Origin of the sequence: Mariniflexile fucanivorans, assembly GCF_004341235.1 — a bacterium.
GTDB classification, from domain to species: domain Bacteria; phylum Bacteroidota; class Bacteroidia; order Flavobacteriales; family Flavobacteriaceae; genus Mariniflexile; species Mariniflexile fucanivorans.
Genome location: NZ_SLUP01000011.1, coordinates 57672 through 115342 on the forward strand (window position 1 = coordinate 57672; position 57671 = coordinate 115342).

Sequence of the window (57671 nt, forward strand, 5' to 3'; positions counted from 1 at the left end):
CATGCAGTGAAATAGACGGAATGGCACTGCGTATATTTTGGCTCATCATTTTTTTTGCTGATAAAGTCAAATCTGATGCATCGGCTTCAGAAAATTTTAATTGATCAGATTGAGTTAAAGGAGACGCTTTTAACATTGGATAAAACCTTGGCAAAACTGGTATAAGAGCTTTTGGCTCACAGCTATTAGAAAGCGATACATTGGCATATTGATATTTACTTTTTGGTACCAATGTTGGCGTTAAACTACCTTGTACATCTTCAAAAGGAAACTCAGAATTTACACTTTCTAAATCAGAAAAAGAATATCCATGGTCTGCCAACAATACATTCCCTTTGGCTACACTTACCTCAAACACTTGGTCCTTTTCCTCTACATCCAAAACAGTTGAAGTACATAAGGAAAAAGGTAAGGCATCTTCTTCGTTCCAGGTAATTAATGTAATATCTATAACTTCTGCTGGTGTTACCGTAAAATCAAAATCCGTATCAAAAACAATATTGGTGATTTTTACAGCATGCCTATGTTGTGGGTTAGCATCGGCCGTTGCCCCTGTTTTAGGACCTATTATTTCCTCAAGAAGTAAAACATCGTTAATTTTTAAATCTTCAAACCTCCCTAATAAAGTTGCTTGGGTAGCACCTTTTGGCAAACAACAATTTTGTTCACCATAATTATGGAAAGGTATTTTGTTGTGAGCCGAAAACAATTGAACATCATGTACGGGTTCAAAAATTATTTGATTTACATCGAAAACCTTATCAAATTGGTTTTTAGAAATAAGAATGTTTTCAATTTTATCTGCCACACCTTTTGTTAATAGCTTTGTGACAAAACCAGATTCATCCTTTCTTTTAAGAATAGCACCGTTTGAGGATTCATCCACTTGAATTTGAACCCAAGTACGCGCATTAAGCCCATCGTGCATATAGTAATCAATCAATCGGGCATGTCTTCTAACTGAAATTCTTTTTCGCGCCGTTCTTAAATACGCTTCAGTACTTATGGCATCTTGCCTATAGCTTAAGTAATCGCCAACATAAGCTAAAATTTCTACGAGTGTTATTCCTAAATCTGCCGCATTTCTTTCTGTCCAATTGGGCATTAAAAATGACATCCTATCCAACAAAAGCTGTTTGAATGAGGCATAATCTTTAGCCAAATAATTTATCTCAGGACTATATGTAATCTCTTCATTTTGGCAATTAAAATCTGAAGGCTTGCAATCTACATCAGTAAAACATTCTACTTTAAATGAAAAGTCGATGGTTGATAATTTTTTATCGAAACCGGGCAAGTACGTTTGTTCTTCCCAACTTTCCATTAAACAAAGGGTGTAAATAGAAAAATCTCCTCTATCGGAAAGATTTAAGGTGATGTTATTATTTGAAGAATCTTCGATAATTTCTTCAACCATTATACCACTTCGCTTACCTTCAACAATTAAAAAAACCTGATCAATTTCAATAGGATTCTGTAAAGGTTTTAAAAAGGTTATTTGGAGTGTTTTTTGCTTATCCTGAACTAAATTGGTGGACACAACTTCTACATAATCAATTCCGTTAAGATCGGTTTTGGTCTCAATTAATCGTCTTCTATCATCTGTACAGCAATAAATTCTCACGTTTCTTGTGCTTATTTTTGAAATACTACGGTTTGATTTTCTTTATTTCTTAAAAGGGTATAATTTACTTTAACCTCTAAAGTAGATTCTATTGTATTGATGGAAACCTCATTCACCTGAATCAAATGACTCAGCCATTGATTTAAACCACCTTGCACCAAATATTGAGTGGTAGCAGCCATTTCGTTACTGTTTGGTTCAAATACAGCTTGGAGCAATCCGCAGCCAAAGTTTGGACGGTTAACGCGCTCTCCCGGGCTGGTAAACAACAGTTGGTAAATCATGTCTTGTATGTGCAAATCGTCTTCTGAAGTAGCTGTTTTGCCCAATGAATTAAATTGATATGGGTATTTTACATTCATTTTTTTATGTTCCCAATACTTTGGTTTGTGTAGAAACTATGGTAACGGGCGTTCCGTTAGGAATACAAGTCGCCTGACTATCTAAAAGTAAAACAGGCATACCGTTAGAAGTAACCCGTGTTGCTCCAGTAATCCAAGTTGCTGTAACGCATGGTAAAGGGTTTCCTCCTGGCGTTGTAAATGGGCAAGCCGACACCATATGCGGGTTCGGTTGAAGTACTATTGGTTGTCCACTTACTGTAACTCGTGGACTTACAGTTGTTGCTTGTGCTTGTCCCCCATGTGCACAAAGAATAGTTGCTCCTTGATGTAAAATAAATCCTGGCATATTAAATTATTTTAAGTGCTCCGTTGTTCATGTCTATCATAGGTCCTAGCATTTCTATTTTAGCGCCTTTTCCATTATCAATGGTTATTCCTATGTCATTCACTTTTATTGTAGCTCCTGTAGTACTTGAAAGTGTTATACCACCACTAGGTCCGGGCAAATCACTTATTACTATATTATGTTGTAAAAAAGATTGTATCACAATATTTGGTGAAGTTGGCAATCCTTGATTTGCTGCAGGCGGTACATCTGAAGATGCTCCCCATCTACAACCTACCCAGATAGGAAAATTAGGATCTCCCTGTTCAAACTCTACCCAAACACCAGTTCCTATTGGAGGTACCATATAGACTCCCATTGGCGGACCAGTAGGACCAGCAAGTGGTACACAAGGTTCTGCCCAAGAGCTTGGTAAGAGTCCCAGAACATCAGGAATATTGAGCATTAATCGTCCCTTTTGGTTAGGGTCTATATTATTTAGCACGGTAGCTCTGTATTTTCCATAAAATTTTTTATCCATATTAAACTGCTATTAATGGGGTATTAGAAATGACGCCATCACGCGATAAAGTGAAATTTTGTTTATATGAACCTTCTTTTATCGTATGTGTTACGGTATCCACGTAATAAAGACCATCATAAGTTAAACCTGCTCCTCGAACACCCACAATCATGCGGGATTTTAGAGGTTTTCCATACCTCAACACGTCTAATGAGCCACTTGCCGTTACACTAGGGCTGGAACCCGTCATTAAAAAACTAAGGATATCTCTTGCAGCTTCGTCAACCGCCAATTTAGATGACTCATTGGCTGTCTCAATTTTTGCAACAGGAACAGGTCTGGCTCCCAAAGGTGGTTTAACTATGTTTATGTTTGGCAACGGTACGGGTATGGGCACTTTTTTGGTGGCAGGATCGTAAATAGTATATACCTTAATTTTTTTTGCCATACCGTCTAATGAAAATGTTAACGAATCAACATTTGATAAGGAATCAAAATTTGTTGATAATGCACTTTGCGGAAGTGGTATGCTAATATCTGGACCAAAATATGCAAAACTCTGTCCTGGCAAAGGTCCGGGGTCTATATAAAACACATAGCCATTTCGACTAGCCAATCCTTGGATGAAGGCTTTATCAGTAGTATACTGATTTTCAATTTTTTCAGTAGGCGGGTGAATCACAGGAATGTTTGTTGGCATAGCTAAAGGAATGACTCCAAGTGTAGCATATTTTGCTAAAGCCGTTATCACTTTTATGTTATCAGGTATAGATGGGTAGCTCATGGAATACTCTACTAAATCCATGATAACGCTTAAATCGTCGCCCGTTATAGTTAATGTGGATGCTCCTGCTTGGTTTGATGGAGACAATTCATGGTTTGTAACAATGCCATCCATCAAAACATCAGGCTTTCCATTGATAGTAACTACAATGATAACTCGGGTAACAATAGGATCAAAAAAACCATTTGGCAACAAGGAATGTTGTAAAGGCGAGTTTTTTCCTATGGTGAAACTCAATTGAAAACCACTTTGCGTTTTACCAACAGTAACACTTACGCTGGTAAGCGCATCGATAACCATTTTTGGAACAGGAACTGCAATGCCTGTTCCCATCATTAAGGTAAGATTGATTCCTTTCAACATTTATTTTGAACCTGACATGCCTTCTGGCATGGTTATTTTGATAATATTGCCGATGGCTTCCGTTAAACGGTTTGGATGCATGACAGCATTGGCATCGCAAATGCGCCAAAATTGCTCGGCGTCACCCAGATATTGGTGGGCGATATTATCCAATCGATCATCTTGATTTACCGTATGTTCCTGCAATAATTCAAAAGCTTCAGGCTGGGCAATAAAGCGGCGTTTTACAAAAACATGTTTTTTATGGTCTTTGGATTCTAAAATTTCCGTTTCCAGTCCATAATATCTGCTGGTAGACTCAAAATAACTATTGTTGAGCCCAGTTTGTTGTAATATGGTTTCTAATGGATTGTTCATGTTATAGAGTTAATTCCGAAATCCTGCAACGTACCACCCGAATACATTTTTGCAAGACGTTCTTTGTTTTGTTGATAATTCATATAAATATTGCCACCTTGATGGTTAAAGCCTAAATCGCTGACACTTAACACACGCATACCTAAACTGATTTTAGCTCTAATTGGATTCAGTTTCGTATCAAAGGCTTCTTCAGTAATGCTGAACTCCGTAATCCGAACAGGGACAACACGGTTCTTGTTCCAAATAAACAGAGTCAATGGTGCTTCGGCTGAAGCAATTTCTATCGTTCCTATTTGTGACATTAGGTTCGCGTTAAACAAGGCACTACTCGATGGATAGATGATGGTTTCCAAGGCTGCCAGTCTATGTTGAATGCCGACTTCAGCTATAACATCATCTGCGGACTCCATGCCGTCGGTAGCGTCAATTTCGGCTTCCAAGGTATACGTTTCCACAGGTGGACCTGATAGACGTAAAGCCTCGGAACGATCGCCATCTTCTCCTGCTCCTTGCACTTGCAAATTTCGCGTAAGTGTATCTGGGTTGTATTGCAGGGTTACGATTCGCTCTATGGATGCGTTTTCAGCGTTGAGAAGTACTATTCCTCCTTTTAGGATGTATGGGGAGCGTGGGTGGGACATTTAGCTAATTTTGGAATATATTATTTGATAACATTTTGAACCGGAATCTATAATATCATAAGAGTATTCATTTTTTAAAAACATTTTGAAAATATTCGCTATATGAATTGCTACACTCACATCGATTAGTTTATTATTTGAATTTGATATTGTAAGATGTTTTACCTTATGGTTATTCATATCTCCAGATAATCTAACCCCCAATTTTGTTTTGTAAATTTTAATGTTATTGTTGTTTGTGATAACATTTGAGGTACTTAGCTTTTCAAAGCAACTCGCCATTTCTCGAATATGAACTGGATTTTTTATTAATGAACTACTTAGAGTATTTCTTTTTTTATAAACTAAACTGAGTGAAAAAATCAGAATTAATATACCTACAAGTGAGAGATGCCAATAATAGTATGGAAAAAGATTAAATTTTACAAAAAAAGCAATAACTAAAAGCAATGCCACAGTTGTCCACTGAGCCTCAGAATAGTCATGCCAGTACGGTCGATCTGGATCTCCACGATAAAATTCTATAAGAAAACGAAAAATTCCGTAAAACAAGGAATAAATGATAAGAAAAGTACCTGCATCTAAATCACTCACAATAATTATCACACCTACTATACATATTAAAAAAGTAAAGAGTGATTCTAGCAATTGAATTGGAAATAACTTAATATCCTGATAATAGGATGTAAAACCTTTTAACACATGAGGTTTTCCATATTTTACCCCCCAATTTGATGGTTTGCCATGACAACATCCCACTGAAAAACAACCAATTCTGCCAAATGCTAAAAAAATTGCAATTCCTAAAAGAGCGATATCTAAAAACTCTAAAATAGGCTGTTTTAGTAACATTAAAGTAACTGAATTCATTATCAAAATGAGTATTTCATGATGGTAGTAAACTAACGATTCTTTCCCTGTTGCCCATTTTATTAATATAATAAGAAGAATAAAACAACATATACTTACAAAGCTCATAAGTAGAATTATCATTGCCGATAGTCCTATAATTTTTCCGACAAAAAGTCCACAAATTATTCCAACTATTAAACCAATTATTCCAAAAAGATGGAAAGAAGGGATTCTAAACTTAAATAATAAGATATCTAATTTGGGCGTAAGAATAGACATTTAAATAGGTGAATACGAAGTCATAATATTTGAGCGTATCCAAGTTATTAATTCATTTAGCTCTGTGCTTCTACTATCTGTGTTTGTATTTATTAATTCGGTAGATAAAATTCTAGCCGCATCAACACTCAGTGTGGTCAAGGGACCGGTAGATTGGGGTGAAGAACCTGTATCAATTATTTCGTAAAGCGCTTTTAAAGTCGAATAAGTACTCCTGAAATCATCCAAGAGTCCTGCATGTAAGCTTGCTATAGTGAGTGTTCCTCTTGTAGTAACTAGTGAAATAATTGCACTAATTCTCTCAGTATCAGAATTTTTCTCTGCAAAAAATAGCTCAACAGCATAGGCCCCACCTTCCTGATAATCCCCCATACCCATAACATTTGTATTGTGGCGAGTATGAACATATTCATGTAAAAGTAATCCTCCTAAACGTGCATTCGAAAAACTAGGTTCTACAATATCTGGATTAATTCGGGTGTCACTATTGGGCAAAGTAGTGGCGTAATGTGAACCTGTAATTGCATCATCCTTAATGATGTCATGGTTGGAGTAATAATCATAAAAAGCTATTTCTAAATTCAAGTTACCTGTCGTTACCACATTCATTGAATCCACTATTTTATCAAGTTCTAAGGTTGATAATTGACTATTATTACTTCTAAAATTTGAGGTAGCCTCTCTTACTCTTGCTTCACCAATCGCTCCAGAAGAACTATTATCGCATCTTTGAATAGACAATCCAGTTTTCAATTTTGGTAAAAAACCACCTACAGCTTTTTTATTCCCCAAAAGAAAATTTGATGCATTCTGCCACAGAGATTGATTTGCATCTTTTTCAAGACTATGTGAATTGTTTGATGTAGAAACTGCTCCACGTTGTTGGAAAACATGAGCCATTTCATGAGCTAAAAGTGCATCACCTATTAAAGTCCCAGGCCTATATTTCCCAGCACCAAAAGCAATATGATTCCCTACAGTAAATGCTTTCGCATTTAATTGCGTTGAGAGTTCGGCAGCTTTCTGATTGTTATGAATAACCACTTCACCAAAATCTGCGGAGAAAAAACTTTCCATCTTATTTTTTTCTGTAAACGCTAGAGCTTGTCCCTCACCCAATTGCTCTATCATACTGTTTGGTGAATCATGTGAAATATTTTTCTGCTCATCTTTTAAAGGAATCTCATTAAAACTAAAAGGAATTTCATTAGTTATGATTTTTTTACTATGACCTTTTGCTGAGGGCATACTCCAAATAGGATTTGAATGATTATCCTGACTGTGATTATGCTTTATGGCTGTTTTTACTTCATTCATTCTATCATTATTATTCATTACTAAATCCATATTTTTCTGGATCTATTGGCAATACACTAACTGATTGCAAGAAAAACTTTTTCATATCTTCTTATTAATATTTTTGAGTTGTATTCTTTACTTAGAACTCATAAATTCGTATTCCCGTTTTGTATAAGGCTACTAAAAATAGATTGTGCAATTTGCCGACCTACACCTTCGGGTCTGGTATTTGCCAGTGTGGAAATCGGATTGAGAGTCATTTTTTGTTGATGATACTCTTGGGTCAATGTGTTTTCCAAACGACCATTCTCAATAAGTTGGTGCAACTCGGCCTGTAAGGATTGGGTAATGGCATACGCTTCGTTTCTAGAAAATCCTTCCAACACCAATTGGTCTATATTCAATTCGATATTTGGTTTCATTCCCAATCTTTTATTTCTGAATTACTTAAATGTTTATCGACTTTTTTATATTCACTTTTTGTGGCTTGCAATAGATGCTGCATGCCTATTTTTACATCTTCCGAAGCTGCTAAAAAAGCCGCATTCATAGCAATGTTTTTTATATTGCCTCCAGGCATATTTGCCATAGCCAATTTGCTATAATCTACACCGTTCACCCAATTTTTATTAGGAAATGCGTTTTCCCAAATGCGTTTTCTTTGTGTAACATCCGGACGCTCAAAATGGACAGAAAACCGAATCCGTCTCTCAAAAGCTTTATCGATGGCATTTTTCATATTGGTAGTTAAAATGGCTAAACCATTAAAATTTTCCATGCGCTGCAACAAATAGCCAATTTGCAAATTACTGTGTCTGTCGTGACTATCTCGCACTTCGCCTCGTTTTCCGAATAATGAATCGGCTTCATCAAAAAGTAAAATGGCACCTCCTTCTTCGGCAGCATCAAATATTTTCTTCAAATTCTTTTCTGTTTCACCTATATATTTATTGACCACTTGGCTGAGGTCTACACGATAAAGATCCAACATCAAATCATTGGCAATCACTTCCGCTGCCATAGTTTTCCCAGTGCCGCTTTCACCCGAAAATAATGCACTAATTCCCAAACCTCTTGAATGTTTTTTTGCAAAACCACCTTCATTATATACCTTGGAACGGAATCTTACATGCATGGTGATTTCTTTAAGCACCCTAAGCTCTTCGGGAGGTAGCACTATATCATCCCAAGTAGCCAAGGTTTTTATACGTTGTGCCAAATTTTCTAACACAGGACGAGTAAATTTGCAACAGGTTTTCCATAACAGATTTTCGTAATTTGTTTTAATTTCTGTACGATTGATTTCATTTGCTGCAACTTTAATTGTGTTAGTAGATAGATTGAAATGTTCCACCAATGTTGTTATGGTTTCAGAATATTTTTTACCAACATTCAACAAATCGATCCATAATCGTTTTTGTTCCTGTTGGGTAGGTTTTTCAACTTCGTATCTATTTGTCTTATTGGAGATTGTTTTCTGTGACGAATCCATATTTATAAATGTGAGTGCTTCACAATTATTAATAAAATGATTCAACATATTTTCATTATTTTGTTGATCTTGCTTTCTTTCTGAAAAGTCGATATATAGCGCATAATGATTTAAAATAGCCTGCCGATTCCATAGTTTTTCCAGCATTATAACATCTTCCTGCTTTTGGGGAATGGCATGTTTATCCAGATTGTACAAAGTATAGCCTAATTTTTCGCATGCAGTTTTAGCTACCGCCATTTTATCATTAGTGTCACTGCCAATTAACTCAATGATTTTTTGTGGCTGCAAATTTTTGGAATACTGATTTACAATATTATCAACCAGTTTTTGTTGTGATTTGCTAATAAGGTATTTTCCGTCATCTTTTTTTATAATTGAAGCCAATGATTCTTCCAAAAAAGGAAATCCTGTTAAATAATGTAATATACCTTCATCTATTTTGATGGGTTGGTTAGCCAACAAGGTTCCTGAACTAAGGTGGATTAAATCCCATTTTCTAAGCGGGGAAGTTGGTGAAATAGCGTTCCAATGGGTTGAACAAAATCCTGCAAGCAGTACATTGAAAGTTGGATAAACGGCATCTGGATGACCTTGTAATTTACATATAAGTTGGCTGTACTCTGAACTTAATTCTATTCCTGCACATACAAGCAAGATATTTTTTTCAAATTCTGAAAGATGATATTGTTCAACCAAAATATCCAAATTCGGTTTTTGCTGGATGATATCCTTAATTTCACCCATCAGTTTAACAAACACATTTGAATCTTTATATGGCTTCTTATTAGCATTTTCTGAAAAATGATACTGAAATTCATCCATAGTCCTTTGAATGGAAGTCATTAAATAACTTCTATTCAATTCCAACCAATATATTTTTTTTATGTCCATTAAGGAATTATAATTGAAGGATCTGAAAAATCATCAAAAAGTGGGCTGGTGGCATTGTTCACCCTTATACGTACCAAATAAGTTCCCGTTTCAACGCCATTCATATTAATCACAATGTCGTTTATATTGGTTTCTGCTATTTCTTCAAAACTATATTCTTTTGCTTGACGCGTAGTTGTATCGAAATCAATTTCATTTAAAAATACCGAATAACGCTTTCCTTCTTCAATTTCCGGATGCACATCGGCTGTTAAATCTAAACCCACCAGATCTATATTTTCCAATACGGGACTTAGAACAAATGCCGTGAGATTGGAGCTCACACCTTTATGTAGAACTTCGGGTTCGCCAAGCAACATCTCGTGTACTATTTGTATGCTATGTACTCCCGCATATAAAGTGTTTGGGATAGGAATGACAATTTTACTGTCTAATTCCACTTCCACCTCTATGTTAAGATTACCATCAAATTGCACTTTGGTAATTTCTGCAAACAAACTATTACCTGTAATATTTAAAGTATCTCCTTCAATAAATACTCTATTGCTAGAATAATTGCTTGCCATACGATTTTGTGCAACTATATCTTGAATAAATGGAAGCTTAATGGGTTTTACATATAACTTGCTTTGCAAAACAGGAAGGGCTTGTCTAACAGATTTTTCCTTGCGCAACAATGCTACACTTACCTTGTAATAAGCGCTTATCCTATATTTTGCACCAAACATGGTCCAGAGTTTTGAAATCTCTTCTGTATTAAGGTATTCTGGCGTTATTTTGATTTGTTCAATTTGATCGGATAAATTTGAATCTGCTAAAATGGCTTCACTAGCTAATTTATTTGCTATAAAATCCCTTCCAATAATCACATTATCATGAAATGCCACCATGCCATAACCTAACATTAAATCTGCATTCACTTTCTCGTGACCATGCGCACTCATTACATAAAACAAATCGAGAGCCAAATAAGGGTTTGTAACACGCTGTCCTGATGTATTTCTTGATGTTAAATCTTGATTACGCCATCCACCATTTTCCTTAACCATGTAAAGGTATAAGTTTAGCACATTATCGGTTTCACCTATATTTTTCTCCAACCTATCCAACGGCTCGGTAAACACATCAACACCTAACGTATCAATACTTTCATCACTAATACTTTCATCAAGGATTGATTTTAACGTATGGGTAATGGCTCCTATGGCTTTTAAAGAATTCACAATACATTATTTTCTTTTATTAATATAATCATCAAGAGAAAGTTTCAAATTAGGTTGTGCCTTAGGCTTTAAAGGCGTTTTAGGAGAGGCCTTAACAGCTTTCACTTCTATTTTACCAATGGATATTTTAATAGATGGTTGCACAGAAGTAGGTGCCGCTTTTTGTTGCGCCATAGTATCGTTGTTTTCCTTGAAACCTATTTCTGTTTTATTTGTAACCATTACGGGCTTATTTAGTATCCCATAACTTTTATTTTCCTTAGTTTCGTTTGGTTTATAATATGGCTTTTCAGTGGGTTCCTCCCCTACATTCTTTAATTGTGAGGCTGTTGACACCGTACTTTTCTCTTTAATTTCTTCACCATTATAGTCCGAAGAATGAAAATGTTTTTCAATAGTATTCAGAAATTGATTTTGACTTTTACTGATGTTTTCAATGTTTTTCTCTTCAGAATGAATAGTCTGATATACTTTCCGAGAACCATTTATCATTTCTTCTGAAGCTCTTTCATCTATAGGATTGTACTCTTGAAAAGAAGTGTTTTCAGTTTCTGAAGTATTGTTAATAGGCTCATTATAGGTTGCCTCAGCAGCATCTTCAAACCTACTTTTTAAACGAGGTTCTACCACATTTTGCCTTTGTGAATTTTTATTTAGAAGATTATTTATATAGTTACTAATCATGAATTTAGAAGATTTAGGTAGTGGTTTCTTCTATTTTCGGACATGTTGATAATATCCAATTCAGACCAACCAAAGGCTTTTGCCAACAAACATATCTGACGCAGAAAACTTTTTGCCCATTGGTCTATTTCCTTCCATAAATAGGTAGAAATATCAAAAACAACATCCCATTCATGTTTACATTCTGTACAGTTTAGGTGGTAGCTAATATTTGAAGCTTTGCATGTTTTATTGAATTTATTATTGATTTGCATCAACAAATCATCAGGGATTTTTTGATTAAATGTGCCTTCTGGAAAATCTTTAAGGTTTAAAATACATTTTCTAATTATTTGGATTTCCTCTTTACAGATAAGGTCATCTGAATTTGGTAATCGAACCATTATATGATAGTTCGGTATATCTATCGGTATTTCAATATTGTCTGGGGTATCAATTAAAATTGGAATTTCCATTTGATGAAAATAAAAATCCCACTCTACGGCTTGTTTACATTTTGGGCAATGCGCTATATTATTAAATCGATTTCCAAAAAGCATTTTCCGAACATGAAACAAAGCAACATCCCTTTTTTCAATACTCCAATTAAATATATTCGAATGGTTGGCTTCATTTAAAACCAAAGATGCAAGTGCTGCACCTTTTATGGTTTGATTTTTACCCACACAATAATCCCAAACCTCAAGAATTGAGCTGGTATTCATTACTCAGGTTCGGTAAATGAAACTTCTTGAGGTTCTGAAATGGCATAATCTCGCTCCCAACCTTCGTTTTCAAGTTTTAAGGACTGAATGGCAACAGCATTGGCATTGGCATCCAATTCGGGAAGTGCATTGAATTCAGACACCCAACATCTATATATATTATACGAAATGGCTAGTTGCCCCGCTTCGTTGTAGACTTCTACCGTAATATTTTTTCTGAAATCCTGAAGGGAAACTTCACCACCCAAGCCAGCACCAAAATTCCATACTTTGTTGGCCCATTTTTCAAATTCGGTATCATGGGTTACACCGCGCTCAACGGTAATAGCCTCAAATTCAGTACGCCCTGGCGATTTTCTACTACTACTTGGATCGCCTCCTTCTCGGTGGGTAATCACTTCGGTTGTTTTTTTAAGGCCGCTTACTTTACTAACGCCCGCAACGTATCTCCCATCCCATTTAATGCGGAACTTGAAATTTTTATAGGGATCGAATCTATTGGTATTAACTGTAAATTGTGGCATGATTAAAAGTTTTTAAATGAAAATGGATTGTTTTTATAATCTTAGAAATTTATACATCTATTTGACCTGCAATTTGCTGAATTTTAAGGACAACAAACTCTGCAGGTTTAAGGGGAGCAAAACCTACCACTATATTTACTACGCCTAAATTGATATCGTTTTGAGTAGTGGTTTCAGAATCGCACTTTACAAAATAAGCCTCTTTCTTTTGACCTTGAAAAGCACCTTGCCTGAACATATTGTGCATAAATGCACCGACATTCATTCGGATCTGACCCCAAAGTGGTTCATCGTTTGGTTCAAACACCACCCATTTCAACCCTCTGAATAAGCTTTCTTCAATGTATAATGCGGTTCGTCGAACTGGTAAATACTTCCATTCTGAAGCTAAAACATCAGCACCATCCAAGGTACGTGCGCCCCAAACTACTTTTCCATAAACAGGAAAGGAGCGTAAGCAATTTACACCAAGCTGGTTTAATTTTCCGTTCTCTTGATCTGTTAAAGGAACACTAAATCCACTAACACCAGATAATTTAGCTTCTGTACCCGCAGGGGCTTTCCAAATACCGCGTTCAGTATCCGTTCTCGCCAATACGCCTGCAACGGCGCCACAAGGCACGAATTCCTCAATTTGATTGTTTTTTAATGGGTTTGGTTTTAACAATCTTGGAAAATACAGGGCAGAATAATTATCCGGATTCATAGCTTTTACCCCATCAATAGCTTGTTGCATATTCCCCCAACTGCTTGGTGCGTCTCTTAATAATACTGCTCTTCGTTTTTTGCAATACCCCATGGCGGTTTCATACGTTCCTGCCTGGATATCGTTATTATTGTTATAAGGAGGGATACATAGCAAATTAAATATATCGGCTTTTTCCAAAGCATATAAGCCGGTTTTGTTTGTATCAGACCCAAGTACTTCTGTATCTGTAATAGGAACAGTACCATTACCGCCACCTGCCAGAGATACTTTTGCGGTATCTGCAATTTCACTAGGTCTAGCATCAAGACTGTCAATCACTATTAAACTCGATTTTTGCTTAACTACATTAATGGCATAGTTTGGTGACTCTTCTACAATTGATAAATTTAAAAAATGCTCCACTTGGCCGTCGGCGTGTTCCACGTGAAGATTGAACAATGTATTATCGGTAGTATCTTTTGTGTCATGGTCTACCCAAAAAGAAATGCCATCTCCCCATTCGCCGCCAGAAGATGCGTTGATAGTAATTTCACCTGCAATTGCAAGGGTTGCGGCAATAGCACCATTTGAAACGCGAACGATTATAGCTTCGCCGCCACCATTCTGAAAAAAATCTCGAACCGCAAAACTCATGGTACTGTCATCCGATAATCCGCCAAAAGCACGTTCATAATCACCATAATTAAAAATAGTAGTCGGTTCGTTTTCATGTCCCTTTTTTGCGCTTCCAATAAACGCGGCAATAGAAGTAGAAACACCAGAAATGGTTTTTACGCCACTGGGTATTTCTTCAACATATACCCCTGGGTAAGTTGTTTGTACAGGCATAATATTAAGTTTTAAATAAAGTTGTTAAAAGAAAAATATGCGTAAGTAAGCTATTGTGAATATGGCTTCGCCGCTTTTGAATCCCATTTTTTATTGGAATCAAAATAATGAGTAAAATAATGAGTAGAAGTTCTCAACTAGATTTTAAAACTACATTTTTTTTTTCAAATTAACAAATATTATTACCTGATAATTAAATGTTTAACTAAAATGTTATTGTAAAAAAAATTGTTTATATTTATAATCTCTCCTCACACAAAACAAAATTAGGTATTCATCCTGATTAGGTTTTATATATAACGATTAATAGCGACATACTAATTTTAATGGGCTTGAGTATGCCCATAATTTCAATTATAAACCTATAAACGCTATATTATGAAATCTTCTACTCCACAACACTGGCATGTACTATATACTAAACATCGACACGAAAAAAAAGTGGAACAGTTATTACAGGAAAAAAACATTGAGGTTTTTTTGCCTATGATTAAAACCATAAGAATATGGAGTGATCGAAAAAAGAAAATCCTTACCCCTCTTTTTGCCCGCTATATTTTTGTAAAAGTCCATTCAAAAAAGGATTTTTATGATGCACTGTCCACAGATGGTGTTATTAAGTCTGTTAAATTTGGTAGTGACTACGCCATGGTGAGGGCTAATGAGATTTTTCAAATAAAACAATTGTTAAATTTGGAGGAAGCTTCGGATATTAAGGTTGAAAACCATTTACCAAGAAGCGGTCAAAAAATGAAAATCTGCTATGGCCCCTTAATTGGACTAGATTGCGAAGTAGTCAATGCCAATAATAAGTGTAAAGTTGTTGTTAGAATTGAATCTATACAAAATTACATAACGGCTCATTTACCAAGCTTATATTTAGAACCAAAAACATTTATAGGTAACAGTTAAATTATTTTATATTTTTCTAATAAATAATTTCATTTACCAAAGTAAATGAAACCGCTTACCAAAACAAACAATATAAGGCTGCTGTTACAATGCATACAACAAAAGATCCTATATTGAATAATGGTGAGGTTTTAAATATGTCTTTGGATAAATCGATTCCTTTTTCATCATCTTTTCCTTTATTCTGAAGGTAGCTTAATACAACAATTATTAACATTGTAAGCACAGCAGTTAAGCCCATTTGATGCATCCACGGCTCTAAGGCCGCTATGGGAAGATATTTTAATAATAAAGCAATTGGTATGGAGAGTAAAGCTCCCCAAATAGCGGCATTATTAGTAGTCTTTTTCCAGAAAAGCCCTAAAATGAATACTGCTAAAATACCAGGGCTAACAACCCCTGTCCATTCCTGAATAAATTGGAAAGCTTGATCAATACCACCTAAAAGTGGCGCCATAATAACCGCTATTATTAAAGCCACAGCTGCCGAAATACGCCCAACATTTACAGTTGTTTTATCATTTGCATTCTTGTTAATGTACTGCTTATAAATATCCATAGTGAAAATGGTGGATGTTGAATTTAACATCGACGCTAACGATGATACAATGGCCGCAGCCAATGCAGCAAATGCCACTCCTTTTAATCCCGTTGGTAAAAATTGTAATAACCAAGGATATGCTTTATCTGCTTGCCCTGTAGTTGGCATGCTTAATTGTCCGGCTTCTCCCAAGCCTGCCATAATGGAAGGATCGTTAACCATAACATACGCTGCAATACCTGGAATAACAACTATTAAAGGGATAATTATTTTTAAGCCTGCCGCCAATAAAATACCTTTTTGAGATTCTTTTAAAGATTTTGCAGCCAAAGTTCGTTGAATGATATATTGATTGAAGCCCCAATAGTAAATATTGGCAACCCATAAACCCCCTATTAGCACCCAAATACCTGGTAAATTTAAATAATTGACGTTTGTACTGCCATCGTTATTAAATTCATCCAATATCATATGGAATTTCTCTGGTGCCGCATCCAATACTTTAGAAAATCCTGCTAGCATACCTTCGCCACCAGACACGGTATTTAAAGCCAAATATGTTGTTGCCAAACCTCCTAAAATTAAAAAAACCACTTGGATCACATCCGTCCAAGCTACAGACGATAAACCGCCATATAACGAATAGGCTGCAGCAAACAGTGCTAAACCTATAACCGCATACATCATATCTACCCCCATAATGGTTTCAATAGCTAAACCCCCTAAATACAATACAGAAGCTAGGTTAACAAATACGTAAAGTGCGATCCAAAATACGGCTAGTATCGTTTTTAAATTGGTGGAGAATCTTTTTTCAACAAACTCAGGAATGGTGTAAAGTCCTTTTTCTATAAAAATTGGTAAAAAATATTTGCCCACAATGATTAATGTGATGGCAGCCATCCATTCATAAGAAGCAATGGCTAAACCTAATGCAAAGCCAGAACCAGACATACCAATAAACTGTTCTGCCGAAATATTTGCAGCAATTAAAGAAGTACCTATGGCCCACCAAGGCAAGGATTTACTCGCCAAGAAATAGTCTTCGGCATTTTTCTCATGACCAGCTTTATCTCGAGAAACCCAAAGTCCTACCCCTAAAATTAATATAGCATAGGCTACAAATACGGCATAATCCCAAAATTCAAATCCATTTGTCATAGTTAGTTATTTAGTTTGTTTAGTAAATTTCAAAGTCTTAAAAGGCAAAAAACAATAATCACCTTCAAAACCGAACCTGTTATTTATAATAATTTTCAAATATATAAAAAAGCAACAAAACATACCAGTACCTACTAGTTTTTAGTTAAATATTTTTTTATACCTTTGCCACATGAGCATGATTCGTGTTAAAAAACAAATAGGAACCCCTAAATACAAACAAATTATAGCATCCATTGAAGACGCTATAGTTTCTGGCACTTTAAAAAAAGGCGATCAATTACCTTCTTTAAACAGTATTAGAGACACTCATAAACTTTCAAGAGACACCGTTTTAATGGCATTTAACGAATTGAAAACCAGAGGCATTATACAATCTGTTGTCGGAAAAGGTTATTATCTTATAAATGATAACATTGAAGTATCCCAAAAAGTGTTCTTGTTATTCGATGAACTCAATTCGTTCAAGGAAGATCTTTATAATTCCTTTATTAATAATCTTGGAGAAAACATTCGTGTAGATACCTATTTCCATCATTTTAATGAAGACATGTTCAGTAAATTGATTCATGAAAATACAGGCATTTACAACTATTATGTTATTATGCCTGCCAATTTACAGAACACCAATTTGGTTTTAGATGTGCTTCCTAAAGATAAAGTTTACATACTAGATCAAACACATCCTGAATTATCCGAATATTCAGGTATTTATCAAAATTTTGAAAAGGATATCTTAAATAGTCTCAACAAAGCTTTACCATCCATTCAGAATTACAAAAAAATGATATTGTTTTTTGACCACAATCGGCAACCTCAGGGGATGCTAAAGGGATTCAAGAAATTTTGCAAAATAAATGCTATTACAAATGAAGTTATTAGTTCTTTTCAAAATAGAGAATTAAATAAAGGTGATGTTTTTGTAATACCCGATGATAAAAACCTTTTACGTGTCATCAAAAAAATTAAGGAAGAAAAATTTGTTCTTTCTAAAGATATTGGAATAATATCATACAACGACACCTTACTAAAAGAAATTGTTGAAGGTGGCATAACCACTATCTCTACCGATTTTAATGCTATGGGAGAGCGTTTAGCAAAAATGATCCTTAATAAAGAACAACTACAACTACAAATAGAAAACACCAATAATTTAATTCTAAGAAATTCCTTGTAACAAAATATAAAACTAAACATGAGTACAGCACTAATTAACACCATAAAAAATAGCTTCTTTTCCAAGTTTCAAAAAGAGCCTATCCTGATATTTTCTCCTGGACGTATCAATATTATTGGAGAACATACCGATTACAACGATGGCTTTGTATTTCCTGCTGCAGTAGATAAAGGCATTGTTGCTGGTATCCAAAAAAGCGATACCAATACATCCATTGCTTATGCTGCTGATAAAGATGAAAGTATCGAATTTTCACTTGATAAACTTAAACCTCTAGCACAGGGTAGCTGGCAAAATTATATCCTCGGAGTGGTTGCCGAAATTCAAAATAGAAGTAAAACTTTGGGGAATTTTAATATTGCTTTTGGTGGCGATATTCCTGGGGGTGCGGGCATGTCATCATCGGCTGCTTTAGAAAACAGTGTGGTTTTTGGTTTAAATGAATTGTTTGATTTAGGATTGACCAAACACGAAATGATTTTAATTTCGCAAAAAGCCGAACATAATTACGTTGGTGTAAAATGTGGCATCATGGACCAATACGCCAGCATGTTTGGTATTGAGAACCATGCATTGTTACTGGATTGTAGAACGGTAAAATCGAAACCTTTTGAAATTGACTTTAAAGACCATGAACTCATTTTAATAAATACCAATGTGAAGCACAGCTTATCTGATAGTGCCTATAACGATAGACGCTCGGTATGCGAATCGGTTGCAGAAATGCTGAACGTAAAAGCTTTAAGAGACGCTACGGAATTTGATCTGGAATCCATAAAAGATAGAATTACACCGGAAAACTATCAAAAAGTATTGTACGTCATTCAAGAAAACGAGCGTGCTGTTCGTGCTTCAAAAGCAATGCAAGAAGATGATTTGGAAACACTAGGAGAACTTATTTATGCCTCGCACAACGGGTTGCAAAACCAATATAAGGTGAGTTGCGATGAATTGGATTTTTTAGTGGAACAAGCCAAATTGAACGGTCATGTTTTAGGTGCTAGAATGATGGGGGGTGGTTTTGGTGGCTGTACCATTAATTTGATAGAAAAAGCAGAAACTGAATCTTTTAAAATGTTTGTTTCTGAAGCTTATAAAAATGAATTCAACAAAGAGTGTTCCATTTACGATGTTAAACTTTCTGATGGTACACATCTAATTAAATAATTAAGATTTTTTAAAACAACATGAATACGGATTTACAAGATTACTCGCATAAAAGATATAATATTTTAACAGGCGAATGGGTTTTGGTATCGCCACATCGTGCCAAACGCCCTTGGCAAGGGCAAAACGAAGCAGTTTCAAATGAAGTAAGACCCAAACACGATCCAAGTTGCTATTTATGTGCTGGAAACACCCGAATTAATGGTGAAATAAATCCTAATTATGAAGATGTATTTGTATTCACCAACGATTTTGCTGCTTTACAAACCGATTCTAAAAATTTTCAAGTTGAAGATGGTTTACTATTGGCGCAAAGCGAACAAGGCATCTGTAAAGTGATTTGTTTTAGTCCAGACCACTCCAAAAGTTTGGCGGACATGCAACCTTCTGAAATTGAAAAAGTAGTTTTTGCATGTCAACGGGAATACAAAGAACTTGCGGAAAACGAATTGATCAATTACGTTCAGATATTTGAAAATAAAGGTGCCGTTATGGGCTGTAGCAATCCGCATCCACACGGTCAAATTTGGAGCCAAACGAGTCTTCCTAATGAAGTTGACAAGAAAGACAAACACCAATTGGCATATTATAATAAAAACAAAAGCAGTCTTTTAGGCGATTATATTAAACAGGAATTATCAAAAAACGAACGTATTATTTTTGAAAATGAGGCATTTGTAGTGCTCGTGCCTTTTTGGGCTGTGTGGCCTTTTGAAGCTATGATTGTTCCCAAAAGACATCAATCCAACATTCTTGAATTGAAAGATAACGAATCGCTGCTTTTTGCTGAAGCTATTTCGGTATTGACCAAAGTTTATGATAGGTTATTCAACACCTCATTCCCCTACTCTAGTGGAATACACCAAGCACCAACCAATGGAAAAGATAACAGCCATTGGCATTGGCACATGAGTTTTTATCCGCCTTTGTTAAGAAGCGCCAGTGTTAAGAAGTTTATGGTAGGTTATGAAATGTTTGGTTCACCACAACGTGATATAACCGCAGAAATTGCTTGTAATAAATTGAAAGAGCTTATTTGATTTTACTCATAATTATAGATTTTAAAAACTTAGTTTACAATAATTTTTTTGGTAAAATAGTTAAATCCGGATTTTATTTTAACTATATATACACCAACGGAAAGATTGCTAATATTTATGCTAGAACCTAAATTGGATACTTTTTTAATTTGCTGCCCCATGGTGTTATAAATAGTTAATTCTATCTTACTGTTTTTCATTTCATTTGAATAGACGAAGTTTAAAACACCATCCTTTACTACTGTTGGATAAATTAAAATTGTAGAATCGATTGAATTATCACCAACTGATAGTTGTTCTCCTTGTTCGTAAACTTCCTGGGTATAAGCTACTGGCGAAATGTGATCGCGGTACATAACACCCGAAGTACTTAATGTTACCGGAGTGCGCACAGACATTAAAGAATATACTGCATTGTCTGGTTGCCAAGTAAATACGGCGTAACGCTCTATAAAATCCGTATCATCTAACTTATTGATGTACGATTCCAAACCATCGCTTGCGTCTTCATTGGTAGTGGGCTTGTTAGACACCCAAGTAGCGCCATAATTGAATTCTTTAATCCAAATGGGACGTTGCCATTTATCATAAATTGCTTTTAACCAATTGTAAAAACCCTCTGGTGTTGTTTTTTTATAATAATGTACTACCATATAATCAACACGTAAGCCATTTGCTTCAGCTTTTGTCATGAACTCATCGCGCCAAGCAGCTCCAACGGCTCCATCTGTATTTGCAGGAGAACCCAAACGCAACCCCGAGGCTAATAATTCTTCGTATTTTTCGATAGCTTTATCAACTGTCATATTGGATTGATCCTCATTATCGGGTTCGTTAAAAGCCATGTAATGCGTAATGTCCATTCGCTCACCCAAACTTACTGCCTTAGCTATAGAACCGCCACCCCATTGGTTTGGCACAAACTCTGCATCTCCAATGCTTTCTCCTGTTGTTCCCCAATTGTAATACCACGAATTATCAAGGGCTGCAACCACATCGTCCCCTTTAGCGCCTAAGCCTTTTTTCTTGATATTTCTCCAAGGTGAAATGCGAATGAAGGATACTTTTTGTTGCAAATTTGCTGGAAGATTAATACTTAAATCAGCATCGGCAGCCACATAAACTTTACTGGCGCCGGTTCCATTTATATGTTCAGCAAAAGTGGCCATATATCCTTTTTCCAATGTAAACGAAACTGCCCAATCATCATTTTCGCCTAAAGTACCGTTATAGTAACCACAATAAATTTCTTTTTCTTCTCCAGAAAAATTATAACCCGAATAAATTTTTAGCACCGGATCATTCACTATAGCGGCATCAAATACAGCTTTTGCTGATTGAAAATCGGAAAGTGCTTGAGTCATTGCTGTAGAAGTGGTAGCACAATCCGCAAGCACAACATTAGCATCATTAATTGCTAATTGAAAAGCATCTATTGCGGATTGCGGATATTGCCCGTAGCTATCGCCTACTGTAACGGAAGCTAACGATGTTTGTCCAGCATTCACACCATTTAATAGTTCCAAACGATTCTCTGAGGCTAAATAATGAAATGTTATCAAAAAAGAATCGTCCTTCATTATTGTACATATAGTTTAATTGAATATCTATTTTGGCAACATCTAATGCAGTTTCTAAAAAAGGAATCTCTGCTGCCATGAGTGTTCCGTTATTATAAAAATCAACTTTTTGAGTGGTAAAATTTACATTTGCCGAAAGGGAATAAAGTGTATTAGTCGTATACGTTGAAGGTATTAAAGCACCTGTATAGCCACTTGGAATACCTGCATCCATGGTACTCGCATATTGTATATTTGTATTGCTAGATAAAGCAAATGTAAAACTTGCTAAATATTTTCCTGTTGAAGAAATTAAACTCATATTACAATTCACATAATTTCGGGTACTAGACATATCGAAAGCATATGAAAAATTATCTGTTACCGAACTGAATGTGCGATAAACGGCTGGTTTATCTGTAGAATAATCCAATTTAAGTTGACCATTGTCTACTGTTACCTGTCCTGAAGTATTGTACTCTGTCCATTCGCTAGGAATAGCTCCAGCTGTATCAAAAGTATCATTTACGATACTACCGCACGCAGAAGTTTGTGCAAAGCTATTTAAGGCTAGAAATAAAACTGATAGAAATAGTAGTGTTCTTTTCATTTTTTTGGTTTTAACAGTTTAATACTTCAAAACTATAAAATTTCAAAACTTTATAATTCTCATTTAAGCTGTACAAATGTTGCAATACACAAAAAAGAGGGCAATTAAGGCATGTATTTTAATTGATATAGATTCTTCCTTTACCAAACAAACCTTTCTATTTCTATATGGGAAGTGAATTTATTGCTTTAAGTTTTCAAAAACCACCATCAATTCTTTTAATTTTTGAGGATTTTCTTTGGCTAAATTGTGTTTTTGACCAACATCTATTTTTAGATTATACAGTTTATATTCTAACGAGTTCCCTGTTTCGTTTCCTACGTTTTTGTTTATAACTTCCCCTTTATAAGGCGGAATCATAATCCAATCGCCGCTGCGTAAAGCAGTATGAGAATTTGCTTCTATAATTAAATTATCGCGTCCTTTATTTGATTCACCTAGAAACGTATTCATTAAGTTTTCACTGTCTGTCGATTTTTCATCACGATTAACAAGATTACCCAAAGATGCTAATAAATCTATTTGACATACTATCGCATCCGACACATTCGGTGTAATTCGTCCTTTCCAATATGTGATAAAGGGTACCCGAGTTCCTGCTTCAAAAAGGCTGTATTTACCACCACGCAATCCGCCTTTAGGATCGTGTTTTCCTAATTTTTCAACAGCCTCATCAAAATAACCATCGTTTAGCACAGGACCATTATCACTCGAAAACACAATCAGTGTATTTTCTAACAAGCCTTCTTCTTTTAAGGTTTTCATAAATTCACCAATGCACCAATCGGCTTCTAAAATTACATCGCCTCTTGGTCCCATGCCAGATTTACCAACAAAACGAGGATGTGGCGTTCTTGGTACGTGTGGTTGTTGCATGGCATAGTAAAGAAAAAATGGATTCCTCTTGTGATTTTTCACATAGTCTTGCGCTTTTTTCAGGAAATGATCGGCCATATCTACATCACTCCATTTTGCATCATTTCCACCTTTCATATATCCAATTCTCGGGATACCGTTTACAATACTATTGTTATGCCCATGGTGCCATTTCATGGTTAACATTTCCGGATTGGATATGGCTGTAGGTTCTCCTTCAAAATTCTTTTTATAATCAACTTCTATGGGGTCGTTCTTGTCTAAACCAACAACATGTCCGTTTTCGATATACACAGTTGGTACACGATCTTGTGTTGCCGCCAAAATATAAGACTCGTCAAAACCAACTTCATTTGGACTTGGTTTTATCGTTTCATTCCAGTTTACATTTCCGGAGCCCAAACCTAAATGCCATTTGCCTATAATAGCCGTTTGGTAACCTGCTTTAGATAGTAATTTGGGTAAGGTTTGTTGCTCGGTATCTATTAACAAAGGCGCATCACCCGGTAAAATTTTAGCATTTTTGTTTCGCCATGGGTATACACCAGTAAGCAAAGCATAACGACTTGGTGTACATGTAGCAGAAGTTGCATAACCACTTGTGAATCTAACACCGCCATCCGCCAGAGCATCTATGTTTGGGGTATTAATTTCTGTTGCACCATAACAGCTTAAATCGCCATATCCTAAATCATCAAGATATATTACAACAATATTTGGTTGCTGTTTCATATCTAAAGGAGGTTTTACTTCTAATTTTGAACTAATCTTACAACTAAAAAAAATCATTGTTGCTACAATTAATAAACTTGAGTTAAGCCATTTAGTTCTCATCATTTTTTTTATATAAATTAATTCTTTTAATAATGAAGTTGTAACAAAAAATTGATTCTTTTAAGTGCTTTTGAAACTACTTAATTTTTCAATTTTAAACTGCCAAAAACCTTAATCTGTTTGAATGTTCCTATTTGGTAACTTACTAAAAAGACTTTTTCCATTGGTGTTTATAAATGCTTTAATAGCATACTTTGACTTTTTTGCTAATTCTGAATGAGGAATAAAAACCTCGAACGTATTATTATTAGTCGATAAATTTCTTCCTAAAACCAATTGCTCTTCTACGGTTAAATACGAAATATTCTCAATTTTAACTCCATAAGAATAATCGCCATCAAGCAAAATATTTTTGAATTTAACCTTTAGCAGGTATCCATTATCTTGCTTTTCAATATCTGTAATGTCTATTGAATATTTTGATTCCACATCAAATAAGGTGGCTGTGTTAGGATAAAAATTGCTTTCGCCTGCAGTAGTTTCTGCTTTTACAGTATAATAATAGGTTTTGTTTTCAGGAGTTATATCTTCATAGAATGATGTTTTAACACCAGATGCTATTTTTGTATATTTATGAAGTTCTTCTCCTCTGTAAACATTATATGTTGTTTCAGGAAGTATTGAATCTTGCTCAATCCATTTGATGGATACGCTCCCGTCTAAATTTCTTATTGCTGAAACATTCCGAGGGCTTAGTGGCACTTTATTTGAAAGTATAAGTGTTTCAGGTTTTGAAAACTCACTTAATCCCAATCCATTATACGCAGCTACTGAAAATTGATACGGAATATCAAATTTCAAACCATCAACCCTAAATCCGTAAACGTTATTGGTTTCAACAACCATAACTTCATTGGTTTTAGCATTAACATACTTAAGTTTGTATCCATTTGCGCTGGATACACTTTTCCAAAAAATGGTAGCCGTTTGGTCTCGTCTGGAGCTTTTGAAAATTTTTGGTATTTCTGGTATACCGTAATTTGTAACCACCATGTTTGAAAACTCACTAACACCTTGCTTGTTTTTAGCTTTTATTTGAACAAAATATGCTTTTCCTAAGGATAAATCTTCCAGAGTAACAGTGTTTTTTAAACCATCTGCAATCGATATTTTTTTAGATAGGTTTTTTGAATCTTCACCATAAAAAATATCATAGCTATCCACATAACTAATTTTTCCCCATGTTACCTTAATTCCTGAATTTGTCACTTCAGTTTTGTATATAGCAGGATTTAAAGGCTTCGTTGGCTCTTTAGACTTCCATTTAGCGATAGAAACACTGTAAGGTGGAATATTAATTTTTCCGTTTTTGAATTCGGTTTCTTGAATATTAGTATTTTGAACTTCTAAACTTTTAGCCGTTATATATTTTACTTGAATATCATTATTCAACACCTTTCCATTTACCTTTATTTTAAAGTCTTTGGTTTCTTGACTTCGATTTGTAAACACCAAATAATCATAGCCATTAATTCCTTTGTAAGCTTGCGTATAAAACCCAATTTCATCAGTATCCTTTAGTCCAGAAACTTTAAACCCATTAGTGACATTAGTTTTAAATATAAAGTTGGAATGATTGGTGACGTCATGAAAAATTTCATAAGCTTTTCCTTCAAGTGTTCTGTTTATTCCCGTAAAAATACTATCGGTTAAAAGCTTTTCTCCTTTATCATAAGCTTCTTCAATCTCTTTATTTATATTTTTTTGAGGTGCATATTTACTACTAACTTCATGGGCTCCCACATACCATGTATTGGTATGCTGTAGTTGGCGCATTACATATTCTATATTATATATACTAGAGTAAATACCATTTAAAGGTGCATTCCAAACTCCGAATTCGGTAATAACCATCGGCACATCTTTCCAGCTATAATCTTCAATTTCTTGCATAGCCACAACTGAAGTTGCTTCTAAAAGTTTAGTGTTTGCTCTTTTATAAGCTGCTTCAATCGTTTCCTTTTTTCCTGTATGTGGTGCATATGAATGTTTCGAAAACACGTTCCAATAGGCTCCCTGTTCTGTCTGGTACTTATTAATTTCTTTCATAAAACCCCAAATACCATCCCATGTATTATTTAATGCTAAAAAGGCATCTGGAAACACTTCTTTAATAGCATCGGCATGTGGCTTCATTTTCGCAGCATAATCGTAGCCATTATTCCACCAATAACGCTCTCTGTGCGGTACATAAAAATAAGGTTCGTTGCAAAATTGCCATGTTGCAACTTCTATATTATTATTTTTACAAAACCTAGCCAATTCACGGGTCATTTCTGGAGTTTCTGTAAAACCATTTATGGTAATTATTAATTTACCATTAATTTCCCCTAAGAGTTGATAAAGGTCATAAATGCGATGTGGCCCCTTAACGTCTGTAAATCTATATCCTTTAAGGTATTCTTTTGGATGATCGAACATCATCGCATAATCTATATCGTATTGCCCAGTAGCACTGCTAAAGGCATCGCCCATGGTGCCCGAAAAATAACGTAGCCACCCAGGTTTTAATTCGTGAACGGCTTGCCTAAAATCTGGATGTAAGTAACTCCAGCCTTTATCTGCTATACGCACATTAAAGCCACTTGCTCCCACTTTAATTTCATGTCCTTTATTAGTATTTATGTTTATAACGCCCTCTTCTTGTTGTGCAGAACACAAGAAAAAAACACAAATAAAAAAAAATGTAGATAGTTTTTTTAAATTCATGACCAAAAATCAATCAACATTTAAAAAAGTTTCTTGACTAAATGTAAATACATCTGAAGGTGTTCTAGCCTCTTTTAAAATAGCTTCCATTTTTGAAACTATTTCGGGATGTTGAGCTGCCACATTATTTTTTTCTCCTATATCTTTAGTTAAATCGTAAAGTTCCAATGGAGCTTTAGGGTTTTTAAGCACATTATATTTTACAGCCTTCCAGTCGCCCATTCTTACGGCCTGGCGACCTCCTTTTTCGTGAAATTCCCAATACAAGTACTCATGCTCTTTTTGATTTTTTGAGTCTCCTAAAATCTCAGGCAGAAATGAAATACCATCTATGTTTTTTGGTTTATCTACCTCAATAATATCGGCAAAAGTTGGAAAAACGTCCCAAAATGCAGAAATATGATCAGATTTACTGCCCTCTTTTACTTTTCCAGGCCATTTTACAATCATAGGCACACGAATACCTCCTTCATATAAATCACGTTTTGTTCCTTTTAGAGGACCATTGCTATCGAAATATTTAGGGTCTGCCCCTCCTTCAGTATGAGGTCCGTTATCAGATGTGAAAATGATAATCGTATTATCAGCTATTCCAAGTTCATCTACTTTCTTCATGATCTCCCCTACTTGTTGGTCTAATAAATCAATCATGGCCACAAAAGCCGCGTGCGATTCATCTTGAGATTTATAAGCTCCATTGTTTAATTCAGCCGGAAAATTAGATCCTATAAATTTTTTTTCAGGCAAAAACTTATTTCTATATTTTTTCATAAGTTCTTCTGGAGCAGCCAATTCGGCATGAGGAATTATAGAAGCTACATAGGCGAAAAATGGTTTGTCTTTATTTTGTTCTATAAATTCTAAGGTTTTATCGTGTATAACACTTGGCGCATATACAGCATTGGCAAAATTTTTATTTTCTTTTATTACAATAGAATCCTTATTGGACCATAAATGGTCTGGATAATATTTATGCCCTAAACGCTGACAATTATATCCAAAAAAAGTATCAAAACCTTGATTTATTGGGTCTCCTTCAGATCCAGGAAAACCGAGCCCCCATTTACCGAAAGCCCCTGTAACATAACCTGCCTTTTTCATGGCCTCAGCCATCGTATAAGTAGCATCTGGTATTGGGTATTGCCCTTCTGGTTGTATCTCCTTATTGCCCCTTACAACAGTATGACCCGTATGCATACCTGTAAGTAATGCAGATCGCGATGGTGCACAAACAGTACTCCCAGAATAATGTTGCGTAAACAACATCCCTTGCGTAGCAAGCTTATCAATATTAGGCGTTGAAAATTTTTGCTGCCCATAAGAACTTAAATCCCCATAACCTAAATCATCAGCCAGAATGTAAATAATATTAGGCTTGCTAACACGGTTTACGTTTTCTATAGATGACATAATAGATTTGTCTTTATCTTGGGGATTCAAATTTGAAGAATTGCACGACAAGCACAACATTGCGAATAACAACGCAAAAATATTTACAGGAATTTTCATCATTATAAAAATATCTAAATTAAAGATGGAATTAAAATTTACAACCCATCAAAAGTTTCAAGTTATATAAATATCACTTATTTATAATGTTCAAATATATCTACTACATATATATTATAATTCTCAATTGACACCTAAAAATGTTGCACAATCCATAAAAAACACTAAATATTCAAAATGCAACATTTTTACTCCTAACTATCAACATATTTTATCCTTGAAATTTATGTCTAACCAAAAAAAAATCGTGAACTTGCTATAAAATCATTTTGAGAAAAAAATTATATACTTTTCCTCAACACACAAAATGTAAAAAATAGATGGTTACTTATATTTTATCAAAAAAATCAATAAATATATTAAAATGTAGTTTTATTTTCTTCTTTACATTTAATGCTTTTTTATGCGTATCTCAGTCCAATAAACTATTTTTTAATGAATTGAATATACAAGGTGCTCCTTTTAACCAAAAAGTGAATGTTTTATTCGAAGATAGTACTGGGTTTTTATGGATTGGAACTAATACCGGATTGTATCGTTATGATGGAAACAACTTAATTCAATACCAAAATGACGTTTTTAACTCTTTTTCTATTCCCAATAACAATATAAACTCCATTATTGAAGATAATAACCAAAATTTATGGATTGGTAGCGAAAGCTTTTTAGTTTACTATAATAGAAAACAAAATAAATTTAAAGGGTTTTATAAAAATATTACTTCTACGGTATTGTATAAAACATCTGATGGTAAAATAATAGCCAATCCAAAAAACACAGGACTGGTAACAATAACACCTGATAAAGACTTTGACAAAACAAAGTTAGACTCTCATTTTAACTATCAAAACAATCCCAATTTATTAAAATTCAATAAGCAAATAAGTGCTTTTGTTGAAGACACTTTTAAACGTTATTGGATAGGGACAGATAAAGGTATTTATTTATTGGATAGTAACGGAAAGTACATTCAAACAAATTTCAATAGTGAGATTATTGCCATGAAAAATGTGACCGATAATTCCATAATTGTTTTAACAAAAAAGAATCTTTATCTATTAGGTTATAATAAAACAAACCATAACCTCGAAATATTGGAATCCTATGTAGGTATTATGGACTCATTTGAAAAAGGGAGTTCATTAAGTTCTATAAGTTTAAGCCCTTATAACAAAAATTTATGGATAGGCACCACAAATGGTTTAGTTAAAGCCGTTAGAAACAACAATAAATATCAATTTAATTATTATTCAAAAGAATTTACAAACTCAAATTTAATAAATGACCAAGTTAATTCAACAACCTACGATTCGTATGGTAATCTATGGATTGGTTCTGCAAAGGGCATTAACAAATTACTTGGTAGAACATCACTATTCAACTTTTACAATTTAAGCATGTCTACCAAGCTTAAAAATTTAAACACACAAAATATTTTGTTTAATTCTGAAAACAACATACTAATAGGAACTAACAAAGGTATTTACAAATACAACCCTAAAACAAACGTATGTAATGAGATTAAAACTAATTTTCCGACAGAAGTCAATAACATAGGTAAAATAGTTGGAAACTTCAACAACTCCGAACTTTTACTAAGCAGTAATAATATCTTATTTGAAACTATAGATTACAATCCAGAATCAACAAATTTTAAATTAAAAAAATTAAAAACGTTTAGGAAACGAATAACAGATATAGCCATTATCAACCAAAATGAAAGCTGGATTGGCTTGTGGGATGGGGGCATTGGTATTGTTAATAATGTAGCTCCCCTTTCTGAATTCAAAAAAGAGATTATAAAAAAACTTTCAAACAACCACACTTCGGCCTTTTTAGTAACCACCGATAATATGCTTTGGATTGGCACACGTGGAGAGGGGCTTTTTAAAGTAGATTTTAACAATGAAACATTAGAAGAATATTTACCTAATAAAGACGGGCTATCATCAAATGCTATTTTAAGCTTGCACGAAGATAGTAACAAAACAATATGGATTGGAACACGAGGCGGAGGCTTGAACTATTACATTGAAGATCACAATAGTTTTAAAAATTTCAACAAAACAAGTGGTCTAGCTCCTAATACAGTGGCTGCGATTGAAGAAGACTCTAATGGTAATTTATGGATGAGTACACAAGAAGGCCTAACACGATTAGATGTACTTACAGAAAAATTTATTCCTTTTGGTATAGAGGATGGCATTAAAGAGGTGTACTTTACATTTAACTCAAGCTCTTCCAATAAAAACAAAAAGAAGTTATACTTTGGAAATACCGATGGTTTTTACACCGTGTTTGTAGATAAATTTTTGCCTAAAGAAAAAGTACCAGCAACCGTTATAACTAGTTTTACAAGACTTGGCGATTCTAAAAGTAAAGCGTCTCACCCAGAATTTAATGCATCCAGTAGTATAGATATTAATTCTGAAGAACCAACGGTTTTAACTTATGACCAAAATAATATTGTAATAAATTTTTCCTCGCTAGATTTAACCACCCCAAATAAAAATGAATATGCCTATATGTTAGAGGGGCTAAATGATTATTGGGTTTATACCACAGCATCCAACAGAAATGCAAACTACAACGACCTTCCACCTGGTACCTACACTTTTAAAGTAAAAAGCGCTAACAGTGACGGGGTGTGGAACGAGAACCCAACGCTACTCCATTTTAAAATCACACCACCATTTTGGAAAAGCAATTTGGCTTATTTTATTTATGGTTTACTTGCTGTTATAATACTATACATATGCTATCTATTAATCAAAAGATGGTATAAACTTAAAAAGAACCTAGTTAAGGAAACCATAAGTAGAGAAAAGGACAACGAACATAACAGAATGAAGATGGTTTTCTTTACCGATATTTCACATGAACTACGCACCCCACTATCCCTAATACTTGGAACCATTGAAAAAGTAGTTAAAGAAAAAGAATTCATGCTTAGCGCCCATACTGCCCAACGTATATACAACAATACGCTACGTATGCACCGTCTTATAAATCAAATAATGGATATACGAAAATTTGATGTGGGGAAATTCAATTTAAGCATATCAAAAAATGACATAGTTAAAGATGTGAACATTATAAAAGATAGCTTTAATGATTTTGCCAGAATTTATGGCATAACATACGTGTTTATTTCCAAAGAAGAAAAGATTAAAGGTTGGTATGATGTAGATATATTAGAAAAAACGCTCTTTAACCTCCTGTCAAATGCTTTCAAATACACCAAAGAAAAAGGAGCCATTAGCGTTAGCCTAGAGATTGCTGGAAAAGAAGATTCAATATTCAAAACTTTAGAATCAGAAAAAAACACCTACATAAAATGTTCGGTTAAAGATAATGGTATGGGCATTCCAGAAAAAGACTTGCAATATATTTTTGACCGTTACTATCAGGCTACAAAATCTTATAGCAACCAAGTTCCTGGTACTGGCATTGGCATGGAATTAGTACATAAACTTATTAAAAGACACCATGGTGAAATTGTGGTAGAAAGCAAAGAAAACGTTTATACAGAATTCACTTTTTACCTTCCTATAAACAAAGATAGATACTGTAAAAATGAACGAATTAAAACGGGGATGCCTTTAAAAAGAAATTTTATACAAAACTCTGAATTTCAAATTATTGAAGAAGTATCAACCGAATTCGAAGAAAAAAAGAATTCAAACAAAAACCCAAAACCCAAAATTTTAATTGTTGAAGATAATGATGACTTAAGGCGCATGGTTAAAGAGGAACTAAAACCGGATTTTTACATCCTAGAAGCCCCGAATGGAAAAGAAGGCTATGAAATTATTTTAAACGAAAAACCATTACTCATTATAAGCGATATATTAATGCCCGTTGAAGATGGTATATCCATGCTAAAACGAATAAAAGCAAATAAGGAAATTTGCAATATCCCTATATTTATGCTAACCGCCAAAAACTCTGAAGAAACCAAAATTGAGTGTTTAAGCTTAGGTGCCGATGATTATATTGAAAAGCCCTTTAGTATGGAATTTGTTAAATGGAAAGTTAAAAACGCCTTAGTAACAAGAAATGAACTTAAAGAAAAATACAGCAAAGTAATTACCCCCGAGCCTTCTTTGATTGAGACAGACTCCAATGATGAAAAATTCATAAAAAAACTCATTACAATTATAGAAAACTCTATGAACAATAACTTGCTAAGTGTTGAATATCTGGCTTCTGAGGCTGGAATGAGTCGAGCAAATCTTTACAGAAAACTTCAAACGATTGCTAACGACACTCCTGTTAATTTTATAAAAACCATAAAACTTAAACGCGCAACACAATTACTTAAAAAAAATGATTTATACATTTCTGAAATCGCTTATATGACCGGGTTTAATAACCAAAAATATTTTGGAAAATGTTTTCATAAAGAATACAAAATGAGCCCCACAGAATATATAAAAAAATACGCCGACAAAAAAAACTGATTCAATAAAGACTAAATATTCAAAAACAGTAAATTACTCTACAACCAACATCAAAATATTTGGACCACTTTTACCAACCGTTTTCAATTCAATATAGTTAGCTCCAGCTTGTAAATTCTGTTCCGTTTCAATATGTGCCCATTTAGAATTCCAAGATCCCGTAGTTTTAAAATTTATAATTCCTACGCTTTTATTATTGATAAAAAGTTCCATAGGCCTTGTGTTTAAATCTTTAGAAGCATAACTGAATTTTAATTTAAAACGCCCTGCACTACCATCATTTTCCTGATACCAACTTACAGTGCCTTCTTTTCCTTTAAAATCGATATAACGTTGGTTTATATTAGAAATAACTTTAGCACCTTTAAAATCGGCATCTGCTGCCAGCATACCATTTGTATCTGCTTTTTTGGACATAGCATTTTCATTTGATCCCCAATACAATCCTAAACCTTCATCAAATTTCTCCTCCATCATTAATACCATCTCCCCTTTTTTGACAACAATAGCCCTCACTGTTGTTCCTAAAACCACCTCAAAAGGCGTTTTATAAATTGGACTTTGTGAGGTGGGTTGTGTTCCGTCTATCGAATAATATATGGTGAACTGTTCCTGCTCATTAGTACCCATCAGATTTAAGGTTTTCACATCTATAGTAACTTTATTTGATGTTAACAATTGCTTTTCACCTAAAATGGATCCAGAAGTGATTGATACTTTTTTAGGATGCTCCGATAATATTAAAAAAGCCCTTGTTGCTCCCATAAAAGCCCTTTTTTCAGAAACACCTACATTCTTAGTGGTATCAACAGGGTCTCCATTTTCTAAGGAAAGTAATGTAGCATCGCCTTTAAGATGGTAATATATTTTATTTTCTCCGTAGGGGTAAAAAACACCTTTAGCATCTACTAAATTAGTAGTTACAATAGCTACTTTATCATTTACTACATGCGTGTGTTTATCTTCTAACTCCAACTGAATAGCAGCAGGTGTTTCCGCACTCATTTGTTTTGAAATGACAACCTCTTTACCGTCCACCAAACCTTTTACTATTAATTCTCCAGGTTCCCACGGCACCATCCAATCGCATTGCATTTCGTCCCATTGTTTTCCTGGTTTGTCTTTTCCTAAAGAGCGACCATTTAAAAATAATTCGACTTCATCGCAATTTGAATATACCCACACAGGAATTTTTACGCCCTTTTCTAAAGTTGGGTGTGTCCAATGTGGTAAAATATGAGCCATGGGTTCTTTGGTCCATTGGCTTTGGTAAAAATAAAATAGGTCTTTTTTAAAACCCGCAACATCTAAAGCGCCGCCCATAAAAAGGCGGAAAGGCCAACCGCCATGTACATATCCTGCTTCGCCATAATAATCATAACCTGTCCATCGAAAATGACCACTAAACCATGGCAAATCACGCATTAATTCCCAATTTTTCCGCGCAGAAATACGCACCATGGCATTGTCATAAGAAGAATTAAAATGTTGTTTTCCGTTTTTCCATGTATCGGAGGAAGCCCATTCATAATTAAACACTTCTTTTTCAGTTAAATCTGGCAATTCAAAAGGTTGCTGCCCTTTGTTCGGATAGCCATCTCTAAACCATGTTTTGGTTCGATAATAGCCTCTTGTTTGCCAAGTATGTGGTGCTTCAGTTGAAACAAAAGGTTTTTCAGGTCTTTTCTCACTAAAAAAACCTGTTTTCTCACTACCCCCATTTACCCCAAAAACATCCATAAATTCTGAAGAACTATGCCCTGATGTAACCGGTTTTGTAGGATCCAACTCATGACAAAGGGCTACCAATTCCTCTCCTATTTCTCCTCTGGTTTCGTTCCCAACACTATAAATAATTATGGATGGATGGTTTCTATTTCTTAACAACCATTCGCTCATATCCTGTTTCCACCAAGCATCAAAAGCCTGTTTCCCGTAATCTTCTTTTGCTTTTTGGCTCCAACCATCAAATATTTCATCCATGACCATAATCCCTAATTCATCACACAAATCATAAAACATGGGTGGTGCCGGATTGTGCGCAGTACGTATGGCATTTACTCCCATATCCTTTAACAAACCTAATTTCCATCGCAACAAAGGTTTTGTCCAAGCACCACCCAAAGGCCCGCCTTCATAATGCTCACTAACTCCTAGTAATTTTGTTACTTTTCCATTTAACCAAAAGCCTGTGTCGGTTTTCCAAGCTATAGAACGAATCCCTAAAGTAGATTCTACCTCATCGATAACTTTATTTTTAATCTTTAAACGACTTACAACCTTATACAAATAAGGCGAATCTGGACTCCATAATTTAGGAGTTTCAACATTAAGTTCTGTGTTTAATTTAAGACTTGAATTTTTACCATTGATTTTCTGGGTTTCCTTTGAAACAATTGTTCCGTTAGCATCTATTATAAGCGTTTCTAAAACACATTTTAATTTTGAAATGTTTGAATTTTTAAGTGAAGTTTCTATATGAACAATAGCCAAACCATCTGTAATTTTGGGCGTTGTAACATAAACACCATGCGTATCTATAAATTGTTGATTGGTAACCACCAAATGTACAGGTGCATAGATTCCACACGGATGATACCATCGTGCTGAAGGTTCTTTTGAATTATCAACCCGTATCGAAATTGTATTTTTTCCAGAGGTTAAATATTTTGAAATGTCATAACGAAATGAAATATAACCATAAGGCCGTTTGGCTAAATAATTTCCGTTTATCCAAACTTCACTATTCATATAAACGCCATCAAATTCAATCGTTACAAGTTTATTTTCCCAATTTTTAGAAACTTCAAATGTTTTCTGGTACCAACCAATGCCACCATCAAAATAGCCGCCGCTGGCACCTTGTGCACCATCTTCAGAAATTCCTTTTTCGAACGCCCAATCGTGTGGAATTTGAATGGACTTCCATGTAGAAGTATCAAATTCAGGGTTTGAAAATTCAGGATTATCCTGAAGGGTAAATTTCCAATCGGAATTAAAATCAATAATTTCTCTTTGGGAAAAAGCATCCGTTGAAAAAACAAAGAAAAAAAACAATAATGCAATTGGTAAACTAAATCTCATTTGTAACTCTTTTCTAAAAAATTTGAGAAAAACTTTTTTGTGAAATTAATGCTCAGATTTATCAACATCTTTCAAATCCACTCCTTTAAAATATTTATCTAAAGTGTACTTAGGCTGTTTATCATCAGGTTTCTGTTTAAGCTTTTTATAATCATACTCCAGAGGCAAAATAGTTGATGGATTTAGGTTTGCTGTATCATCTGTAGATGCATGCCAAGTTTCAATTAACCCCATCATTTCACTTACTTTAGATTTATACTCGCTTAATTCTGAGAGATTATGAATCTCCAGCGGGTCATTCTTTAGATTAAATAACTGGGTGTAATTCCTTTCTGGATATCGGATTAGTTTCCACTCATCGGTTCTTACTGCTCTGGCTGTATGTCTGTATGAAGTATAAAGCGATTCTCTAATTTTGGTTTCTTTCCCTTTGATGACGGAAGCGAAGTTTGTTCCATCGATATTGGTTGGTTCAGGTAAATTACATAAATCTGCCAAACTTGGATAAACATCAAACAAATATACCAAAGCATCTTTTATTTGGTTTTTAGGAATCCCAGGACCACTAATTATTAACGGTACTTTCATACTATGCTCATAAAGATCTTGTTTCCCTAATAAGCCATGACTACCAATAGCCAAACCATTATCTGCCGCATAAACAATAATGGTGTTTTCATACAATCCTTGTTTTTTTAGGGTATTAATTACATCACCAATACGATTGTCCATATGACTAATTAATGCATAATAATCAGCCAAAGAAGCCTGTATTAATTCTGGGGTTCGTGGCCATGGACCAAGCATTTCGTCTCTTATGGTTAAATTATCAAACTGAAAAGGATGCAATGCTTTAAAGTTCCCTGGAACAGGAATGGATTCATCTGGATACATGCCTATATAATCTTCTCTTGGAGAACGTGGATCGTGAGGCGCGGTAAAAGCGATGTAACAGAAAAACGGATTCTCTTGTTTTCCTATGGCATAGCCGTTTAAATAGTTTATGGCTGCATCTGCAAACAAATCGGTAGAATAGCCTTTATTAATGGGTTCACTTAATTTGCCATCTTTTCCCAACTTTCGCATTGGAGTACTATAGTGGTCGGCCATACCACCTATAAAAACATTGTCTCCATGTTGAAAACTAGCCTCAAAACTTGCTGCTTTATTGTGCCATTTTCCAGTTCCGAAGGTTTCATAACCATTTTCAGCAAAATGCATGGGCATGGTTATTACGCCATCTAATTTATCGTAAACATGAAAAAGACTTTTCCCACTCATGAGCATCGCTCTGCTGGGAGCACAAATAGCACCATGGTGCCCTCCCATGACATAACTGTTGGTAAATTGAACCCCATTTTGAGCTAATTGATCAATATTTGGGGTTTGTATATAGGTATTACCTGAGCAACCTAAAGCATCGGCTCTTTGGTCGTCTGCAAAAATAAACAATACATTAGGTTTGTTTTTTTGGGCATTGGAATTAATAGAAATAATTCCAACAATAAGCAAACTAACAATTAAGAGACCTTTTTTTTTCATTCTAATCTTCATGAATTTAACAGATTTTCCCATCCTCTAGACTTAATTTCTTTTCCAACTTCACGCAGTACTTTAACATCTTCAGGGTGCATTTCTCCCGATGGAAGTGGCCCCGTATTTAACAACAAATTTGCAGGATAGCTATTCGCTTTCTTCAACATGGCAATGACCTCATCTTTGGTTTTATGATTCCCATCTTCTGTTTTGGTGTAGCCCCAACCTTTACGTTGTAAGTGATCGCAAATTTCTAACGGTGTTTTTATCTTTTCATCAGAATCGTATTTTCGCTCTGGAGCTAAAAAATCTTCTGTTCCTAACATTCCTTGTTTGTATGATACCAAAACTTGTGGCTGCTTGGAGTGAATTAAATCATACAATTCTTGACATTTAAAAAGGGAACGGTCTCCTGAAGCTGGTGTTGAAAATCCATCCAACCAAATACCCGCAACATCTTTATAATTGGTTAATAATTCATCGACTTGATTGGTCATAAATTCTAAATACCTATTTAAATCATGCGCTTCACCATAATTGTAAAAAGGCTCTTGTGTTTCAAATTTTGGTCTGGCAGCACCACCCCACTCATCATTATTTGGCGCATCTGGATGACGCCAATCCCTGCCATGAGAATAATACAAAAATAGAGCAATTCCTTTTTTATTGCATTGTTCCGAAAGTTCTGCTACCAAATCTCTTTTTGCTGGAGAATTCACACTGTTAAAATCGGTATATTTGGTATCCCACAAACAAAAACTATCATGGTGGCGGGTGGTTAAGTTAATGTATTTCATGCCTGCTTCTAAAGCTAAATCGGTAATAAAATCGGCATCAAACTTATCTGCTGTAAACTGATCTTTAAGTTTAGCATATTCTGCAACATGGATTTTTTCATTGTACTGTACCCATTCATGCCTTCCTAATATAGAATATAAGCCATAGTGAATAAACATCCCATATTTAGCGTCTTTAAACCATTTAATTGCAGCTTCACGTGGATTTTTGGCATATAATTCTTTATAATCTGACAAATACGATGGTATTTGATTATTATCTCCCGAAATACTTAATGGGTAAGCCGACTTGCAACTAGCCAACAACATGGTACCTGCACCAGCAAGAAACGATAATTCAATAAAACTTCTTCTTTTCATATATATTTTTTTTAATGCTAAACATATTTATTTTATACAACTATCGCAATGGAGTAATTGTGTATGAATACTCTAAATCAGCAGCTTGCACTCTAAACTCAGGATGCGCCAATGCTTTATCACTCCAGCTGTTATCGCCGCCAATACCTGTTTGTCCATAATCGATATTGATGTTTACCAAATCTCTTTTTTGAATGTCTGTGGTGTGACGTTGTTGTTTTTCTTTACCTGCATCAAAATCAGAATTGTACTGATGGTGCGCACTAAACCCTAACAATTGATTTCCTACAATTTTAATCCCTTTTCCAGAATTGTTTTTGAATGTAACCCAGCGAACATCGGTCTTATAACCATTTTCCTGCGGACGAATGTATAGGAAATATAAATCTTCAACTTTAGCGTTGTAATGACCAACTAATGCTGCTGTATTTCTATCACTATAATTTTCATGCGGCCCTCTACCAAACCATTCAACATTTTCATATTCATTTTTTATGATGAAATTATTTCCAAACCTTTGTAAATTTGGTAATTCTTTGCTGATGTTACTCAAGGTATTGGTCACCGTAATTTCTCCTGAAGGTTGAATTTTATATGCCACAGTAATCTGTCCTTTTACAGATGGCAAATCGAATGTTGTTTGAATACGCAATGCTCCTTTTACTTTAGATTTTTTTGATGAAGCTATTTCTTTAGCATCCGTAAAAAACTTAATATCGGTTAAAGACTGATTATCGGTAGCTTTTTTCCACATCTCTAATTTCTCTGGTGATTTCGCTCCAAAATCATTATCGGTTACAGCTCTCCAAAAATTAGGCTTTACACCTTCAACCAAGATATTTCCGTTTCCGTAATCTAATGAAGTTACTGTGCCCGTTTTAGAATCAAAATTCAATTTAAAATTATCATTAGAAACCGTTACCACATCATTTTCCGAAGTTATAACTATTTTATCTTTTAAATTTGAAGCTACAGCATCAAATTTTGAATTGGTCAACTGAAATTGTTCGAAAGCCACTATGTGCTTTGCAGGCACTAAATCGGTTGCGTTTTTATTTAAAGCATAAATATTCAAATGGTATTCCGCATTTGGATTATCCATTTTAGGTAAATCGATTTTCACCGTTTTGGTTTGGTAAGGCGCCACGTTTAATTGAGGCAATGTACCTGATGCTTTTTCGACACCATTTTCCAATAATTTCCAAGTGAAGTCATAATCACTTAAATTGGTAAAATCGTACCCATTTTTTATTTCTATCTCCGCATTTTCTAAGTTTGCAGCTTTAAATTTGATGTATTGATAAACTTTTTTTACTTCATATAAAGCAGGGTGCGCTGTTCTGTCTGGATTTACAATACCGTTCAAACAGAAATTAACATCATTCTGTAAATCCTCTCCACCTAAATCGCCTCCATAAGCCCAGAATTTTTCACCTTTATCATTTTGAGTTAATATCCCCTGATCTACCCAATCCCAGATAAATCCACCTTGCATGTTATCATACGATTCAATAACATCCCAATACTTTTGTAAATTCCCAACGCTATTTCCCATAGCATGCGCATATTCACATTGAATTAAAGGTCTGGTAGGATTGTTTTCGGAATATTCAATCATTTTCTCAATAGTCCAATACATGGGTGGTTGAATGTCAGTATTGGCATAATTTGTTGCTCCTTCGTATTGCGTTGGTCTTGTAGTATCCTGTTCTTTTAACCATTTATACGTGGCAAAAAAGTTTTCACCATTTCCAGCCTCATTTCCTAAAGACCAGGTAACAATACATGGATAATTTTTATCTCTTTCGAACATTCTAATCGTTCTGTCCATATGCATGCCTTTCCACTCTGGCAAATAGGCAGGGTGTACTGCTTGGGCTTTTTTATTTTTGTCCAAACCTTGGTTGGTAGTTCCCATACCATGTGTTTCGATATTGGCTTCATCTATCACATAAAAACCATATGTGTCACATAGCCTGTAAAAATGAGGGTCTTTTGGATAATGACTGCAACGGATGGCGTTTAAATTATTCTGTTTCATCACTTCCAAATCTTTCATTGTAAGTGCTTCGGAAATGGTATGTCCTTCGGTTTCGCTATGATCGTGAAGATTCGCTCCTTTTAAATAAACAGCCTTTCCGTTTACCAAAAATTGATTGTTTTTAATTTCAATTTTTCTGAAACCTACTTTTATTGAAGTAGCCTCTGCTGTTTGGTTATTTTCATCTTTAAGATTGATCAGGAAAGCATATAAATTTGGTTTTTCAGCATTCCATGTTTTGACATTTTTCAATAGATGACTGAAATCAACATTGTTTCTTCCCTTTTGTAAGTTTATGGTTTTAGCATCTGAATATACCTCTTTGTTACCATCCATTAATTTAATTTCAACGGTTCTTTTAGTTGCTTTATTCGAATTATTATCTACTTGCAAACTTGCTTTAAAGACACCATCTGTATAGTTGTTTTCTAAATCGGCAGTGACTCTAAAATCTCTAACAGTCACTTTATTAGCAGCATAGACATATACATCGCGCTCAATACCACTCAATCTCCAGAAATCCTGGTCTTCCATATAACTGGCATCGGACCAACGCAGTACTTGAACCGAAACGGTATTTTTTCCCTTTTTAACTAAATTGGTAATTTTAAATTCGGCCGCTGTTTTGCTTCCTTCATTGTAGCCTACTTTTTCTCCGTTTACCCATACATACATGGCGCCACTTACACCTGCAAAATGAAGGTAAATATCTTTTCCATCCCAGTTTTGTGGAATTTCAAAATCTCTTTTATAGCTTCCAACATTGTTAATATCATGAGGTATAAATGGTGGATTTGCCGGAAACATATAGGTTCTATTCGTGTAAACCGGAATTCCAAAACCTTTCATTTCCCAGTTTGAAGGCACTTGAATGGTGCTCCAACCTTGTAAACTAAAATCGTTTTTATAAAAATCCGTTGGTCTTACATTGACATTTTCAGCATAATAAAAATTCCAAGTCCCATTAAGTGATTGATACATGGGTGAATTGTTCCAACTATCATTTTTTAGGGCATCTTCGGCAGAAGGGTATCGATAAAATGAAGCTGTAGGCGCCTCTCTATTTATTTGAAAAATCTCTGGATTTTCCCATTCTGGGTTTTCCCATTTTTCAGCTTTATACAATGGTTTTTCCTGTGCTTTTCCACTAGAAAACACAAATACTGAAGCTAACAGAATGTAAAAATATTTGATCATTAATTATTAATTTTAATTATTAAGGTTAAAACGAATAGGTTTATGAAATTTCCTTTTCAAACTAAATTTATTTTAAAAATAAATTGAATAGAAGTGAAAAACAATAATCCTGAAGCCAAATTTAAACTAAATTAAAAATCGAGGTTTATCATAAATGGGGTAAAAATGTTGCAATACGCTTAGAAAGCCACAAGACAACTCTCAATATGGCGAAATATATGAAATGAACCTAATGTTAACTTCTTATATAAATTTCCTAAAGATTTTTTTTTGAATTAACTTACTCTTTTATAGATAGTTTTTTCATCATTTGAGGATTACTATAAAGCACCTCTTTATTTTCCATCAATCTTTGATGAATATGATAGGTAACATCCATCCAGTCCCTCTCTTCAACCCAAAGCGGTTTCATTAATTGCGTTTCCCATACTTCAAGCTCATTGATGGCGCTACTAAAACTTGCATTTTCTTTTTTGGATAAATCCATCGTTTCTCCTAAATCATTTTCAAGATTATAGAAAGTATAGCCATAATTTTCCAATCGAATTAATTTATATGGCCCAATTCTGGCTCCAGATTCTTCTAACTTTCTCCAAAACAGTTTATCATGAGGATTTCCCGTTTCTTCTCCTTTTAAATAGGGTAATAAATTGACGCCATCTAAAATTAAATCATCCTCTTTTTCGATTTGAGCCGCTGCGATAGAGGTTGTAAAAATATCCAACGACGAACTTAAGCCAGCAAAGGTTTGACCCGATTTAATTGCCGACGGCCAACTTACAACAAATGGCACTCTATGCCCTCCTTCAAACTTATTACCTTTCCATCCTTTTAATAAACCACCACTAGAACTATTATTTGCAGCCCCACCATTGTCACTTAAAAAGTAAATAAGGGTATTTTCCTCTAATTTTAATGCTTTTAACTTAGCCTGAAGTTTTCCAATGTTTTCATCCAACGACCAGGTCATGGCGGCTAGTTCTTGTCTGGGATGATTTTTATATTTATCTAAATGTTCTTTTTTAGCTTCCATTGGGGTATGTACTGCATTGAATGATAAATACATAAAAAAGGGAGTATCTTTATTTTCTTCAATATATTTAACGGACTGATCTCCCAAAACATCAGTCAAATAACCATCAAACACAACGCGCTCCCCATTGTGCTGCAACATTTGTCCGCTTCTTGGGTTTTTAATTGGAAAATACGATCTGCTTCCTACTTGGAAACCGTAAAATTCATCAAAACCTCTTTGATTAGGATGATCAGACTTATTATTTCCTAAATGCCATTTGCCTAAAGCGATGGTTTTGTATCCATTTTTTTTAAAAACATCAGCCATGGTTACAACCTCATCTGATAGCCCTATATCTCCGGCTAGACCAGTATTTTCATTACCCGTACCATTCGCCTCAAAACCAAAACGCTGCTGGTATTTTCCTGTAATTAAGCCCGCTCTTGAAGGTGCGCAAACTGTGGCGGTTACATGAGCATCGGTTAAGACCACACCACTTTTAGCCAGTCTATCAATATTAGGTGTTTCCAAATCTTTGCATCCCATAAAACCAAAATCGGCATAACCTGCATCATCAATTAAGATGATAATTATATTGGGGCAGTTTTTGTTTGCATTTTTAGTAATAACCAATTCATCTTTAGTTTTCCCAGTACCACAGGATACAGCGACAAAAAATAATAATATTTTAAAACAGAATCCTATTTTCATATTAGTGTTTATTCATAGATATTTAATAAGGTATATTGTTTGACCGATAGCTTTTTGAGCAGTAGGAACCATTAAAATTGCTTTGAGAATGTATTATCGCGTTCAATAAATTATATATTTTTAAACGATCCTCAAAATCCACCAAATCTTACTTTGTCATTAAAAGCGTAATATTAAAAAACAATAACTAGACTTCGAAATTAAACTATCATAACCTATTTCAAATATCATAATAGGGGTATTAATGTTGCGCAAGTAAGTTGATATTCAATTATTATACTTTCCGTATTCTCAAAAAAAAGCTGTTTTGTGTTTAGGTAATCTGGATGCATTTTTTTTCGACTATTTTAGAATAAAAGGGATGCATTTTAATAGCTTGTGCAAATAAAAACAAGAAAAATTCTATAACTATCTCTACTTAAACAGGCAGATTTTTTGAATTCACTAAAAAATTTTCAAATGTCCCAAAGTATCTGATTTTCTACGTTTTTCTCTATTTAGATTAATAACCTTTATGTCTAATTAAGTTTCAACATAACCCTATAGATCTTGTCTCAATAACTCAAGATGTTTTTAAGAACAGCATTGATTTCTTGAGAACATAAAAATTTAGCTTTATGCGTCGTCGATTTGAGCACGAGCCATCTGCGAATGTGATTTGTAGGGTACTTAAATCTGCACGTTTGCCATCTATGGTATTTCTCGCATTAATAGGGAATGTTCCAACTTTTTTTAAGAATGTTTTTCTTAGACAAAAATGGGTTTTGAAAGTTTTTAGGAATGTCATTACTTTCGTTTTTTATGGATAAATCATTTAAACCAAAAACCAAGTCGGCTAAAAGATGAAATAAAATACTAATGTATAAATTTTGGGAAATATTTCCATAAATACAAGACTCATAATAGGACACCTTAATATATACTCTTGAATGGAACCAAACAAAATGCCTAAAAACAAAAAACACTGATAATCATACAATTAACAGTGTTTTGATACTTCCTATTACTAGGTTCGTCGGGGTGGCAGGAAGTCTGTTATACCCGATAATAAACTATATATCAATCATTTATAAACTTCAAAACCAGACTGTTAGCCGATTTGTTGACGATACTATAAATGAACTTAAAATAAGATGCTTTACTTTCTGATATTATAAAAATAGGATTTATTTAGCACCAAAACAAAAAAAATCACTGGAAATTAAATATCATATCAGAACACTGATTTTCTCTTCATTTGCCTTTCGATGACATTTTCCATTTAGTTATATCAATCAAAAACACCTCAGGACAATGCTAAATTTTCAGATATAAAAGTCAGTGACCGATAAAAGTTCTAAAAAAAACTTTTGAGCAGCAAGCAACAACTAAAAATTAGCTTCTTAAAGCCAAATATTACACCTTTAAATAAACCCTACATAGTAGTCCATATTTTGGTCAACCTCGTTTTTGTTTTGCATAAATGCATGTAATAAAATTTGCATTGAATTGATATATTGATGATTTCTTAATTTTTAAATAAAATTTCAAATAGATTTTTAAAAAAATAAAAAAAATGTTTTCTTTTTTAAGTTTTGATATGTTTATTCCTGTTTTGATATATTTATCTTTAGATACCAGCGCTTGTCCACTTCTTGTCTACTACTTATCCATTGCTTGTCTCTAATAGGGACACTAGTCGAACAGAACTTGTCCTAGTTTTGGCGTAGTAAATTTTAATATTTTTTGCATTGTTATACTGCAAATTGACATGTTAAACATTATTACTTTTTCTGAAATTATCGAAATCGATTTTGTCCAGATTTAGTTTCAAGTAGTCTTTTCCAAAACTTCGTTTTTCAACATTAACCTGGTCCAATAATTTTGTCATTTTATTTTTGAAACTCATATATTCTTGTCGTACTAGTTCATTCTCTTTTCTATAGAATGCCAACTCCTCATTTTCTGTAATCAACACCGGAGACCCAAAATCAAAATCGTCCTCTTTTTCGATGTTGGCCGTTTCGTGCAAAAGGCTCTGCAATATTTCGGCGATAGGCTTGGTCTGGTGCTTTTCTATGTTCTTTAAAATTGCGATCACGGCATTGATGCGCTTGTTGGTCCGGTTGTTATGGATCCCCATCTGGTGACAAATCATTCCGTTCAAAGAAATGGAGCATGGCTTCCAAGGCGTGTGTGTGGGATACAGAGATCTGTCTTGAGAATTTTCTAAATTTTATGGCAACCTCTTTCTTTACATTAATCCCAGAAAAGCTATATTTTGAATATTCTGTCATTTTTTGCTGCAAATAAATGCCTGTTTTCAGGGGCTTTACAGCGTTTTGCTGCAAAGCCTTTATTTTAATTATTTTTTGTCCTTTTTAACCGATTGATTATCAATTATTTAAATAATAATATCAACTGTAACACCGGCTTGCCGTGTTACCCTCTTGCTTCTCCATATTTTGTCCCGCAGGTACCAAAATTTTCAAACAACCTGATTAAAATATCAGTTGCTTTTCTTCGCATGACGGCTCTTTTAAAGTTAAAAGTTAATAATGGAAAAAGAAAACCCCGATTGTTCCTAATTGACTCGTTTTGTAATCAAATTTTATGATTATCTGTAAAATCAAGTTTTTGAACGTCAGATATCATACAGCAGACGAAGAATTAGTCCTCTTAAATTTACAAATTTATGCACCTGTCTGAACCTTTCAGAAAGAGTTAAAATTGATTTACTTATTATATCCAGAGCGTTTTCCTCTTTTTGTTTTCCTGCCTCCCATCTGGCATGTTTAACTTTAATCTTCTTCCTTTTTATTGAATTTGTAAGACTTCATAAGATTCATTTTGGAATTTAGTATTTACTTCCCATATTGCCGACGCTGTTACCTTTTTTTGTTGCTTGGTCACTTTCAATATTCAGGTTTGTTAAGACATATAAAAAGTGCGAAGCATGAGCCTGGTTATGCTGTCGTTCAAAGCTGAATGTTGTTATTTTGCTGTCAAAAAAAGGTGAAGCGGTGTTGGCTCGGGATGTGAGTCTAAATTCTTTGTGAAATACAAAAGCATGGGAAGTGGAACAAAATGCTAATACATTTTCCTATTAAGCGGACGCTATTTCAAAGTTTTATATTGGGAACGGAGCGTTCCTGCCTTCTTCGGCAGGAAAAAGCGAAGTGGAAATCTAAAACTTTGGGATTGTGTCCAAGACTTTTTTAATGAAGCTCTTTTCCCGAAATGAAGTTTTTCACGGAATGCAGGGGAATGTGCTGAATGGCATTAGTGGGAACAATAAAAAAAAAGCCACTAATCATCAAATTGACAATTAGTGGCTTCGATTTATGACTTAACCGAATTTTTGAGTTTCGTAACCCCTTTTTCTGTCGGCTTATCCTTTTATTGGCAATGGCTTTATGTTCCTTTTCGAAATCCTCGATTGGAATACTATCGAAACTTTCAGCTAGACCTCTTAATGCCATGGCTTCGCTGGATGTTGGTAAGGATGATTTAAAAGAATCAAATCCTACGTTATTGATGATGATTGCCATGTCATCTTTTGTCAATTCCATAAGACGTTTTAGGAATCCAGCAGTACCCTCTTTTTTATAGTGTATAAATCTCTATAAATTAAATCATATCAAAAACCATATTTAAGAATCGTTTATTTGTCTTTATGAGTTTAAAGACACCAATTATATTATTATGAAATTACTGTAGGGTTTTGAATAATCTTTTAAAACGAACTTTAATTTTTCATGCAGTTGCAACAAAACTAATCAGGAAGCATTTATTCTAGATCACATCAAGATTTACTCACAATATAAATTCTCAAAGTAAAAGACTATAATTTCTAAAAAAACATTAAATGTAAAATAGTATGAGTGAATTTTCAAAGTATGCATCATTTGTATTAATATATGCCGAAAAAGTTTAATTATATTAACTTTTATTTCAATAAAATTGTTGTGTGAAAAAACACTACGCCATCAAAAAAAAACGCACCTATATATTTTTTATCATTATACTAGTATCTTTTGTTTTAAATGTAAACGCCCAATTAGGTTTTTGTAATGGAAACTCTGGAGATCCAATCTTTACAGAAGACTTTGGAACTGGAACAACAAATGTTCCATTACCTGCGGGAACCACGAGTTATACATTTGCCAGCGTACAACCTAATGATGGATTTTATACGGTATCTAATAAAACTAACTGGTATGATTGGCATGATATTCCAGACCATACTGATGGAGATACCAATGGTAGGAGTTTAGTAGTAAATGCCGATTTTACTGCAGGTGAATTCTACAAAACACCTATAAGTGGATTATGCGAAAACACTACTTATGAATTTTCATCTTGGATGATTAATTTAATGCCCACTAACCATCCATTTTGTGGAACAGGAATTCCTATTAATGTTAAATTTGAAATATGGGACAATACCAATACTAATTTATTGGCTAGTGGAGATACAGGCAATATAAACAGCACTGCTACTCCAAATTGGCAACAATATGCACTGGTTTTTCAAACATTGCCTGGGCAAACGTCGATTATTTTAAAAATGCTTAATAATGGTGTAGGTGGTTGTGGTAATGATTTAGCAATTGATGACATTGTTTTTAAATCTTGTGGCGATGCCATCATTGTTAATGATATTAATAATAATTCAGAACATTTTATTTGTGAAGGAGACCCATCGTTTTCTACAACCTTAACAGCAATTCCAGATGCTTCGATTTTTGCAACACATTTTTACCAATGGCAACAAAGTGCAGATAGTATAAATTGGACAGATATTTTGGGAGAAACAAACAACACATTTACAACACCTGCATTGAATAGCACCATGTTTTACAGAGTAAAAGTAGCGGAGGATACGATAAATTTATCGAATCAATTTTGTAATACTATTTCTGATATTTATGAGTTTGGTGTTGTCACCATACCAGATGCACCAGTTAGCAATGGAGACCTTTTGGTTTGTGTTGGATCATCAGCTTCAATATCTGTTACAATTTCAGCAGAAACTACAGTCAATTGGTATGACGCACCATTTGGAGGGAATTTATTGTTATCTGGTAGCAACATTTATTTTCCACAGACATCAGGTATTTATTATGCCGAAACTGAAACTATAAAAGGTGGTTGTTTTTCTTTAAATAGAACGCCACTTATTGTTGATTTTCTAGAGATTCCAATAATTCAAGATGAAAGTGAATCTTTTTGTGAAAATTCAGATGTTACACTGCATGCAAATACAAATATAGCCACCGCCACATTTTTATGGAGTACAGGTGCTACCACCGAAGAAATCACGGTTAACATTCCTGGCATTTACTCTGTTGAAGTTACAAATATTAACTGCACCGTTACTAAAACAATAGTTTTAACAGAAATAGAGGCTCCAGTAATAGACAAAGCCATTTCTAACGGAAATGATATTATCGTGATCACATCTAATAGTGGAGATTATCTATACTCACTAAATGGAAACATATTTCAAACAAGTCATACATTCAACAATATTGAAGGCGGTTTATACACCATTTATGTGAGAGAAGGGAACGGTTGTGGCATTGATACTATAGAGTATATACATTTTTTCATTCCTACCTTTTTTACACCTAATAATGATGGTGTTCATGATTCATTTGAGCTTAAAGGAATTGAATTTTATGACACATCCGAAGTAAGTATTTATAACCGTTATGGAAAACTAATTAAAAGTTCAAGAAACACTAAATTTTCGTGGAATGGTACTTTTAATAATCAAGAAATGCCGACTGATGACTATTGGTATATAGTCACTATTAACAACCAAAAATTTACCGGACACTTCACTTTAAAACGGTAGTAAAATCAAGCAAAATTATTCTTGTTTTCATATAAATATTCTTGAATCACACCTAATTATCATGAAACGCAACAATTGTTTTAAGATTTGTTGATTTTGTTTTATTGCCCTGAACAGCTTAAAAGTACTTTTATTCAAATTAATTTTATCATGAACTTGATTAAAAAACTTTTTAAAATAAACACATAATTATGACCAATAAACCATCGACACATTTTTTTCTTTTGATAGCTTTTATTGTTTTTTTTAACTGTAAAAACAATACAGAAAAAGAAGACTCCATTTCGCCACTTCCTTCACTCAAAGAATCATTTAAAAACGATTTTTTTATAGGAGCGGCAATCAGTAAGTCCCAAATAAATCAAACTGATTCTCTATCAAATGCACTTCTTAAAAAAGAGTTTAATTCCATTACCCCAGAAAACGATATGAAATGGGAGCAAATTCATCCGGAAAAAGATTCTTTTAATTTTGAAACGGCTGATAAGTATGTTGCATTAGGAGAAAAAAACAATATGCATATTGTTGGTCATACCTTATTATGGCATAGTCAACTTGCGCCTTGGGTGCAAAATATTCAGGACAGTGCTACAATGGCAAGCACCATAAAAGCACATATTAATAAAATTGCGGGTAGATATAAAGGTAGAATTAACACTTGGGATGTTGTAAATGAAGCGTTAAATGAAGATGGATCTCCAAGAGAATCTGTTTTCTACAAGGTTATGGGAGGAGAAAATTATATTGAACATGCATTCATGCTTGCCGAAAATGCAGATCCGGATGCCAAATTAGTTTACAACGATTATAATTTATGGAAATCAGAAAAAAGAAAAGGGGTTCTTAGAATTGTGAAAAACCTGCAAGATAAAGGCATTAAAATAGATGGTGTGGGTATGCAAGCCCATTGGAGTTTAGAAGGACCTTCTATTGAAGATATAGAGAATAGCATTATTGCATATTCCAGTCTTGGGGTTAAAGTTAGTTTTACCGAATTAGACATTACAGTTCTTCCAAACCCTTGGGATTTAGACGGTGCAGCTGTTGAGCAAAGTTATGAGCAATTTGAGGGCGACCCCAAAATGAACCCTTATCCTGTTAAACTTACTGATTCAGCGCAAATTCAATTAGCAAAACGCTATGAAGATATTTTCAAACTTTTCCTTAAGCACAGAGACAAAATAGAAAGAGTAACATTTTGGGGCGTGAATGATGAACAATCTTGGTTAAATAATTGGCCCATAAATGGCAGAACAAATCACCCCTTATTGTTTGATAGAAATTTTGAACCTAAAAAAGCTTACTTCAGTGTATTAGCCTTAAAAAATAAATAAAATTATGACCACTAATACGCAAAAATTATCAGTAAAAGAAAAAGTTGGATATGCTTTAGGAGACCTAGCTGCCAATTTAGTATTTCAAACATTAGTCACCTATTTAGCTTTTTTCTATACTGATATTTACGGTCTTGAAGCAAACCATGCTTCAGCAATTATGCTAACTGTTGGACTGGTAGCAGCATTCGGATTTAATCCAATCATTGGAGCAATTGCAGATAGAACAAATTCTAAATGGGGAAAGTTTAGACCATGGATTTTATGGACAGCTGTACCACTTGGTGTCGTTGCTCTTTTAGCCTTTAGCACACCAGATTTCGAGTATAAAGGAAAAGTTATTTATGCGGTTGTCACTTACACATTATTACTTTTGCTTTATGCAGCAAATAACTTGCCATATTCAGCTTTAAGTGGTGTAATTACTGGTAATATGGGAGAGCGAAATAGTATTTCTGCTTATCGTTTTGTTGCTGTAATGTTCGCACAATTCTTTGTACAAGTATTTATGCTACCAATTATTGAAACTGCTGGAGGAGGAGATAAGGCAGTTGGAATAGAAATAGTAATGACATGGCTTGCCATTATAGGAACTATCATGTTACTAATTACTTTTTTTACCACGCGTGAACGTATTGTTCCTAAACCAGAACAAAAATCGAGTCTTAAAGAAGATCTATCCGATTTATTTAAGAATAAACCTTGGGTAATTACTTTAATCGTTACAACTTTAGTTTTTGTTACATTAGCTATGAAAGGTGGTTCTTATGTGTATTATTTTAAAAACTATGTAGATGCAGATAGATTAACAAGTTTTATAAGTCCAATTCTAGACTTTCTATCAAGTATTGGTATAAATTTCTTTGGAGAAGATCCAGTATCTGCAGGATTTGGATTATTTAATGCCGGTGGTATTATTTTCATGATTTTTGGTATTGGTTTATCAAAAAAATTAGCAGACAAATATGGAAAAAGAGATGTCTTTATGACGTTTTTATTTATTTCAACATTGTTTATAATCTTCTTTTATTTCTTCTCTCCAACATCTGTAGAATTAATGTTTGCATCACAAATTTTACATGGTTTTTTCTATGGAATCACAATCCCATTACTTTGGGCCATGATTGCCGATGTTGCAGATTATTCAGAATGGAAAACTAATCGTCGAGCAACAGCCATTATTTTCTCTGCAATGATGGTAGGTTTAAAAGGTGGTTTAAGTATTGGCTCAGCACTTTTAACCTCCATTCTAGCAAGTTACGGCTATGAAGCAGGTCTTACAGAACAAGCAGCAATTACTATTACTGGAACTAAAATGCTTGTGAGTATATATCCTGCAATCCCATTTTTAATAGGAGTAGGTTTACTTTTTTTCTATGAAATTAATAAGAAAATGGAAGTGCAAATTGAAGCTGAATTAAAAGAACGAAGAACAAGTTAAAACTAACAAAACTTAAAATTATGCCTGAAGAAAGTATCGAAAACATCAATTTTGATGTCCTAAATAAGCGCGCTATTTCACAACCATTAGTATCACACATTTACACAGCAGATCCATCTGCACATGTTTTTAATGGAAAAATATACATTTACCCTTCTCATGATGTTGATGCTGGAGAAGCTTTTGATGATTTAGGAAGTCATTTTGCAATGGAAGATTATCATGTAATATCCATGGATTCCATCGATAGTGAAGCAGTTGATAATGGAGTAGCATTACATGTTGATGATGTGCCTTGGGCTAAAGAACAAATGTGGGCTCCAGACGCTCATGAAAAAGATGGTAAATACTATTTATTTTTTCCTGCGAAAGCGCATGATGGGATTTTTAGAATTGGAGTGGCTATAAGTAACTCTCCTGTAGGCCCCTTTAAGGCACAACCTGAAGCTATCAAAGGAAGTTTTTCTATAGACCCTGCCGTTTTTAAAGACGATGATGGAAGCTACTACATGTATTTTGGTGGCCTTTGGGGTGGCCAATTACAGCGTTGGAGAACTGGTGAATTTAAAGCGGAACAACCAGATAGTCCAACAGCCTTTTTACCAAAAGATAATGAACCTGCCTTATTACCATTTGTTACAAAAATGACGGATGATTTATTTGAGTTTGCGGAAAAACCAAGAACAATTGAAATTCTAGATGAAAAAGGTAACTTATTATTAGCCGGAGACAATGAACGCCGTTTCTTTGAGGCAGCTTGGTTACATAAATACAATGGGAAATATTATTTTTCGTATTCAACTGGCGACACTCATTTTATATGTTATGCAATTGGAGATAACCCTTATGGACCATTTACTTATGGTGGTCGCATTTTAAACCCCGTTGTAGGCTGGACTTCACATCATTCTATATGCGAAGTTGATAGAAAATGGTATTTGTTCTACCATGATTCTAGTTTATCTAAAGGTGTAACCCATTTAAGATCTGTTAAAGTTGCCGAAATCACCTATAGAGAAGATGGAAGCATTGAGACTTTAAATCCGTATATTGAGAAATAATTTTTTAAACCAAACAACATGGTGACTACTCTAGCAAAAATTCCTAAACGTATTATAATAACTAGTGTTGTATTATTTCTGTTTTATAGCTGTAATTCACAATCTGAAATTCAGTTTCCTATTGAAGTAGGAACAAAACCCGAAAGCATCACAAAGGGATTCAACGATAATTATTATGTTACCATAATGAACGGTAAAGAAAATGGTGATGGTGAACTGGTTGAAATTTCAAAGAACGGTGTAAACGTATTTGCAAAAGGTTTTGATGAACCCAAAGGCATTGTGTTTTTAAACAATCATCTATATTTCTCAGATTTAAATCGCATATGGAAAGTTGATAAACATGGAAAAGCGACTATTTTTGTAGATAAAAATGATTTTCCTAAAGAAGTATTATACTTAAATGATGTTGCTGTAGACGGAAAAAATAAAGGCATTTATGTTGCAGATATGGGTGCAACTAATTACATGCGGGATGGAGACAATAATTTATGGCCTCTTAATAGTGACGAAGCAAAACTAATCCCAGAATTAGGTCGCATTTATCATATTGATTTGGAAGGAAAAATATCTATAACACAAGACACGTCCTCTTTAATGCTTAACCCCAATGGTGTTGGTGTCGATAACAATGGGAATATTATGGTTGGCGCATTCTTTTTGGGTCATTTTTTGGTTAACAAAAATGGAAAACTCACACCTCTTAAAGGAGTTTTTCGTGGTGCTGATGCCGTTGAACAAGACAGTAAAGGAAATTATTATATAAGTAGCTGGACTTTAGGCACTGTTTGGAAAATAGATTATAAAACCGAAGAATCTACCATACTCATTAAAGGATTAAAATCTGCGGCAGATTTTTATTTGGAAGAAGATAAAGGTCGCCTATTAGTGCCAGATATGGTGGCTGGAAAAATATACGCCGTATCCATTGATTAATTAAGCATATTCTTTTTTATTTAATAGGTCGGTAAACAATGAACGGCAATAAAAATAGTGATGGTGAACTGGTGGTGCAAATTTCAAAAAATGAGCTTAAGGTATTTGCTAATAGTTTTGATTAACCCAAAGGCATTGTGTTTTTAGATAGTCAACTATATTTTTCATTTTCTGATGAACAATAAATGAAAAAACGTGCTAAAATTGTTGATACTATTATGTATCCAATTTTTTTCAATATTTATGTGTTTGTGTGTGGATAAATATTGGTTTATCCAATTCCGTTTTATAAGCCTCCAATACAAATGGATTTTTTTCGATACGGGCATCTTTCCAATCATGCCATGGAAAACCATTTTTGTTAGACCAAAATCCCCAATCCCAATTGATATAGCAAAATGCTTTTATCCCTGGGTTATCATTTAACATCTCGAAAAAAGGTTTAAACCATTTATTCCAAGAAATTTCACCATCTAAAACCCCAACATACCGTGGTGTACACTCACCTATCATCACTGGTTTTTTATGAATATGAGCCCTATCAAAAAAAGTTTGTAATCCGATATGATCAAATTCTTCAGGACTAAAAATATCAATACCCCACCAATCTACATATGCATCACCAGGATAATATGCCATCAACTTTTCAGTACTTATAAAATCTGCAGAGCCACCTCCCGAACACCAAACCGTAGCCGATTTAATGTTTTTTTCCTTAAAAGCCTTGGAAATAGTTATAAAAACTTTTTTATAACTTTCGGGTGCGTACCCATTCCAATCGCCTTCAAATTCGTACCCAATTCTCGTAAAGGAGGACCTATCTAAATCCAAAAGCACCTTATAAAATGCTTCCAATTGAGCATTATATTTTCCGTTGGCAACTTCTTTATCCAAACCTGCCCCTGTATCCTTACCGCCAGTAAATCCTAAACCAATTTGAGGCATAATTCCTTTTGGCAAACTATCTAAAACATGTTTTAAATTTTTTCCCCAAGATTCAATCCTTTTTACTGGTGCTGTTATATTAACATAAGTCATATATATTACAGGAAACTTATCTTGACCAACGGCATTTACATAATCTTTAAAGCCATTTTTATCCTGACCAGCGCCGTGATAAATTCCTGTTTCGGGTTCGTATTTAGCATTGTAAAACTCATGGAGAATCTTAGTATCTTGGGCATGAACCTTCAAAACCGTTACAAAAAAAAGTAACATTACTAATTTCATAAAAATTAATTTATTTGTTTTTTGAATAAATTTTGCGCCATTCACTTTATAAGTTTTTATCATATCTTTTAACTAAATTAAATTAAGAACAAACAGCTATTTCAATAGCATTAAAATTTAAAATCAAAGTCCAAACGGATTCTACTACCAGTTTCTTTAAACGCACCATAAGCGACAATTTGTTCCACGAGGTAATATTTTAATTTTAGATTCATATTTCTATTCATCATGTATTCGGAAACCAATTCCATTCCCTTAAAATTGGTTAGGCGACCATCTGGCGAGTCAAAAGAGGAATAATCCCAACGTGCCCAATCATTCTGTGCAAAAAAATCTACGGCGGCGTATCGCTCTAAATAGGAATACGTAGCTTTAAATGCCCAATCACCTTTTTTATCTAAGTGTCCATAGCTAATGCCCCCAACAAGTCCGTTTTTCTCATTTGCTAAATTTGCAGGTATTCCTGTAACATCCTTATAATTCTTTAAATTTGAATAAAAATCAAATTCAAAATTAATTAAAGGGCTTTCTTGAAGTTTTAATTTGCTTCCTAAGTGAAGTATGTTATAGTCGAAAATAAATGTATCTCCTCCATCTGGGATATCGGGAATATTTTTAAAAACATAGAAAGATGGAAATAGTTTTAACCTATCGTTAAATAAGCTTGAACTCAATTGAAATCCATCCATATAACTATCTTTATTGAATGATTTTCCTGAAGAACTAATAATAAAATGTCCTCCACTTATGTCAAGTGGAAATATAAAATTAGATTCAGTTGTAATGCTTTTTTTTAAAAACACGCCTTCTGGGTAAACATTATCACTCCAAAACAATTCATTGTTTTTATTAAATGGAAATGTGTTTTTACCTATCCATGTAAAAAAACCTTTGTAGCTGGTTTGGAAAAATATTTTTTCAAACCCTATAGGTAATGTTCCAAATTCTTTGTTGGCATCTCCTAAGGTTAATTGTGGGTCTTGCTGTTTTTTAGGGTCACCTGTCCTAATTCGAACACCCATCGACGTATTCTGATTCACAAAATAATTTAAACCAAGTCTCCCCCTATATCTCAGCCTGGTTCTATCATCTCTATATGTACCATCAGATTTTTTAGAGTTCCAGTCTTGCTCAACTCGAAATCTAAAATCTCCATAAAATGATAGCTTTGATTCCTCCAAATTTGCCTGTGAAAATGAAGTTAAAACGAACATTAAAAAAAGTAAAATAAAAATGGCCCTTTTCATAAAAATAATATTATTTGTTATTTCCAATAATTATGAACAAAATTTCATAATTATTTATTTTATTTATTAACCGCCTAGTATATCCCAACAAAAATGTGGTTTAAAAAGTTTTTGTTTTTATACGATTCTGGTTTATTACCTAATGCTGTATAAAACGATCTTCCTCCTTCATAATCTTGATTCCACGAAAAAGGATGTTTCTCTCCCATACCTTTTAACAGAATAGCATCATAATTTCATCTGCAGCAGATAATAGGTTGCCATCATTATCAAAATAAAGTCCAATTGAACGACCAGAAGGTTTCATATATTCAGATACTAAATTGGTTTTTGCATCCCATTATAAAATTCTGTCATTCGGTTGGTCGGTAAAAAAAACATTCCCTTCTTATCTGCTGCTGGCCCTTCAGTAAATTCATAATCATTTGAAATTAAGACCAATTCTGTACCATTGACTATAATTTGATTACTCTTTTTGTTTTGAGCATTACATGAGGTACATAATACTATAAACAAAATGATGTTTTTAAAACCTAAAAAGGTCTTTAATAAATTTACTCCCTTACATAGTTTAAGAATTTATTAATTTCAAACTCACCATCTAAAACACTTGCTTTAAAAACATATTTACCTGCTTTGGGAATAAAAATACGTGGTGTTGTAGTATTGGGATTATTATTTTCGAACTCACAATCGGCAGGGCCTTTTACTTGCTTCCATACTATTTCCGGGCTAATGGCATCTTTATCCTCGTCAGTAATCACAGCCGTAATTGCAAGACTGTTATCAGTTTTTGAGTAAGTATAATCAATAGTAATAGTTGGAGGTG

General features: G+C 34.2%; 45 protein-coding genes (2 of these 45 cut by a window edge). 10 read left to right on the top strand and 35 right to left on the bottom strand.

The window, feature by feature from the left end:
* The 16 genes from EV196_RS18550 to EV196_RS18625 form a co-directional block, all read right to left on the bottom strand.
* Positions 1–1624: the 5' portion of a putative baseplate assembly protein gene (locus EV196_RS18550; protein WP_132219281.1), read on the bottom strand. It extends 968 nt beyond the left edge of the window; only the first 1624 of its 2592 coding nucleotides appear in the window; the start codon lies at positions 1622–1624; its stop codon lies off the left edge, out of view.
* An 11-nt stretch (positions 1625–1635) separates the two neighbouring features.
* Positions 1636–1986: a GPW/gp25 family protein gene (locus EV196_RS18555; RefSeq protein ID WP_132219282.1), complete on the bottom strand. Its 351-nt coding sequence runs from the start codon at positions 1984–1986 to the stop codon at positions 1636–1638.
* A gap of 4 nt (positions 1987–1990) precedes the next feature.
* A complete protein-coding gene (locus EV196_RS18560; protein WP_132219283.1) occupies positions 1991–2314 on the bottom strand; it encodes a PAAR-like protein in 324 nt (107 codons plus the stop codon).
* 1 nt (position 2315) lies between these two features.
* Positions 2316–2834 (bottom strand): phage baseplate assembly protein V, encoded by a 519-nt coding sequence (locus EV196_RS18565; protein ID WP_132219284.1) that lies wholly within the window; start codon positions 2832–2834, stop codon positions 2316–2318.
* Position 2835: 1 nt separating this feature from the next.
* Positions 2836–3963 carry a hypothetical protein gene (locus EV196_RS18570; protein ID WP_132219285.1) on the bottom strand — a complete coding sequence of 376 codons (1128 nt, stop codon included), beginning with the start codon at positions 3961–3963 and terminating at the stop codon, positions 2836–2838.
* On the bottom strand, positions 3964–4320 hold the full coding sequence (locus EV196_RS18575; RefSeq protein WP_132219286.1) for a LysM domain-containing protein: 357 nt from the start codon (positions 4318–4320) through the stop codon (positions 3964–3966).
* Positions 4317–4964 (bottom strand): hypothetical protein, encoded by a 648-nt coding sequence (locus tag EV196_RS18580; protein WP_132219287.1) that lies wholly within the window; start codon positions 4962–4964, stop codon positions 4317–4319. Before EV196_RS18580 ends, EV196_RS18575 begins: the two co-directional genes overlap by 4 nt.
* Positions 4965–6095, bottom strand: a complete 1131-nt coding sequence (locus tag EV196_RS18585) for a prolipoprotein diacylglyceryl transferase family protein (protein WP_132219288.1) — start codon at positions 6093–6095, stop codon at positions 4965–4967.
* On the bottom strand, positions 6096–7442 hold the full coding sequence (locus tag EV196_RS18590) for an eCIS core domain-containing protein (protein WP_132219289.1): 1347 nt from the start codon (positions 7440–7442) through the stop codon (positions 6096–6098). It lies immediately after the preceding gene.
* Between the two features lie 98 nt (positions 7443–7540).
* On the bottom strand, positions 7541–7816 hold the full coding sequence (locus EV196_RS18595; protein ID WP_132219290.1) for a hypothetical protein: 276 nt from the start codon (positions 7814–7816) through the stop codon (positions 7541–7543).
* Complete coding sequence (locus tag EV196_RS18600; protein ID WP_132219291.1) at positions 7813–9780, bottom strand: ATP-binding protein; 1968 nt, start codon at positions 9778–9780, stop codon at positions 7813–7815. The genes EV196_RS18595 and EV196_RS18600 overlap by 4 nt, the downstream gene beginning before the upstream one ends.
* Positions 9780–11003 (bottom strand): DUF4255 domain-containing protein, encoded by a 1224-nt coding sequence (locus EV196_RS18605; RefSeq protein ID WP_165876199.1) that lies wholly within the window; start codon positions 11001–11003, stop codon positions 9780–9782. The genes EV196_RS18600 and EV196_RS18605 overlap by 1 nt, the downstream gene beginning before the upstream one ends.
* A gap of 6 nt (positions 11004–11009) precedes the next feature.
* The gene (locus tag EV196_RS18610) at positions 11010–11687 is read right to left on the bottom strand and encodes a hypothetical protein (protein WP_132219293.1); all 678 of its coding nucleotides are present in this window, start codon (positions 11685–11687) and stop codon (positions 11010–11012) included.
* Complete coding sequence (locus tag EV196_RS18615; RefSeq protein ID WP_132219294.1) at positions 11684–12391, bottom strand: T4 family baseplate hub assembly chaperone; 708 nt, start codon at positions 12389–12391, stop codon at positions 11684–11686. The genes EV196_RS18610 and EV196_RS18615 overlap by 4 nt, the downstream gene beginning before the upstream one ends.
* Positions 12391–12915: a phage tail protein gene (locus tag EV196_RS18620; RefSeq protein ID WP_132219295.1), complete on the bottom strand. Its 525-nt coding sequence runs from the start codon at positions 12913–12915 to the stop codon at positions 12391–12393. The genes EV196_RS18615 and EV196_RS18620 overlap by 1 nt, the downstream gene beginning before the upstream one ends.
* A 49-nt stretch (positions 12916–12964) precedes the next feature.
* Positions 12965–14452: a phage tail sheath family protein gene (locus EV196_RS18625; protein ID WP_132219296.1), complete on the bottom strand. Its 1488-nt coding sequence runs from the start codon at positions 14450–14452 to the stop codon at positions 12965–12967.
* Between the two features lie 378 nt (positions 14453–14830).
* Between EV196_RS18625 and EV196_RS18630 the strand changes: the two genes are divergently transcribed.
* Positions 14831–15364 (top strand): UpxY family transcription antiterminator, encoded by a 534-nt coding sequence (locus EV196_RS18630; protein WP_132219297.1) that lies wholly within the window; start codon positions 14831–14833, stop codon positions 15362–15364.
* A 55-nt stretch (positions 15365–15419) separates the two neighbouring features.
* Here EV196_RS18630 and EV196_RS18635 read toward each other — a convergent pair whose 3' ends face one another.
* Entirely contained in the window at positions 15420–17066 is a 1647-nt protein-coding gene (locus EV196_RS18635; RefSeq protein ID WP_132219298.1) for a sodium/sugar symporter, read from the bottom strand.
* 172 nt (positions 17067–17238) lie between these two features.
* On the opposite strand from EV196_RS18635, the gene EV196_RS18640 reads away from it, so the two are divergent.
* Genes EV196_RS18640 through EV196_RS18650 form a run of 3 tightly spaced genes read left to right on the top strand, consistent with a single transcriptional unit; the run spans position 17239 to position 20450 of the window.
* Positions 17239–18243: a GntR family transcriptional regulator gene (locus EV196_RS18640; protein ID WP_132219299.1), complete on the top strand. Its 1005-nt coding sequence runs from the start codon at positions 17239–17241 to the stop codon at positions 18241–18243.
* Between the two features lie 18 nt (positions 18244–18261).
* Entirely contained in the window at positions 18262–19410 is a 1149-nt protein-coding gene (gene galK / locus EV196_RS18645) for a galactokinase (protein WP_132219300.1), read from the top strand.
* A gap of 20 nt (positions 19411–19430) precedes the next feature.
* Positions 19431–20450, top strand: a complete 1020-nt coding sequence (locus EV196_RS18650; RefSeq protein ID WP_132219301.1) for a UDP-glucose--hexose-1-phosphate uridylyltransferase — start codon at positions 19431–19433, stop codon at positions 20448–20450.
* Between the two features lie 29 nt (positions 20451–20479).
* Here the strand turns inward: EV196_RS18650 and EV196_RS18655 are convergent, their stop codons facing one another.
* The 5 genes from EV196_RS18655 to EV196_RS18675 form a co-directional block, all read right to left on the bottom strand.
* The gene (locus tag EV196_RS18655) at positions 20480–22030 is read right to left on the bottom strand and encodes a glycosyl hydrolase (RefSeq protein WP_132219302.1); all 1551 of its coding nucleotides are present in this window, start codon (positions 22028–22030) and stop codon (positions 20480–20482) included.
* On the bottom strand, positions 21912–22619 hold the full coding sequence (locus EV196_RS18660) for a hypothetical protein (protein WP_132219303.1): 708 nt from the start codon (positions 22617–22619) through the stop codon (positions 21912–21914). Before EV196_RS18660 ends, EV196_RS18655 begins: the two co-directional genes overlap by 119 nt.
* Before the next feature lie 180 nt (positions 22620–22799).
* Positions 22800–24329, bottom strand: coding sequence for a sulfatase family protein (locus EV196_RS18665; protein ID WP_394343254.1), 1530 nt, complete (start codon positions 24327–24329; stop codon positions 22800–22802).
* A gap of 111 nt (positions 24330–24440) precedes the next feature.
* Entirely contained in the window at positions 24441–27038 is a 2598-nt protein-coding gene (locus EV196_RS18670; RefSeq protein WP_132219305.1) for a fibronectin type III domain-containing protein, read from the bottom strand.
* A 9-nt stretch (positions 27039–27047) separates the two neighbouring features.
* Complete coding sequence (locus tag EV196_RS18675) at positions 27048–28448, bottom strand: arylsulfatase (RefSeq protein ID WP_243652287.1); 1401 nt, start codon at positions 28446–28448, stop codon at positions 27048–27050.
* 539 nt (positions 28449–28987) lie between these two features.
* Between EV196_RS18675 and EV196_RS18680 the strand changes: the two genes are divergently transcribed.
* Positions 28988–33010, top strand: a complete 4023-nt coding sequence (locus EV196_RS18680) for a hybrid sensor histidine kinase/response regulator transcription factor (RefSeq protein WP_207902876.1) — start codon at positions 28988–28990, stop codon at positions 33008–33010.
* A 33-nt stretch (positions 33011–33043) separates the two neighbouring features.
* On the opposite strand, the gene EV196_RS18685 is transcribed toward EV196_RS18680, so the two are convergent.
* The 8 genes from EV196_RS18685 to EV196_RS18720 form a co-directional block, all read right to left on the bottom strand.
* Positions 33044–36094, bottom strand: a complete 3051-nt coding sequence (locus tag EV196_RS18685) for a sugar-binding domain-containing protein (RefSeq protein ID WP_132219307.1) — start codon at positions 36092–36094, stop codon at positions 33044–33046.
* A 45-nt stretch (positions 36095–36139) separates the two neighbouring features.
* Positions 36140–37636 (bottom strand): sulfatase-like hydrolase/transferase, encoded by a 1497-nt coding sequence (locus EV196_RS18690; protein ID WP_207902877.1) that lies wholly within the window; start codon positions 37634–37636, stop codon positions 36140–36142.
* An 8-nt stretch (positions 37637–37644) separates the two neighbouring features.
* Complete coding sequence (locus EV196_RS18695) at positions 37645–38787, bottom strand: alpha-L-fucosidase (protein ID WP_132219309.1); 1143 nt, start codon at positions 38785–38787, stop codon at positions 37645–37647.
* A 40-nt stretch (positions 38788–38827) separates the two neighbouring features.
* Positions 38828–42025, bottom strand: a complete 3198-nt coding sequence (locus EV196_RS18700; protein WP_132219310.1) for a glycoside hydrolase family 2 TIM barrel-domain containing protein — start codon at positions 42023–42025, stop codon at positions 38828–38830.
* 280 nt (positions 42026–42305) lie between these two features.
* Positions 42306–43751 (bottom strand): sulfatase-like hydrolase/transferase, encoded by a 1446-nt coding sequence (locus EV196_RS18705; RefSeq protein ID WP_132219311.1) that lies wholly within the window; start codon positions 43749–43751, stop codon positions 42306–42308.
* A 1753-nt stretch (positions 43752–45504) separates the two neighbouring features.
* The gene (locus EV196_RS18710; protein WP_165876202.1) at positions 45505–45888 is read right to left on the bottom strand and encodes a BfmA/BtgA family mobilization protein; all 384 of its coding nucleotides are present in this window, start codon (positions 45886–45888) and stop codon (positions 45505–45507) included.
* A complete protein-coding gene (locus tag EV196_RS20060) occupies positions 45860–46081 on the bottom strand; it encodes a BfmA/BtgA family mobilization protein (protein WP_132219313.1) in 222 nt (73 codons plus the stop codon). Before EV196_RS20060 ends, EV196_RS18710 begins: the two co-directional genes overlap by 29 nt.
* 867 nt (positions 46082–46948) lie before the next feature.
* The gene (locus EV196_RS18720; RefSeq protein ID WP_165876203.1) at positions 46949–47281 is read right to left on the bottom strand and encodes a hypothetical protein; all 333 of its coding nucleotides are present in this window, start codon (positions 47279–47281) and stop codon (positions 46949–46951) included.
* A gap of 419 nt (positions 47282–47700) precedes the next feature.
* Between EV196_RS18720 and EV196_RS18725 the strand changes: the two genes are divergently transcribed.
* From EV196_RS18725 to EV196_RS18745, 5 genes are all read left to right on the top strand, one after another.
* Positions 47701–49593 carry a T9SS type B sorting domain-containing protein gene (locus EV196_RS18725; protein WP_132219315.1) on the top strand — a complete coding sequence of 631 codons (1893 nt, stop codon included), beginning with the start codon at positions 47701–47703 and terminating at the stop codon, positions 49591–49593.
* 191 nt (positions 49594–49784) lie between these two features.
* The gene (locus EV196_RS18730) at positions 49785–50927 is read left to right on the top strand and encodes an endo-1,4-beta-xylanase (RefSeq protein ID WP_132219316.1); all 1143 of its coding nucleotides are present in this window, start codon (positions 49785–49787) and stop codon (positions 50925–50927) included.
* Positions 50928–50931: 4 nt separating this feature from the next.
* Complete coding sequence (locus tag EV196_RS18735; protein ID WP_132219317.1) at positions 50932–52368, top strand: MFS transporter; 1437 nt, start codon at positions 50932–50934, stop codon at positions 52366–52368.
* 20 nt (positions 52369–52388) lie between these two features.
* Positions 52389–53429, top strand: a complete 1041-nt coding sequence (locus tag EV196_RS18740; RefSeq protein WP_132219318.1) for a glycoside hydrolase family 43 protein — start codon at positions 52389–52391, stop codon at positions 53427–53429.
* An 18-nt stretch (positions 53430–53447) separates the two neighbouring features.
* On the top strand, positions 53448–54365 hold the full coding sequence (locus tag EV196_RS18745; protein WP_207902878.1) for an SMP-30/gluconolactonase/LRE family protein: 918 nt from the start codon (positions 53448–53450) through the stop codon (positions 54363–54365).
* A gap of 234 nt (positions 54366–54599) precedes the next feature.
* Here the strand turns inward: EV196_RS18745 and EV196_RS18750 are convergent, their stop codons facing one another.
* The 5 genes from EV196_RS18750 to EV196_RS18770 all read right to left on the bottom strand — a co-directional run.
* Entirely contained in the window at positions 54600–55595 is a 996-nt protein-coding gene (locus EV196_RS18750) for a glycoside hydrolase family 26 protein (protein ID WP_165876204.1), read from the bottom strand.
* A gap of 110 nt (positions 55596–55705) precedes the next feature.
* Complete coding sequence (locus EV196_RS18755; protein WP_207902879.1) at positions 55706–56809, bottom strand: putative porin; 1104 nt, start codon at positions 56807–56809, stop codon at positions 55706–55708.
* 107 nt (positions 56810–56916) lie between these two features.
* Complete coding sequence (locus EV196_RS18760) at positions 56917–57051, bottom strand: ThuA domain-containing protein (protein ID WP_132219321.1); 135 nt, start codon at positions 57049–57051, stop codon at positions 56917–56919.
* A gap of 109 nt (positions 57052–57160) precedes the next feature.
* Positions 57161–57358 carry a hypothetical protein gene (locus tag EV196_RS20170; RefSeq protein ID WP_243652288.1) on the bottom strand — a complete coding sequence of 66 codons (198 nt, stop codon included), beginning with the start codon at positions 57356–57358 and terminating at the stop codon, positions 57161–57163.
* A gap of 38 nt (positions 57359–57396) precedes the next feature.
* Positions 57397–57671 carry the 3' end of a hypothetical protein gene (locus EV196_RS18770; protein WP_132219322.1) on the bottom strand. 895 nt of this gene lie beyond the right edge of the window, so 275 of the gene's 1170 nt are visible here — the last part of the coding sequence; the start codon falls outside the window, past its right edge; the stop codon is at positions 57397–57399.

What these genes read in the sequence shown, in the direction of transcription:
- EV196_RS18690 (WP_207902877.1), bottom strand. Translation starts at nt 37,636, where the DNA reads ATGAAAAAAAAAGGTCTCTTAATTGTTAGTTTGCTTATTGTTGGAATT.
- EV196_RS18670 (WP_132219305.1), bottom strand. Translation starts at nt 27,038, where the DNA reads ATGAATTTAAAAAAACTATCTACATTTTTTTTTATTTGTGTTTTTTTC.
- EV196_RS18705 (WP_132219311.1), bottom strand. Translation starts at nt 43,751, where the DNA reads ATGAAAATAGGATTCTGTTTTAAAATATTATTATTTTTTGTCGCTGTA.
- EV196_RS18620 (WP_132219295.1), bottom strand. Translation starts at nt 12,915, where the DNA reads ATGCCACAATTTACAGTTAATACCAATAGATTCGATCCCTATAAAAAT.
- EV196_RS18560 (WP_132219283.1), bottom strand. Translation starts at nt 2,314, where the DNA reads ATGCCAGGATTTATTTTACATCAAGGAGCAACTATTCTTTGTGCACAT.
- EV196_RS18590 (WP_132219289.1), bottom strand. Translation starts at nt 7,442, where the DNA reads ATGGATTTAGTAATGAATAATAATGATAGAATGAATGAAGTAAAAACA.
- EV196_RS18630 (WP_132219297.1), top strand. Translation starts at nt 14,831, where the DNA reads ATGAAATCTTCTACTCCACAACACTGGCATGTACTATATACTAAACAT.
- EV196_RS18665 (WP_394343254.1), bottom strand. Translation starts at nt 24,329, where the DNA reads ATGAGAACTAAATGGCTTAACTCAAGTTTATTAATTGTAGCAACAATG.
- EV196_RS18610 (WP_132219293.1), bottom strand. Translation starts at nt 11,687, where the DNA reads ATGATTAGTAACTATATAAATAATCTTCTAAATAAAAATTCACAAAGG.
- EV196_RS18640 (WP_132219299.1), top strand. Translation starts at nt 17,239, where the DNA reads ATGAGCATGATTCGTGTTAAAAAACAAATAGGAACCCCTAAATACAAA.
- EV196_RS18720 (WP_165876203.1), bottom strand. Translation starts at nt 47,281, where the DNA reads ATGGCAATCATCATCAATAACGTAGGATTTGATTCTTTTAAATCATCC.
- EV196_RS18650 (WP_132219301.1), top strand. Translation starts at nt 19,431, where the DNA reads ATGAATACGGATTTACAAGATTACTCGCATAAAAGATATAATATTTTA.
- EV196_RS18700 (WP_132219310.1), bottom strand. Translation starts at nt 42,025, where the DNA reads ATGATCAAATATTTTTACATTCTGTTAGCTTCAGTATTTGTGTTTTCT.
- EV196_RS18555 (WP_132219282.1), bottom strand. Translation starts at nt 1,986, where the DNA reads ATGAATGTAAAATACCCATATCAATTTAATTCATTGGGCAAAACAGCT.
- EV196_RS18755 (WP_207902879.1), bottom strand. Translation starts at nt 56,809, where the DNA reads ATGTTCGTTTTAACTTCATTTTCACAGGCAAATTTGGAGGAATCAAAG.
- EV196_RS18660 (WP_132219303.1), bottom strand. Translation starts at nt 22,619, where the DNA reads ATGAAAAGAACACTACTATTTCTATCAGTTTTATTTCTAGCCTTAAAT.
- EV196_RS18585 (WP_132219288.1), bottom strand. Translation starts at nt 6,095, where the DNA reads ATGTCTATTCTTACGCCCAAATTAGATATCTTATTATTTAAGTTTAGA.
- EV196_RS18635 (WP_132219298.1), bottom strand. Translation starts at nt 17,066, where the DNA reads ATGACAAATGGATTTGAATTTTGGGATTATGCCGTATTTGTAGCCTAT.
- EV196_RS18740 (WP_132219318.1), top strand. Translation starts at nt 52,389, where the DNA reads ATGCCTGAAGAAAGTATCGAAAACATCAATTTTGATGTCCTAAATAAG.
- EV196_RS18595 (WP_132219290.1), bottom strand. Translation starts at nt 7,816, where the DNA reads ATGAAACCAAATATCGAATTGAATATAGACCAATTGGTGTTGGAAGGA.
- EV196_RS18730 (WP_132219316.1), top strand. Translation starts at nt 49,785, where the DNA reads ATGACCAATAAACCATCGACACATTTTTTTCTTTTGATAGCTTTTATT.
- EV196_RS18580 (WP_132219287.1), bottom strand. Translation starts at nt 4,964, where the DNA reads ATGTCCCACCCACGCTCCCCATACATCCTAAAAGGAGGAATAGTACTT.
- galK (WP_132219300.1), top strand. Translation starts at nt 18,262, where the DNA reads ATGAGTACAGCACTAATTAACACCATAAAAAATAGCTTCTTTTCCAAG.
- EV196_RS18685 (WP_132219307.1), bottom strand. Translation starts at nt 36,094, where the DNA reads ATGAGATTTAGTTTACCAATTGCATTATTGTTTTTTTTCTTTGTTTTT.
- EV196_RS18735 (WP_132219317.1), top strand. Translation starts at nt 50,932, where the DNA reads ATGACCACTAATACGCAAAAATTATCAGTAAAAGAAAAAGTTGGATAT.
- EV196_RS18615 (WP_132219294.1), bottom strand. Translation starts at nt 12,391, where the DNA reads ATGAATACCAGCTCAATTCTTGAGGTTTGGGATTATTGTGTGGGTAAA.
- EV196_RS18710 (WP_165876202.1), bottom strand. Translation starts at nt 45,888, where the DNA reads ATGATTTGTCACCAGATGGGGATCCATAACAACCGGACCAACAAGCGC.
- EV196_RS18575 (WP_132219286.1), bottom strand. Translation starts at nt 4,320, where the DNA reads ATGAACAATCCATTAGAAACCATATTACAACAAACTGGGCTCAACAAT.
- EV196_RS18695 (WP_132219309.1), bottom strand. Translation starts at nt 38,787, where the DNA reads ATGAAAAGAAGAAGTTTTATTGAATTATCGTTTCTTGCTGGTGCAGGT.
- EV196_RS18625 (WP_132219296.1), bottom strand. Translation starts at nt 14,452, where the DNA reads ATGCCTGTACAAACAACTTACCCAGGGGTATATGTTGAAGAAATACCC.
- EV196_RS18600 (WP_132219291.1), bottom strand. Translation starts at nt 9,780, where the DNA reads ATGGACATAAAAAAAATATATTGGTTGGAATTGAATAGAAGTTATTTA.
- EV196_RS18565 (WP_132219284.1), bottom strand. Translation starts at nt 2,834, where the DNA reads ATGGATAAAAAATTTTATGGAAAATACAGAGCTACCGTGCTAAATAAT.
- EV196_RS18675 (WP_243652287.1), bottom strand. Translation starts at nt 28,448, where the DNA reads ATGTCATCTATAGAAAACGTAAACCGTGTTAGCAAGCCTAATATTATT.
- EV196_RS18745 (WP_207902878.1), top strand. Translation starts at nt 53,448, where the DNA reads ATGGTGACTACTCTAGCAAAAATTCCTAAACGTATTATAATAACTAGT.
- EV196_RS18655 (WP_132219302.1), bottom strand. Translation starts at nt 22,030, where the DNA reads ATGAAGGACGATTCTTTTTTGATAACATTTCATTATTTAGCCTCAGAG.
- EV196_RS18750 (WP_165876204.1), bottom strand. Translation starts at nt 55,595, where the DNA reads ATGAAATTAGTAATGTTACTTTTTTTTGTAACGGTTTTGAAGGTTCAT.
- EV196_RS18760 (WP_132219321.1), bottom strand. Translation starts at nt 57,051, where the DNA reads ATGGGAGAGAAACATCCTTTTTCGTGGAATCAAGATTATGAAGGAGGA.
- EV196_RS18570 (WP_132219285.1), bottom strand. Translation starts at nt 3,963, where the DNA reads ATGTTGAAAGGAATCAATCTTACCTTAATGATGGGAACAGGCATTGCA.